We start from the raw sequence: 56938 nt of genomic DNA on the forward strand, positions 1-56938 counted from the left end.
ACCGACGCTTACGAGGCACGCCGAAGGTAACCAGGCATCCACGGTCATCAGCCGCACACCGAGTCCGACGCGCCCCTTCTCAAACACTCACTCAGACTGGAACGCTCCAGACCCTATGAGCTCGTTGCGGGTGCTTGCATTCTTCGACGGGTTGAAGAGCCCACGTAAAACGTCCTTACTGCCGTACGTTGTGGCCGAAGTCGAGCTAGACGGAGTGTTATATGCGCCCTGCGCCGGCGTTTGGTACCAGATCGACAGCGACCATCTGTCGAACCTAAACGACAGGGTCCGCCGCATCCCTAACCTGACCGACAAATTGCGGCTGCAGCCATGGAAAATCGGCGAAAACGAGGGAACCTACAACAGTAACGCCCTTTCAGGGCAACTTGAGCATGTAGTACTCGACAAAAAACTCTTCTACAGCTCGGGTGGGCGAAACCTAAAGGTAGAAGTTTGCGACCTACTCACCCGCAACAGGGAACTCATTTGCGTGAAGAAGATGAAGGATTCCGCGAACCTCTCCCACCTGTTTGCTCAAGGATCTGTCTCGGCACGCCTATTTAGCCACAATCAAGATTATCGCAAGGCTGCCGTCCAGCAACTGAGTCAAATAGTTCCCAATGCATCTGCTGGGCGCTATGACGAATGGACTGTGGTTTTCGCTATAGCGACCGACAGGCTTGGAGATCTCGCAGACTCAATGTTTTTCTTCAGCAAAATCAACCTTGATCTTGCAATTCATGCCATCCATGGAGCCGGGCTGCGGGCGGCGATAGCAAAGATCGACCTCATCAATTGAAGCGGCTGGCAAATGGATTGTCGGGGTTAAGCTCCGGCGCGTGGGCGAGTTGCCGAACAGCCTCGCAACTGATGACGCGTTCCCAATTCGAGCCGTCGGCCAACGGCGACAGGTGCGGTCTGGTTGACCGCTTTAGGCCACAGCGCAGCGGCGCGGCAGCGCCTTAGTTTGTGTTCCCTCGCCGCATTTCAGCCATCATTCATTCATCAGCAAGATTCTGGCCACCTGGATTTGCATGCCCTTCAACCTTACGGAGTTCCTGGTTTGCAAGCTCGATGAACACACGGTCGCGTTTCCCATCCTGAGTTGACCAGGCAGAACCGTATTGATTCCACCACCTCTGAGCAACTGGATTGCGGAACAGGTCGGCGAAGGCCAAGCGCAGTCGAAACTCATCCATCTCCCCGATCTCCCACAGAAGGCGCCAATGGCCCACCCACAGGTTGATATGGAGCAACTTCGGCAGCGTTTTGGGATCAATTAATCCGTCGCCCACTAGATAAGAAATCTCTGGTCTATCGATAGCCATCTTGACTAGCTCGAAATGCCGCTCTCGCGCTGCGACCGCGTACGACATCAGGTTTAGGCGCCATTGAAGAAAAAGAGACACGACGATACCCGCGAGAGCGAGTGCAGAGAGCAGAGCAGAAGCCGCGCCGTAGGCCTGCCCCACGTTGGAGAGTTCAACCCAGCCGGACCGCCCACCCAGCGCAAGGTTTATGAAGAATGGAGAAAAAATAACGATCGTGATGATCGATACAACGAGCGTCGTAATCACCAACAAGGCCGTCTTCCGGTTCCTTAGCCAGTAGGCCATTGCGCAACTCCATCCGAGTCGGCACCGCTCGACTCATCGTCACACAAGGCCGCAATAGCAAACCCAGCAGGTCGTTCCGCAGATCCAACACCATAGGGGCGATCACAGCGCCACGATGGCTGCTGTCTCGGCTGGTAATTCGATGCGGTCGCGGGTCACCGTGACGCCCTCCCCCGTCGCCAGCAGCACCCGTCGCGCCACCCCCGGCAACGTCACCCGCTGCGGCTTGTCGGCGAGGTTGGCCGCCACCAGGCAGCCACCCCGCCGCATCACCAGGAACCGGTCCCCGTGCCGCACCTCGACGGCGAACAGGTGCGGATCCGACAACTCCGGCCGCGACTTCCGCAACGCGATCAACCGCCGATAGAACTCGTACATCGTCCGGTGTTCGGGTTTGTCCAGCTCGGCCCAGTCCAACCGGGACCGTACGAACGTCTGCCGGTCCTGCGGGTCCGGCACCGCCTCGGCGGACCAGCCGTGGGTGGCGAACTCCTGACGACGGCCCAACACCACGGCAGCGGCCAACTCGGGTTCCGGGTGCGACGTGAAGTACTGCCAGGGTGTCGAGGCAGCCCATTCCTCCCCCATGAAGATCATCGGGGTGAAGGGCGAGGCCATCAGCAGCACCGCCCCCACCCGCAACAGCCCAGGTGACAGCGAGGCCGCGAGGCGATCACCAACCGCGCGGTTGCCGATCTGGTCGTGGTTCTGCAGGTACGCCACGAAGCGGTGCCCGGGGGTACGCGGGTCGACGGGCCTGCCGTGTTGGCGGTTGCGGAAGCTGGACCAGGTGCCGGTGTGGAAGAAGGCGCCGGTCAGCACCTCGGCGAGGCATTCCATGGTGCCGAAGTCGCCGTAGTAGCCCTGCCGTTCGCCGGTCAGCAGGGTGTGCAGGGCGTGGTGGGCGTCGTCGTTCCACTGGGCCTGCAGGCCGTAGCCGCCGGCCTCGCGTGGGCTGATCAGCCGGGGGTCGTTGAGGTCGGATTCGGCGATCAGCGACAGCGGGCGACCCAGGTGCACCGACAGACTCTCGACCTCGACGGCGATCTCCTCCAGCAGGTGCACCGCGCGGGTGTCGGGCATGGCGTGCACGGCGTCCAGGCGCAGCCCGTCGACGTGGTAGTCGCGCAGCCACATGAGCACGCTGTCGAGGATGAAGCGGCGTACCCCGTCGGAGTGCGGGCCGTCGAGGTTGACGGCCTGTCCCCAGGGGGTGGTGCGGTCGCTGAGGTACGGCGCGAAGCGCGGCGCGTAGGCCCCGGAGGGCCCGAAATGGTTGTAGACGACGTCGAGGATCACCCCCAGACCTTTGGCGTGGGCGGCGTCGACCAGCCGTTTCAGCCCGTCCGGGCCGCCGTACGGTTCGTGCGGGGCGAACCAGCAGACACCGTCGTACCCCCAGTTGTGTTCGCCGTTGAAGGCGTTGACCGGCAGCAGCTCGATCATGTCGACGCCGAGGTCGACCAGGTGGTCGAGCTTGTCGATCGCGGCGTCGAAGGTGCCTTCGGGGGTGAAGGTGCCGACGTGCAGTTCGTAGAGGATGCTGCCGGGCAGTTGCCGGCCGGTCCAGGCGCCGTCGGTCCAGGCGAAGGCCGAGTGGTCGTAGACGCGGCTGACGCCGTGCACGCCGAACGGCTGCCACTGCGACCGGGGGTCGGGTAGCGCCTGGTCGTCGTCGTTCAGCAGGAACGCGTAGTCGCCGTCGGCGTCGGGGACTTCGACGCGCCACCAGCCGCCCCGGCCGGCGTGCATTTCGTGGTCGGCGTCGGGCAGGCGCAGCCGTACCCGTTTCGCCTCGGGCGCCCAGACCGTGAATTCGGACATGACGCAGCCTCCCGGGTCAGGTGGTGGGCACCAGCAGAGCGACGGGATATGTGGCCAACAGGTCCGCGAGCCGGACCAGTCCATCACTGTAGACCTGACCGGTGAACAGGCACGACATCTGATTAACGGGCAATGACATGCTGGTGTCGCGCCAGCCGCCCTCGGCGGTCAGCCGCAGCGGCAGGCGGGTGGCCACGGCGATGGCGCCACCCCGGTCGAAGGCGACGGCGTGTCGGGCGGCCGGGCCGTGCGCGAGCACCGGCTGGTAGTCGCCGAACAGCTCCGGACGGTCCCGGCGGGCCCGCAGGGTGCGGGACACCACCAGCAGCTTGGCCGCGCCGGTCTCGTCCACCGCCGGCTGCCAGCCAGCGTCGAGCCGGGCCAGCAGTTCCCGGCGTACGCCGAAGTCGACCGGGCGGCGGTTGTCCGGGTCGACCAGGGAGTTGTCCCACAGCTCGGTGCCCTGGTAGGTGTCGGGCACGCCGGGCATGGCGAGTTGGATCAGCTTCTGGCCGAGCGAGTTGGACCAGCCGGCCGGGGTGATCTCGGTGGCGAAGGCGGCCAGTTCGCGGCTGACCGCCGGGTCGTCGTACATGGCGTCGACCAGGGCGTGCATGGCCTGCTCGAAGGCCGGGTCGGGGGCGGTCCAACTGGTCGAGGCCGCGGCCTCCCGGGCGGCCTTCTCGGCGTACGCGTGCAGGCGCTCGCGTTCGACGGGCCAGGCGCCGACGGCGGTCTGCCACAGCAGGTGGGCCAGGGCGGCGTCGGGCAGCGGCACGGCCGCCATCCAGCCGGTCACCAGCTGCGCCCAGCGCTGCGGCAGCTCGGCGAGGACGGCGAGGCGGGCGCGGACGTCCTCGCCGCGTTTGGTGTCGTGGGTCGACAGGGTGGTCATGCTGTTCGGCCAGCGGTCGTGGCGGGCGGCGGCGAAGCGGTGGAAGCGGCCTGGCAGGGTGCCGAAGTGGGTGGGGCTGCCCCCGACCTCGTTGAGGGCCACGAACCGGCTCCACCGGTAGTAGGCGGTGTCCTCCACGCCCTTGGCCATCACCGCGCCGGTGAACTGTGGGAAGCGGCGGGCCAGTTCGTCGTCGGGGTCGCGCAGCCGCCGGGTGATCGCGTCCAGCGCGCCGGTCAGGTCGGTGCGTCGGCGGCCGGCTTCGGCGCGGGCGTTGGCCAGGTGGCGTACCCCGTCGGGCGGGTAGCCGCGGTAGACCGGGAACGCGGCGGCCAACTCGGCCAGGGCGGCGCGGGCGGCGTCGGCGTCCACCTCGGGGGCGAGGGCGGCCAGTCGGGTCAACTCGGCGGCGAGCAGTCGGGTGGCGGCACCGAGTTTGGTGTCGTGGGTCAGGTCGGCCCAGGAGGTGGCTCGGCCGGTCAGCCGGGTGTCCAGGGCGGTGAAGTCGGCTTCGGCGTCACCGTCGACGAAGAGTCCGCAGACCGCCGCGAGGGCGTCGTAACCGGTGGTGCCGTCGACCGGCCAGCCGGGCAGTTCCTCGCCGTACTCCAGGATCTTCTCCACGACCAGCCACGCGTCGGGCGCGGCGTCGCGCAACCGGGCCAGGTAGCCGGCCGGGTCGCGCAGCCCGTCGGGGTGGTCGACCCGGATGCCGTCGACCTCGCCGGCCGCCGCCCAGGCCAGGATCAGCTCGTGGGTGGCGGCGAACACCGCCGGATCCTCCACCCGCAGCCCGGCCAGGCTGGAAACGGCGAAGAACCGACGGTACGTCAGCTCGGCGTCGCCGCGCCGCCAGCAGACCAACTCGTAGTGCTGCCGGTCGTGCACCTCGCGGGGGCTGCCGTCGCCGGTGCCGTCGGCGATCGGGAAGCGGTGCTCGTGGTAGCGCAGTTCCCCGTCGACGATGGCTAGGTCGTCCAGCGCGTCGGGGCTCTCGGCGAGCACCGGCAGCAGCAGTCGGCCCCGTTCCCAGTCGATGTCGAACCAGTCCGCGTACGCCGAGTCTCGCCCCCGGCGCAGCACGTCCCACCAGGCCGGGTTGGCGGCCGGTACGGCGACCCCGGCGTGGTTGGGCACGATGTCCGCGACCAGCCCGAGGCCGACCGACCGCAGCGCCCGCAGCAGCCGTTGCCGGGCGGGTTCGCCGCCGAGTTCGGGGTTGACCTGACGGTGGTCGACCACGTCGTAGCCGTGCGCGCTGCCCGGGGCGGCGGCCAGCAGCGGCGCGCTGTACAGATGGGTGACGCCGAGGTCGGCGAGGTAGCCGGCGAGGCCGGCGGTGGCGTCCAGGTCGAAGTCGGGGCGCACCTGCACCCGGTAGGTGGCGCCGAGGGGCTTCGCGGTCATCTCAGGCGCCCCTCTCCAGCACCACCAGGGACCGGTCCGGTACGCAGAGCGTGCCGCCGGCCTCGACGGTGGTGCCCTTGTCCTGGTCAGGTTCGGCGGTGCTGACGACCAACTCCCAGCGCTGGCCGAACTCGACCGGTGGTGGACTGAAATCCAGTGGGGCGTCGTGGGCGTTGAAGCAGAGCCAGAAGGACGCGTCGTGGTGGCGCTGGCCGTACTGGCCGCGTTCGCGGATGCCGTCGCCGTTGACGAACAGCGCCACCGAGCGGCCGAAGTCGTTGCCCCAGTCCTCGCCGGTCATCTCCCGCCCGTCGGGGGTGTACCAGGCCAGGTCGGGCAGGGGTTCGTCGGCTCCCCGGCCGCGGACCGGCAGGCCGGTGAAGAAGCGGCGGCGCTGGAACACCTGGTGCTGGCGGCGGAAGGCGACCAGTCGGCGGGTGAAGTCGAGCAGGTCGTGATCGACGTTGTCCCAGTCGACCCAGGCCAGTTCGCTGTCCTGGCAGTAGGCGTTGTTGTTGCCGCGCTGGGTACGGCCCAACTCGTCGCCGTGGCCGATCATCGGTACGCCCTGGGACAGCAGCAGGGTGGCGATGAAGTTGCGCCGCTGCTTCGCGCGCAGGGCCAGCACGCCGGGGTCGTCGGTGTCACCCTCGACACCGCAGTTCCAGGACCGGTTGTGGCTCTCCCCGTCCCGGTTGTCCTCGCCGTTGGCCTCGTTGTGCTTGTCGTTGTACGACACCAGGTCGGTGAGGGTGAACCCGTCGTGGCAGGTGACGAAGTTGATGCTGTGGAAGGGGCGGCGGCCGTCGTCCTGGTAAAGGTCGGCGGAGCCGCAGATGCGGGAGGCGAACTCGGCCAGGGTGGCGGGTTCGCCGCGCCAGAAGTCGCGGACGGTGTCGCGGTACTTGCCGTTCCACTCGGTCCACTGCGGCGGGAAGTTGCCCACCTGGTAGCCGCCGGGGCCGACGTCCCACGGCTCGGCGATCAGTTTGACCCGGCCGACCACCGGGTCCTGCTGCACCACCTCGAAGAAGGTGGAGAGCCGGTCCACCTCGTAGAACTCGCGGGCCAGGGTGGCGGCCAGGTCGAAGCGGAAGCCGTCGACGTGCATCTCGGTCACCCAGTACCGCAACGAGTCCATGATCAGTTGCAGGGAGTGCGGGCTGCGGACGTTGAGGCTGTTGCCGGTGCCGGTGTAGTCGACGTAGTGACGTCGGTCTTCCTCGCTGAGCCGGTAGTAGCTGGGGTTGTCGACGCCCTTGAAGCTGAGCGTCGGGCCGAGGTGGTTGCCCTCGGCGGTGTGGTTGTAGACCACGTCGAGGATGACCTCGATGCCGGCGGCGTGCAGCGCCTTGACCATTCCCCGGAACTCCTGCACCTGCTGGCCCAGGTGGCCCAGCGCCGAGTAGCCGTGGTGCGGGGCGAAGAAGCCGATGGTGTTGTAGCCCCAGTAGTTGCGCAGCCCCTCATCGGCCAGGCGGTGGTCGTTGACGAACTGGTGCACCGGCATCAGTTCGATGGCGGTCACGCCGAGCCGGGTCAGGTGCTCGATCATCGGGGGCGAGGCGATGCCGGCGTACGTGCCGCGTAGCTCCTGCGGGATGCCGGGCAGCCGCATGGTCAGGCCGCGTACGTGGGCCTCGTAGATGACCGAGCGGTGGTACGGGATGCGCGGCGGGGCGTCGTTGCCCCAGTCGAAGTACGGGTTCACCACCACCGATTTCGGCATGAACGGCGCCGAGTCGGTCTCGCTCATCCGGTCCGGGTCGCCGAGGGTGTAGTCGTAGACCGCCGGATCCCACCGCACGTCGGAGTCGACCGCCTTGGCGTACGGGTCGATGAGCAGCTTGTGCGGGTTGCAGCGCAGCCCGTTCGCCGGGTCGTACGGGCCGTGCACCCGGTAGCCGTACCGCTGGCCCGGCCCGATCCCCGGGATGTACGCGTGCCAGACGTACGCGTCGACCTCGCGCAGCTCCACCCGGCGCTCATGGCCGACGTCCCACTCGTCGAAGAGGCAGAGCTCGATCCGCTCGGCCACCTCGGAGAAGATCGCGAAGTTGGTGCCCATCCCGTCGTACGTCGCCCCGAGAGGGTATCGCTCGCCCGGCCAGACCTGCATGTCGCTCCTTAGGCAAGAATCATGAGCGCGCCCGCATCATGAGCGCACCTGTCCGGGGGCCCGGCTGATGCGCGCGGGCGTAATGCCCCGCACGATCGGCCACCAATCCATCCGATCGGATGAATGCCTGGTATCCGCCCGACTGACCCCGGCTGAACCCTCGTGGTGCCGTCAGTCACTGTGACCGTCCTCAACGTGCGGAATCGGCCGACATGACGTTTCCTTGTTGCGGGCGAGACGTCCAGCGCCGGTGATCGTGCCGAGCCGCTGGCGTCTGGTCGCTCCTGCCTCGATCCTCGCACCGCCGGACGCGTGCGCGCGTGTCCGAAACCCACCGATGTTCCTTCGCCGTCATCGACGCCGGCGCGTTCCTTCCTGCACGGACGGAGACTGATGTGACGACCCTGCGGATCGGCGGGCGTACCGCCACCGCCCCGGACCGGACCCACCGGCCCACCCTCACCTCGCGAGCCCAGATCCCGGCCCAGTCCGGCCCGGCCAACCCGCCGCGGACACACCGCATCCTGATGCTGTCCTGGGAGTTCCCGCCGGTGCTCGTGGGTGGCCTCGGCCGGCACGTGCACGCCCTGTCGGTGGCCCTGGCCGCCGCCGGACACGAGGTCACCGTCGTCACCCGTCATGCCGAGGGCGCGCCGCTGGAGGAGTACGTCGACGGCGTCCGGGTCGTCCGCGCCGCCGAGGATCCGGTGACCTTCCCGCTGGCCACCGAGAGCCTGCTGGCCTGGACGATGGCGTTCAACCACACGCTCACCCGCGCCGCGCTGCGCGCCGCCTCCACTGGCGGGTACGACGTCATCCACGCCCACGACTGGCTGGTCGCGCACACCGCGATGACTCTGCGCGAACACCTCGACCTGCCGCTGGTCAGCACCATCCACGCCACCGAGGCGGGCCGGCACCAGGGCTGGTTGCCCGACGAGATGAACCGCACCATCCACGGTGTCGAGCAGTGGCTCGGCACCGAGTCGACCCGGGTGGTGGTCTGCTCCGGCTACATGCGCGACGAGGTGACCGGGCTGTTCGGCGTGCCCGCCGGTCGCGTCGACGTGGTGCCCAACGGGGTGGAGCCGCACCGCTGGCGGGTACCGGCCAGCGCCGTCGCGCAGGCGCGGACCCGGTTCGCCGGGGACGGTCCGCTGGTCACCTTCGCCGGCCGGCTGGTGTACGAGAAGGGCGTGCAACACCTGCTCGCCGGGCTGCCCCGGCTGCGGGAGCGGCACCCGGGGCTGCGCGCGGTGATCGTCGGCGACGGCCCGTACCGGGCCGAGTTGGAGGCCGACGTGCACCGGCTCGGCCTGGCCGACACGGTCAGCCTGCCCGGGTTCCTCGGTGGCACGGATCTGCCGGCGGTGATGGCCGCCTCGGACTGCTTCGCGGTGCCCAGCATCTACGAGCCGTTCGGCATGGTCGCCCTGGAGGGGGCCGCCGCCGGTGCACCACTCGCGGTCGCCGAGACCGGCGGCCTCGCCGAGATCGTCGAGCCGGGCGTCACCGGAGTGACCTTCCGTCCACATGACCCGCAGGCGTTGACCGACGCGGTGCACGGCCTGCTCGCCGATCCCGAGCACGCCCGGACGCTGGCCCGACGCGCTCGCGCGATGGTGCACGAGCGGTACGGCTGGGCGGCCATCGCCAGCCGCACCGCGTCCGCGTACGCCTCGGCGATCGCGCAGGCTCCGACGGTCGCGGCCGAACGCGCGGCGCAGCAGATGGCGCACGGTCGGCCACGGCCGATGGTGCCGGAGGGCAACCTGCTCGCCGCCGCCGGCCTGCGCTGACCGCCACCGCCGACTGTTCGCGGCTGGCGTCGCGGACGGGGATGTGGCATTGCGTGACCGATACGGTGATCAGCGACTATTCCCCCGCCGCCCCTTTGCTCTGCCTCAACCCACGCAATAGCTCCTGAGCTGGGCGGATCCGGCGGGCGGGAGAAGCAGACGCACTGCTTCCCGCACGGTCGGTGACCGTTGCGTGGGTTGAAGCAGAGCAAAGGGGACAGTGCGGGACGGCCGGGCGGTGGTGCTGATACGGGCGGTGACGACCGTGGGCCGGGTGGCGGTGGATCGGGTCGAGAGATGTCGTTGCATCTGACACGGAGGGTCATCGGCGCCCCACAGTCCGCAGTCTCGGGCCGACGTCAGGGCCGTTCGGGCAGCCGTTTCTAGCGTTACGATCTTGTATCCGCACTGGTCAACGCACGTTCACATCCGACAGACTCGCGTACATCCAACGGGGGCGGGTCGAGGAGGGTGCGGGTGCGGGTGCTCCTGGTGGAAGACGATCTGCGGGTGTCGGCGGGGCTCGCCTCGGCGCTGCGACGACGGGGGCACGAGGTGGTGCAGGCGCTGACGGCGGCCGAGGCGGCCGAGGCCGAGCCGGTCGACCTCATCCTGCTGGACATGAACCTGCCCGATCGTGACGGCCTGGAGGTGTGCCGGCGGTTCCGCCAGCACAACGAGACGGTCGCCATCATCGCGGTGACCGCCCGCGCCGAGGAACACGACCGGGTGGCGGGGCTGCGTGCCGGCGCCGACGACTACGTGGTGAAGCCGTTCTCGATGGTGGAGTTGCAGGCCCGCATCGATGCGGTGATGCGCCGGACCAGCCGTACCGTGCGGTCGATGACCGCCCTTCAGGTCGGTCCGCTGCGCATCGACGTCGACGCCCGCCGCGTCTGGGTCGGCGACCGGGAGGTCGCCCTGTCCCGCAAGGAGTTCGACCTGCTGGTGGCGCTGGCCCGGCAGGCGGGCACCGTGGTGCCCCGGGACCGGTTGCAGCTGGAGGTGTGGCACACGACCTGGGCGACCCGGCACAACCTCGACGTCCACGTCGCGGCGCTGCGCGGCAAGCTGGACGACGCCGGACTGGTGGAAACCGTACGCGGAGTCGGATATCGGTTGCGGGTCGACTGAGTGGCGGATCAGTGTCCGCAACCTCAGATGATCCTCAAGATTCCCAGCTCGGGGCCCCGCGACCGGCGCGCGCCAGGTGTGCTGTTCGACACCCAGCCATCCCTCCTGTTTGGAGATCCTTTTGAGATACAGACGGACAAGGGCCGGTGTCTTCTCCAGCCTGCTCGCCGCCATCCTCGCGGTGACGGCGCTGCCCGCCCAGGCAAACGGCCAGCCGGCCGCTATCGCCCTGCAGACCCAGGCGGAGCCGAACCAGGTTCAGAACATGACGGTCGTCCAGGGTGATGGTTACGCGACCCTGGCCTGGACCCACGTCGACGGGGCCACCGACTACCAGATCGAGCGGACGCCGGTCGCGGAGGATGGCACCGCCACCGGTGCCGGCGTGATCGTCGGCGTCTGGCGGCCGAACCGCCAGATCAACAACGACAAGCCGACCTTCGCCGACGCCGGGTTCGCCCCCGGCGACCGCTTCCAGTGGCGGGTCCGGGCGCGGTTCGGCACCGAGGCGCAGCCGTACTCGGCCGCGGTCACCGCTACCACCAAGCCGCACTGGGGCGACCCGAACATCCCGGGTCAGAACCTGCGTACGCAGTGGGAGCAGACGCTCGGCGCGCAGTACACCAGCGACGTCAACGAGTACGCGTACACCGCGGCCATCGACGAGCTGAGCGACCGGGTGCGCGTGACGGAGATCGGCCGCACGGTCAACAACCGGCCGATCAACATGTTCGTCATCGGCTACCCGAAGCCGCCGGCGACCCCGGAGGCGGTGGCCGCGACGAGCCCGCTGGTCGTCAACTGCAACGTGCACGGCAACGAGCCGGGCGACCGTGAGGCGTGCTTCATCATGGCGCGCCAGCTGGCCTTCACCAGCGACCAGGCCACGCTCTCGCTGCTGTCGAAGACCACCGTGCTGATCGTGCCGACGATCAACGGCGACGGTCGGGCGGCCAACAGCCGGGGCAACTCGACCGGTCAGGACCTCAACCGGGACCACTCGCTGATCCGTCAGCCGGAGACCCAGGCCTTCGCGGAGATGGTCCGCGACTACCGGCCGATCGCCGGCTACGACGGCCACGAGTACGGCAACTCCAACACCGGTGACCTGCCGATGCTGTCGCCGCGGCACGCGAACGTGGCCCAGGGCATCTTCGACGAGTCGCAGGACATGATCGAAGGCCACATGTACACCCAGGGTGCCAAGGACGGCTGGTGGGCCTGCCCGTACGGCTGCACCCCCGGCGCCACGGTCGGTCTGGGTCAGGAGACCATCCTGCGCAACACCCTCGGCCTGAAGAACGTGGTCAACTCCCTGCTGGAGCTGCGCAGCTCCGGCGGCCCCACCCGGCCGAACGAGAGCAACACCGCCAACAACCGTCGGCGCAAGACCTACTCCGGGCTGTGGACGTTCAACCAGTTCTTCCAGTACCACGGCGCGGCCCTCAAGGACCTCAACAAGGCTCGGGCCGACGCGATCAAGTTCCAGTCCGCGAACACCGGACCGATCGTCCTCGAGGGCTCCCGGGAGATCAAGGCGTACCCCGCCCCGCACCCGGGTGAGGCTCCGCCGCCGGTCGACGCTCCGCGCGAGGAGAACATCCTCCAGCACGCGCCGTGCGCGTACAAGCTCACCGAGGAGCAGTACAACGGTGCCCGCACCGACGGTCCGGGCGGCCAGGGCACCACGGTGGCCCAGCGGCTCGCCGCGCACGGCTGGAAGGTCATCAAGACCGCCGACGGGTACATCGTTCCGCTGTCCCAGCCGCAGCGGGGCCTGGTGCCGCTGCTGCTCGACGAGCAGGCCGTCGCCGGCCTGGTCGCCGGCGAGCGGATCATGCCGACCGTGACCGGTACCCGCAAGGGTGCGCTGACGGTCTCCGGTGTCACCTGCATCGCCGACGCCACCGTGCGGGGCGCGATCACGGTGAAGAAGGGTGCCACGCTCATCGCCACCGGCAGCACGATCAACGGTCTGGTCCACGCTGACCGCGCGGCCGGGTTCGTGCTGACCGACAGCAAGGTCAACGCGATGGTCAACGTGCTCAACACCGCCGGCCCGGTCATCATGGTCGGCAACAAGATCAACGGCTCGGTGCTGGTGCACGGCACCAAGGCCAGCGGCCCGGCCAACGTGGCCAACGGCGTCATCGGGGCGCCGCTGGTGGCGGGCAACAACCTCACCGGTCTGCTGACCTGCACCAGCAACGCCGTCACGCCGGTGAACCTGGAGACCCCCAACACCGTTCGGGGCCTCAAGATCGGCCAGTGCGCTCGCCTCTGAGCCGCTGACCGTCAACCGGTAACAGACGTACCGGCAGGCCGGTTCCGCGCCCGGCCTGCCGGTACACCAAGTGCGGAGTGGAGAACACCGTGACCGACGTCTTCCTCGACACCATGAGGCCGACACCACGGCGGGTCAGACTGGTCGGCCCGGCCGCCGGGTTGGCTCTGGCCACGCTGCTGGCGGTCACGGGGTGTTCCGGTGGCAACGCGACGGACGACAACGGGATCACGCCCGTCGCGTTCACCGTCACCGGTCCACTCTGCGCCGAGCTGCCGGCGGGCGCCGAGCCGGGGAACCCGGAATCGCTCGCCGGCATGCCCGCCGACCAGGCCGTGCAGTGGATTCCCGTGCTGACCACCTTCGACGCGGCCGTCCGGGCCACGGGCCTGGCCGGCGAGCTGACCGGGGTGACCGTGTTGGCGCCCACCGACGACGCGTTCGCGGAGAAGTTCTCCCGGACCAACCTCGACGAACTGCTGCTGCACGACACCGACGAGCTGCGTGAGTTGCTGCGCGAGCACCTGGTGACCGGGCCGATGCCGGTCTCCGAGATGGTCGCCGCCGGCACCGTCAAGACCGTCGCCGGGGGCGAACTCGCCGTCAGCGGTCAGGCTTCGGGCGCCCGGTTCGGCAACGAGGCCGAGACGGTGTGCGCCGACTACCAGGCGACCAACACCCGGATCCACGTCATCGACCACGTCCTCGGTTCGCTGCCGACCACCGCCGGCAGCGAGGACGACCACCCGTACCACTGAGCGCCGCGGGGCAAAACCCCCTCCTCGCGGACCACGACGGCCGCCGACCCCGGATCTGGGGACGGCGGCCGTCGTCTCGCCGTTAAGAAGGGGCCCCTCCTATACCGGAGGCGTTAAGAAGGGGCCCTTCCTTACCGATCAGCGCTTTTCGAGCGGGAGGTAGTCGCGCTCGGTGGCGCCGGTGTAGATCTGCCGCGGCCGACCGATCTTGGTCTCCGGGTCGTTGATCATCTCGCGCCACTGGGCGATCCAGCCCGGCAGCCGGCCCAGGGCGAACAGCACGGTGAACATCTTGGTCGGGAAGCCCATGGCCTTGTAAATCAAGCCGGTGTAGAAGTCCACGTTCGGGTAGAGCCGCCGGGAGACGAAGAAGTCGTCGGCGAGGGCGATCTCCTCCAGCTCCATGGCGATGTCCAGCAGCGGGTCGGGCTTGGCCATCCGGCCGAGCACGTCCTGGGCCGCCTTCTTCACGATCGCGGCACGCGGGTCGTAGTTCTTGTAGACCCGGTGGCCGAAGCCCATCAGCTTGACGCCGTCCTGCTTGTCCTTGACCTTGCGGACGAAGGACTGCACGTCACCGCCTTCGGCGGAGATCCGCTCCAGCATCTCCAGCACCGCCTGGTTGGCGCCGCCGTGCAGCGGGCCGAACAGGGCGTTCACGCCGGCGGAGACCGAGGCGAACAGGTTGGCGTTGCTGGAACCCACCAGCCGTACGGTCGAGGTGGAGCAGTTCTGCTCGTGGTCGGCGTGCAGGACGAACAGCATGTCCAGCACCCGGGCCATCACCGGGTCGACCTCGTACGGCTCCGCCGGCACGCCGAACGTCATCCGCAGGAAGTTCTCCACGTAGCCCAGCGAGTTGTCCGGGTACAGCAGCGGCTGCCCGATGGACTTCTTGTAGGCGTACGAGGCGATGGTCGGGACCTTCGCCATCAGCCGCACCGTGGACATCTCCACGTGCTGGGCGTCGAACGGGTCCAGGCTGTCCTGGTAGAAGGTGGAGATGGCGCTCACCGCCGAGGAGAGCACCGCCATCGGGTGCGCGTCCCGGGGGAAGCCGTCGAAGAACCGGCGCATCTCCTCGTGCAGCAGCGAGTGCCGACGGATCCGCTCACTGAACTCGGTCAGCTGCTCGCTGGTCGGCAGCTCACCGTAGATCAGCAGGTAGGAGACCTCCAGGAAGGAGCTCTTCTCGGCCAGCTGCTCGATCGGGTAACCCCGATAACGCAGGATGCCCGCGTCCCCGTCGATGTAGGTGATCGCGGACGAGCAGGCGGCGGTGTTGACGAAACCGGGGTCGTACGTCGTCAGTCCGGTTTCCTTGAGGAGCTTGCCCACACCGATGCCGGCGGGGCCCTCGACCGCGGAATGTACCGGCATCGACAGCTGCCCGCCGGAGTGATCGAGCTTGACTTCCGTCATGTGTTTCCTCGCTTCGCCGGCAGATCTACGTTGAATTGCCTTCGCTTCTACCGTAATTGCGGTTGCGGCAACACCGCTCGGCGTGGTTCTGCGGTGAGGTATGCGTCACCCGATTCCCGACGAGGCGGCGAGGAAACCCCGACGATCAGGACAGAAAGGAACGCAAAGCACGTGGAACGCGGAAATCGGCGAGCGAAACGGGACTGTGCGACGGCTCAGTGAGGACGGTTCGACCCGTCGGCGAAGGCCGTCGTCCGGGCGCCGGGCCGTTCAGGAAACGGTGAGCTGTCGGAGGGTGCCGTCCGGCCCGACCAGGTACAGATCGAGCCGGTTCGGGCCGGCCCGGAAGAACTGGTCGTCGGCGAGCAGCGCGGCGAAGCGCCGTCCCCCCGGGTCAGGGGCCACCACCGGTACGACCGAGGCGACGGTGCCGTTGACGGCTACCGCCAGCAGTGTGCCGTCGGGGACGTCTCCGGGCAGGGTGCCCCAGATCAGCGCCGGCAGTTGGCCACTGTCCGGGTCGACGGAGCCGAAGCCGTCCTGACCGCCGATCCGGACGGTGCCGCCGGCCGGGGCGTCCGACACCACGGTGCCGACCAACGGATGCGGCTGCGGCGGTGGCAGGGGGTCCGGCACACCGCCGCTGATCGGGGTCGGTTCGGCCGGCCGGTCGTAGAACACCTTGCCCGCTTCGGCGCGCGGGGCCTGGCGGGCGGACCGGCCGTCGACCGGCCAGGGCAGCGAGATGGCGGCCTGGTCGGCGATGGTGGGTAGCAGGTCGACGTGCTCCCAGTTGCGGTCGTCGACCCGGCCAGCGCGCTGTCCCGGCGTCTTGACGAACATCGGCACCCAGGCCACCTCGTCGGCGGCGGCCCGGATGGCGTCCATTCCCCGCCCCTGGGCGCCCTTGGTGAAGCTGACCCCGTGGTCGGCGGTCACCACCACCAGCGCCTGGTCCCACAGGCCGGTCTCGCGCAGCGTCCGCAGCGTCTCGCCGATCAGCCGGTCGGTGTAGCCGAGCTGCGCCAGATGACGGGTACGGGCCAGGTCCACCCAGCCGTCGCCCTCATTGGGGAACTCCTCCGGCGCGGCGTAGCGGGCGCCGGAGGGCAGGTACGCCCACGGCGAGTGCGGCATCAGCAGGTGCAGGAAGTGCAGTGTCGGACGGGGCGCGGGGGTCAGGCCGTTGAGGAAGCTGGTGAACCGGGCCGGCTGGTTGACGTTCAGGCTGTCCCAGCGGAACTTCGGGTCGTCCGGCACCGGTTCGGCGGCGTCGATGCCCGCCTCCTCGGCGGTGCGTTCCCGATAGGAGTTCTCCGGGTCGATCCGGCTGTCCTGCGGCGCGGTCACCTGGCGCAGCAGTTGGCCGGTCTCGCGGACCAGCACGCCGAGCCCCTGCTCCGGTGTGACCGGCTGCTCGCAGCGGCTGGGCGGGCACAGCCGGGTGATGCTCTCCTCGGCCCGGATGTCGTACAGGCCGCCGAAGGCGGTGAACAGGTTGTCCGGGTAGTGCGAGTAGTGCGGGGCGTACGGCTGGGCCGGGTAGCGGCCGGTCAACATCGCCGGCAGCGCGTACGGCGTCCAGCCGCTCACGCCGGTCGCGTTGCGGTACCAGGTGGAGGCGGCGGCCAACTCGGCGAAGTGCGGGAAGCGCTGCGCGTCGATGCTGCCGTCCGGGCCGAGCAGGGAGACCAGCGGCAGCTCGTCGAGGACCAGCATGACCACCGGTGGGTGCAGGTTGCCGATGGCGGTACCGGCCGCACCGCCGTCGCCGCGGGGCAGCACGACCGGTGCGGTCGGTGAGGCGAACAGGAACAACCCGACGAAGATCAGCGGGCCGACGCCGGCCACCCGCAGCACCCGGCCCAGGCTCCGCCACCGCCGATGGGCCAGCGCCCCGACGGCACCGACCGCGATTGCCGCCAGCAGCAGCGGTACGCCCCGCAGCGGCGTCAGCTGCCGACCGACCTGCACCGCCAACGCGGCGACCAGCAGGCCCACCATCAGCGAGTGCGTCGCCGTGCGTACCGTCGGCCCGAGCAGCCCGCTGGCCAGGCCGAGCAGCCCGACCGCCATCGTCGGCAGCACCGCGACCAGGGCCACCAGCAGCAGGATCTCCCAGCGGTCGGCGCGGTGGAACAGGAAGAAGTCCGGGCTGCGACCGAGCACGTCCAGCAACGGCTGGGTGATCACCAGGCCGAGCAGCGCCGCAACCTCCAGCAGCCGGCCGACCTCGGTCCGCCAGCCACCCCACCCCCACCGCCAGCGGCGTGTCCGCTGCTCGGTAACGGGCTGGTCAGCCACCCAGGGCCACCCGGTACAGGGTCCGGGTGCCCGACGGCAGCTCCAGCCGGTCGGTGACCGTGCCGTGCGCGGCGAGCAGCGTCTCGAAGGCGTCCCGCCGGTAGTCCGGGAAGAGCCCGTCGGGCTTGTTGGCCAGCAGTCGGCGGGCCATCGGGTCCTCGGGGTGGACGAACTCCACCACCAGCCGGCCACCGGGGGCGGCCAGGGCGGTGAGGCAGGCCAGCACCTCGGGCAACGGCACGTTGCGGCCGATCGCCAGGTGATGCACCAGCGCCAGGGCGAGCACAGTGTCCGCGCCGGTGCGGGCGGTGAAGGAGGCCCGTTCGACCCCGCGCCAGCCGCCGCCGGGTGACGGGTCGGCCAGGTCCATCACCAGCGGCAGCACCCGCCGCTGGCCCTCGCCGCGCAGGGTGCGGTAGAGCCGGTCCACCACCGCCGGATCCTGTTCCACGGCGACGACGTAGTCAGCGTGGCCGGCGGCGAGCCGGGAGTACCGGCCGTCGTTGGCGCCCAGGTCGAGCACGAGTCGCCGCCGCGGGGCGCTGGTCAACGCGGCGGTGACGAACCGTTCCTTGGTCGCCCGGTCGGCGTCGGAGTAGCCGCAGGTGCGCTGGTAGTCGACCCAGTGACTGGTCGGCGGCTGGTGGTCCAGGCGCCGGACCAGCTTCTCCATCCCGCGTACGGTGGCCAGCGCCAGCTCGCGGCTGTACCCGGCGTCGCGCAGTTGCGCGCGTACGTCGGTGGTGGTCCGGGCGGCGTTGCGGCGTTGCACGCTGTCGTGCAGGTGGACGTGGGTGAGCACCCCGGGCAGCAGGCGGCGCAGGCCGCGGAAGAGCCGGCCCATCTGGTCCGGTTCGATGCCGTCGACCTGCGAGCGCAGCCACGGCTGGAAGTCGACCCCGAGATGGGCGTTGAGCAGCAGCGGGTAGAGCAGGGTCTGGCAGAACTGCCGGTAGCCGGCCCAGGGTTCGCCCTCGCGTAGCGGAGCGAACGAACCCACGTCGATGAAGACCGGTTCGGTGCCCCGCCATTGCAGGTTGTACGCCGAGCCGTCCTTGGTGGTGAAGCCCGCCGGCAGGGCCGCCCGCAGGATCTCCAGGTGCAGCAGCGCGGCGTCGCGCAGCATCGCGAAGGACCACTCGTACGGGTGGGAGACGAACGGGATTCGTTCGTGCCGAAGCACCGCCGACCACCGCTGCGGTGCCGTGTCCGCCGGCATCTCCTCGGTGCCGCAGACCTTGCCGGCGGCCATCAGCGGCGGGAAGAAGTCAGTGTCGACCAGGGCCCGCCAGTGCGCTGTCGCCGTCTCGTCGAGTGCGCGCAGCACGTCCTCACCGGCGTGGAAGACCCGGTTGGCCGGGTCGCGGAACGAGCCGGGCTCGGCCCGCAGGTCGGTGCCGGGCAGGTCGGTACCGGGCAGCGCAGGGCCGGACGGGTCGGTGCCGGGTGCGGCGGGGTGGTGCAGGTGCGGGATCGCCATGCCGAGGTCAGCTCTGGTCGGTGGGCTGGCGACGGAACCGGCTGACCAGTCTGCGCCAGTAGAGCTTGGCGGCCACCGCGACGCCGGCGACCCCGCCGACCACCGCCTGCACGATCAGGCTGCCGGATCCCGCGTCCAGGTAGGCCAAGTGGTTCACCGACCGCTCCTTCCCCTCGCCGTGTCGAATCCCGGCCCCACCACAAGAAACTCACAATTCGGATTTAGGCGGTCGGGCCGGACTTCTGACACCGTACGCCGATCTTCACGTCCTGTCGGGCACAACGCCCACTTCCCCCGTCCGTTTCGTTCAAGACGGTGCGCACCGGCCGGCCGTAGCCTGCGCACATGACCCCAGAACTGGATCTCATCGGCATGGTGACCTCGGACCTGGCCCGCAGCGTCGCCTTCTACCGCCGGCTCGGCATCGACATCCCGCCCGGCGCGGAACGTGAACCGCACGTGGAGGTACGGCTGCCCGGCGGCCTACGCCTGGCCTGGGACGACGTCGCCACGATCCGCTCCTTCGATCCGGACTGGACCCCACCGGTCGGCGGCTCCCGGACCGCACTGGCCTTCCGCTGCGCCGGCCCAGCTGAGGTGGACCGCTGGTACGCCGAACTCACCGCCGCCGGAGGCCATGGCCACCGGCCACCCTGGGACGCCGTGTGGGGGCAGCGCTACGCCGTCGTGCACGACCCCGACGGCAACGCGGTCGACCTCTTCGCCCCCCTCCCGACGCCCGAGTCGTGAACACCGGCTAAACCGGGGCATGCCCGGTTTAGCCGGTGAGCAGGACCGCAGGGGGTACCCCGGCGAGGGCACGCACGTCACGGGTCAGGTGCGCCTGGTCGGCGTAGCCGGCGCGCACGGCCACCTCGGCAAGCGGCACACCGGTCCGGGCCAGGGCCAACGCGCGGCGCATCCGCAGGATCCGGGCGAGGGTCTTCGGGCCGTACCCGAACAGGTGTCGGCTGTGTCGCAGCAGGCTGCGCGGGCCGAGACCGGCCTGTGCGGCGGTCTCGGTCACCGAGGCCCCGGCGGCCAACGCGATGGCCACCCGGCGGCCCAGCGGATCCGGACCGTCGGCGGCCCGGAGTCGGCAGGCCGCCACCGCCGCCAGAACGGCACCGACCCCGGACAGCGCAGCGTCGGCAGCGCCAGAACTGGCCGCGTCGTCGCCATCGACCGCTCCGCCGACGCCGGCCGGTCTCGGTACGGCGACGCCGGCCACCTGGTCGGCCAGCGTCGAGGCCGCGCGGGCACCGAGGACGTCGGCGAGGGGCACCCGCCGGTCGCGCAGTTCGAAGGCCGGCACCCCGAAGACCGCAGGCCCGACACCGGGTGGCAGGCGTAACCCGACCCACTGCTCGGCCGGGGCGTTCTCGCTCAGGTGGGCGATGCGGTCCGGCCCGGCGACCAGCAGCCCGACCCGGCTGGACCAGAGCAGATCCAGACAGCCGTCGGGGAGTACCCGAACGGTTCGCGGCTGCGCCGAGGCGGTGCTGGTCCACAGCACTGCCCCGGCCAACCCGGCCGGTCGTTCCCGGTACACACCGCCAGTCTGCCCCGCCCCGGCGACCTCGGCCCGCCGCCGCGCGCAAAGCGGCGCGCAGGCCCATGGGCGACGCGGTGGCAGGGCTATTCGCCGTCCGTGGTCGGATTCGGTAGCCGGACGGTGAACACGGTGCGGCCGGGCCGGCTGTCGAGAGCGACGCTGCCGTGGTGGGCCGCCACCACGGCGGCGACGATGGCCAGACCGAGGCCGGTGCTGCCGTGGGCGCGGGAGCGGGAACTGTCGCCACGGGCGAACCGCTCGAAGACCTCGGCCCGCAGTTCGGGAGGCACGCCGGGGCCGTCGTCGGCGACGCCGAGTTCGGCGGCGTCGCCGACCAACCGCAGGCTGGTGGTGACGGTGCTGCCCGGCGGGGTGTGCACCCGCGCGTTGGTCAACAGGTTCGCCAGCACCTGATGCAGCCGGGCGGGATCGCCGGGCACCCGGATGACCTGGTCGGGCAGGTCGAGCTGCCAGCGGTGGTCCGGGCCGGCGACGTGCGCGTCGCTGACCGCGTCCACCACCAGCGCGGTGAGGTCGACCGACTCGACCGCCAGGGGGCGGCCGGAGTCCAGCCGGGCCAGCAGCAGCAGGTCGTCGACGAGGCTGGTCATCCGGGTGCTCTCCGACTCGACCCGGCGCAGAGCGTGCGCCACGTCGGTCGGTACCCGGTCACGGCCCCGACGGGCCACCTCGGCGTAACCGCGGATCGCGGCCAGCGGCGTACGCAGTTCGTGACTGGCGTCGGCGACGAACTGGCGTACCCGGGTCTCGCTGGCCTGCCGGGCGGCGAGCGCGGCGGCGACGTGCCCGAGCATCCGGTTGAGTGCGGCGCCGACCTGGCCGACCTCGGTACGCGGGTCGGTGTCGGCGGCCGGGACCCGTTCGGAGAGCGCCACCTCGCCCCGGTCCAGCCGCAGTTCGCTGACCCGACTCGCGGTGGCGGCAACCCGGCGCAGCGGGCGCAGGGTGGCCCGGACGATCACCGTGGCGGCGGTGCCGGCGACGAGCAGCCCGGCGGCGGTGACACCGGCCTGGGCCAGCACCATCCACCACACCGTCTCCTGCACCCCGGACAGCGGCACGCCGAGCACCCGGACGGTACCGGCGGTGGACTGCCGGGCGACGAGCCGGTAGCTGCCCCGGTCGCCGAGGTCGCGGCTGTGCGCGCGGCCGTCGGTGGGCACGGTGGCCAGGGCGGCCACCTCCTCGACCGGTACCGCCTCCTCCTGCCGATCGGCCAGCGTCCACGCCTCGGTGACCTGCCCGTCGACGATCCGCGCGCTGATCGTGTCGGGCGGGAAACCGCGCGGCACCCGCACGTCGGACCAGGACGGGGCACCCGGCCCCGGCTCCCACGGCGTCCCGGCGCGCATCCCCGCCATCGGGAGCAGTTGCTCGTCCAGCCGGGAGACCAGGAACTCCCGCAGCGCCGCCGTGGTGATCCCGCCGATGGCCAGGCTGACCACGGCCAGCAGGGCAACCAGGGTGACCACCAGACGGGTACGCAGGGACCAGCCCGCCAACCAGCGGCGCAGCACGTTCACTCCGCCGGTTTGAGCAGATACCCGGCGCCACGCAGGGTGTGGATCATCGGCTGTCGGCCGGCGTCGATCTTCTTACGCAGGTACGAGATGTACAGCTCGACCACGTTGGCCTGGCCGCCGAAGTCGTAGTTCCACACCCGGTCGAGGATCTGCGCCTTGCTCAGCACCCGACGGGGGTTACGCATCAGGTACCGCAACAGCTCGAACTCGGTGGCGGTCAGGGTGATCAGCTGACCGCCCCGGCGCACCTCGTGGCTCTCCTCGTCCAGAGTGAGGTCACCGACGGCCAGCACCGCTTCCTGACGGGCGGCGACGGCGAAGCCGGAGCGGCGCAGCAGGGCCCGCAGCCGGGCGATCACCTCTTCCAGGCTGAACGGCTTGGTCACGTAGTCGTCGCCGCCCACGGTCAACCCGGCGACGCGCTCCTCCACCGCGTCCCGGGCGGTGAGGAAGAGCACCGGCACCGTCGCGTTGTCCTCGCGCAGCTTGCGCAGCACCTCGAAGCCGTCGAGGTCGGGAAGCATCACGTCGAGCACCACGGCGTCGGGCTGGAACTGCCGGGCGACCCGGATGGCGGCCATGCCGTCACCGGCCGTACGCACCTGCCAACCCTCGTAGCGCAGGGCCATCGACAGCAGGTCGGTCAGGGTCGCCTCATCGTCGACCACCAGCACCCGGACCGGTTCGCCGTCGGGCCGGCGCAGCTCCACCCGACCCGGCCCGACCTCCTTCTCGGTCATCATGACCTCATCGTGGTCCGGCGCGTTGGAGACGGCTTGTGCGGATCCTGTGAGCCGGCTGTGCGTACCGACGGCGGGTCATTCGGTCACACCGACCGGGTCGGTGCGGACGAAACGCATCGTCCAGACGGTCCCGTCGGGCCGCTGACGGGCGTAGAGGTGGTCGGCGGCCGGCGTGGGCGCCGACTCCGGTCTACGCAGCACCCACAAGCGCGGCGGAGCACCGTCCGGACCGGCCGGTAGCTCCCGAACCAGGTCGTGGGCCGGGCCACCGACAAAGCGTACGGTCACCTCACTCATCACCCGTTCCCCTCCAGACTCCCTGGTATCGCGGCTCCCCGGCTCGCACGCTAACGCACTGACCGCCATCACAGGCCGGTTTGCCCTGATCGGAGGTGGGGTACGGGTGCCGAAGCCACCGGCGAGGCAGGCCCGGCGGGCGCGAGGCGAGGGCAAGGGGCGAACGATGAGGACGCTGGACGGGCGGTACCGGCTCGAACAGCGCATCGGCGTCGGCGGGATGTCCGAGGTCTGGCAGGCCCACGACGCGGTGCTGGACCGGCCGGTGGCGGTCAAACTGGTGTCGCCCGACCGGCCGGACGGGACGGCGTCGGTGGAACGCATCCGCGCCGAGGCCCGCTCCGCCGCCCGGCTGGTGCATCCCAACATCGCCAACGTGCACGACTTCGGTACCTGCGCCACCATCCCCGGCCGGGAGACGCCGTACCTGGTGATGGAGCTGGTCCAGGGGGAGACGCTCGCCGCCCACCTGCGCGCCGGCCCGCTGGATTGGCGCATCGCGGTCCGGGTGTGTGCGGAGGTGAGCGCCGCCCTGGCTGCGGCGCACGCCCACGGCATCGTGCACCGCGACGTCAAGCCGGCCAACGTGATGCTCACGCCGTCCGGGGTGAAGGTGCTCGATTTCGGCATCGCCACGCCGGCCGGCGCCACCGACACCGCCCCTGAGGGCATGGTCGTCGGTACGCCGGCCTACCTGGCGCCGGAGCAGCTGCGCCGGTCGCCGATCACCCCGGCGGCCGACATGTACGCCCTGGGCGTGCTGCTCTACTGCTGCCTGACCGGGCGGCTGCCGTACGCGGCCGACAGTGTCACCCAGCTACTCGGGCCGGACCGACGGCAGCCCCCGCAGCCGCTGCCCGAGGTTCCCGGGCTGCCCGCCGAGGTGGCCGAGATGTGCCGGCGCTGCCTCGCCGACGAGCCGGCCCTGCGGCCGAGCAGCCTGGTCGCGGCGCTGCTGCTGGCTGAGGTGGTGGACGCCCGGGTGTACGTGCCGATGCACGAGCCGCTGCTGCCGCGGCAGCGCCCGGCGTCGGTGAGCCCGTGGACGGCCCGGGCGGCCGCCGAGGCCACCGAGGCGGCGGCCGCGATGCAGTGGAGCCGGCACGGCGGTTGACTTCCGGTTTCACCGGGGCGGGCTCGGGTAGCCGGACGGTGAGTGACGGGAGGAACGCGATGCCGAGTTCCTGGCTGAACGAGGTTGCCGCCGTGACCGCCGAGGGCGGTCACATTCACACCGACGACGAGGCGCTGTCCACCGCTCTCGCCTCACCGCTGGCACCGCACTGCACCGGGCTGACTCCCTCGCAGCTGCTCGCCGCCGCCTACGCGTCCTGCCTGCACCATGCCGCCGTGGAGGCAGCCGGCGGGATCACCGACGAGGCGCACACCGTGCAGGTACGCGCGGAGGCGAAGCTGGGCCGCGATGACGACGGGCGGTACCGGGCCGATGTGCACGCCTCGATCTCCTCGGTCGGGCTGAGCCGGCAACAGCTCGCCGAACTGGTCGAGCACGCCGACCGGCTGTGGCCGTTCTCGCGCGAGGACGGCAGCCGCCACCGGCTCACCGTCACCCCGGCGGAGAACGGACGGCATTAGCCCGGCCGCGGCTCTGGGGTGAACTGCTGTCGATCGGCGGCGAGGTGGCCCGACCACCCCAGCCGACCACCCCGGGGAACCGATACCGGGGTCGACCGTTCGGTGGATGCCGACCATCGCGACCCCGGACCGAGCCAAGATCACCTTTTCCTGCCTGTTGCCCATGACATTTCGGGCATTAACGGAATGGCAGGTTGATGCTATTCGTCGGCTATCAGAATAGCTGCGGAGAATGACCCGGTGGTTAGCCGCAAATTGTGACTCATGCCATCAACCCACCCGGATGGCAGCGGGCCGATAGCTATCTAGCCTCGCTGGATGCACCCCGACGATGACATCGACCAGAAGCTGCCCCCACAGCAATCGGCGAGCCACTCGACCGACGGAGCATCATCCGAACGGCTGACCGGTCGGCACCGCTCTGCGATTTCGACACCTCGCGGTCTGCGCGCCGTGTTGGGCACCGCCGGCCTCCGGGTGGCCCTGGCCACCGGCGTGACCTGCTGCCTCGGCGTGACCGCGGTGGCGCTCGCCGCGACCCGGGAGACCGACGAGGGCCCCCGACCCCAGGTGGCCGAGGCGGTGGCCGACCGCGCGCTGATCGTCGAGGACGGCGCCGCCTCCCGGTCCCTGGAGCGCAGCAGCCCCTCCCCCACTCCCCCGGCCAGTCCCAGCCCGTCCGTCTCCCCGAGCGCCAAGCCGTCAGCCACCCCGAAACCGAAGAAGACCACGGCCAAACCGACCCAGCCGGCCCGACCCAAGCCGGTCGCCGGGCTCACCCAGGCTCAGATGGACAACGCCAAGGTGATCGTGGACGTCGGTGTCGACATGAAGATCCCGCGTAAGGGCCTGGTCGTCGCCATCGCCACGGCGATGCAGGAGAGCACCCTGCTCAACTACGCCAGCGGCGTACTGCCCGAGTCACAGAACTACGCCCACCAGGCCATCGGCTGGGACCACGACTCGGTCGGGCTGTTCCAGCAGCGCCCGAGCAGCGGCTGGGGCACCGTACGCGACCTGATGCGTCCCGCGTACGCGGCCCGCGCGTTCTACGAGGCCCTGCTCCAGGTGCCCGGCTGGCAGGAGATGAGCGTGACCCTGGCGGCCCAGGCCGTGCAGATCTCCGCATTCCCCTACGCGTACGCCCAACACGAGGAGCGGGCCTCGACCATCGTCGCCGCACTGCTCAGCTGAGCCTGCGGTTCACGGGCGCTGCTTGGGCAGCACGACCACCCGGCCGAAGAACTCGTCGATGCGGTGCACCACATCGTTGAAGTCGTCGAGATCGATCGGCTTGGTGACGTACGCGTTGGCTTGCAGGGTGTAGCTGCTGATGATGTCGGTGTCCGCGTTCGAGGTGGTCAGCACGACGATCGGAATGGTGCGCAGGTCCGCGTCGCCCTTCACCTCGCCCAGCACCTGACGCCCGTCCATCCGGGGCATGTTGAGGTCGAGCAGGATCACGTCCGGGCGGTGCGCACCGCTGTGGCGGCCCTCGCGGCGCAGGAACTCCATCGCCTCCTGACCGTCGCCCACCACGTCGATGACCTTGTCGACGTCCGAGGTCGCCAACGCTTCCTCGATCATGAGCACGTCACCCGGGTCGTCGTCCACGACGAGGATGCGAACCGGGTCAAGGGTGCGAGCGGCCATCATTACCTGCCTCCGGTCGGCGAGGATGGAATCCACGATCCCACGCTGGCGGGGAATCTAGCCCATTCCGGCGCGGCCGTCCGGTCCCGGGTCGGCAGTACTGTACCCGAGCACATCGGCCAGTCCGGTCACCTTGAGCACCCGCTCCACCCGACCGGTCGCGCCGGTGACCCGCAGCCAGCCGCCCTGCGCGGCAGCACGGTTGTCGCCACGAACGAAGACCGCGATCCCGGTCGAGTCACAGAACGTGAGGTCGGTGAGGTCGACCAGCAGCCGCCGCTGCCCGGCCGCGGCCAACTGGTCGATCGCCTCGTTCAACTCGGGGGCGCTGCTCATGTCGAGCTCACCGGCGAGACGGAGGCGGGCCAACCCACCACCGTCACGTTCGGCGTACGTGACGGTGAGCGCCACGGCAATCCCCTCTCGCCGCACGGGACGAATGCTTGCAATGTGGCAAGTATAGTGCGAGCCACATGGCGGGCCGCATTTTACGCCTCCGGCGGGAAGGTTCCCTGCCCAGACACGGGCAACGACACGCTACTGGCGGCGAGGAAGGCTTCGGCACGCGGAAAGTCGCGCAGCGCGCCCGCGTAGTGCCGCAGCGTCGCGCCCACGGCGACGGCCGGCACTCCCCGACTGGCCAGAATGGTCACCAGCCAGTCGACGAACTCGGTGAACAGCGAGCCGTCGTCGACGTAGAGCGCGGCGGCCAGGAAGTCCAGGATGTAGCCGAGGTCGCTGACCGTCGAGTCCAACTGGGCCGGGGTGTAGTCGCGGGTGGCCGGCATCCGCTGTGCCAGGTCGACGAGCGCGCTGTCGATCAACTCACCGCGACGGCTGACCAGGCTGGCGTACTCGTCGTCGGCCAGATGGGCCAGGTCGGCCGGTGCGGCGGCGCGCAGCGCACGCTCGTCGGCGAGCAGGTCGGCAGCGGCGGGACCGTCGGGCGCCCAGGCCACCCCGAGCCGCCGCGCCCACCGGCCGTCCGCCCCGAAACCCCGACCGCCGACCACGACCGGTACGTCCGAACGCCGGCAGGCCTCGATCATCCGGTGTGCGTGCGGCAACCGCATCGGCAGCGCGCAGGCCAACGCGACCGCGTACGCGTCATGCCGGTGCAGGTACGACACCAGGTGCGCGGCGGGCACGCTGGCCCCCAGGAAGGTCACCTGCCAGCCCTGCAACCGCAGCACCTCGGCGACCAGCCGCGCCGGCAGGGCGTGCCACTCACCGTCCATACAGGCCACCACGATCCGACCCCGGTCGCCCCGGGCATCGGCGTACCCGGCGATCGCCGCCACCACCCGCTCGCTGACATGCGTGGCCGCGTGTTCCTGGGCCACGCTCCACTCGTTGCGCGCCCAGCGCTCTCCCACCTCGGCCTGCGCCGGTGCGACCAGGTCCAGCAGCACCCGGTCGGCGGGCACGCCCGCGTCGAGCAGTTCCCGGGCCACCTCGATGGCAGCCGGCTCGTCGGCCTCGGCGAGGCAGTGCAGGTACCGCGGGTAGACAGCAGCGGGCGAAGTGCCCGTCGTCGCCAAGGTCACGGTGTCGTCGCCCTTTCCCGAACCACCCCGGTCGGAGTGGGCACCGCGTGCAGGTGTCGGTGCGGTCGTCCGCTCGTGCCGGTGGCCCGCAGCGCGAGCACCGCGATGTCGTCGTGGTCACGCTGGGCCAGCCAGTCGCAGGTGACCTGCTCGATCCGTTCGGCGAGGGCGGGTGCCGGCATCCGCTGGCAGCCGGTCACCGCCTGCATCAGCCGGTCGGTGCCGAGTTGCTCGACACCCCGCCGGCCGCCGCGTGCCTCGGTCACGCCGTCGCTGTAGAGCAGACAGGTCTCGCCGGGTGCGAGTCGGGTGGAGACCTGACCGACCCGGGGGTCCGGGACCACCCCGATGAGCATCCCGCTGAGCGGAAGCTGTTCCACCGCACCGGAGGATCGCACCACCAGCGGCGGCAGGTGACCGCCGCCGGCCAGCGTCAACGCCAGGCCACCGTCGCGGTGCGGCCGGACCACACCCAGCACCATCGTGGCGAACCGACCCTGTCCGTGCGCCAGGGTGGTCTCCAGCAGAGCGTCGTTGAGCAGCCGCAGCAACCGGGCCGGCTGTGACTCGATGCGGTGCAGCGCGTGCAGGCACTGACGCAGCTGACCGGTGAAGACGGCGGCCTCGACCCCCTTGCCGGACACGTCGCCGAGGAAGAACACCGAGCCACCGTCGGGCAGCCGGTGTGAGCCGTAGAAGTCACCGCCGATGCGCAGACCGGCCTGCGCCGGTCGGTACGCCGTCCCCCACTGCACGCCCGGAGCCTCCGCCGGCTCGACCGGCAGCAGGCTGGCCTGCAACGTGTCCGCCACCTCGGCCTGGTTGCGGTAGAGCAGGGCGGTGGTCAACGCCGCGCCGGCCCGGTCGGCGAAGGCTCGCAGCAGGTCGAGATCGTCCTCGGTGTACCAGCGGGCCGCCGGCCGGGCCACCAGCAGCACGCCCGCCGGAGCGTCCCGGCCGGGCAGTGCCACCAGCCGGGCGCAGACGTCGGCGGCGGACAGTCCGGGCAGCCAGCCCGCCTCGACGGCCTGCTCGACGAGCCAGTCGACGGTGTGCGGCTGCACCCCGTGCAGGCTGTCGGCGACGGCGGCCGGAAGCTCCGCCGACGGCAGCATCCCTCTGTCCACGGTGGACGTCTCATCGTCGGTGCGACGAGCCCGCCACCAACGGGCCCGCCCGGAACGCGGTGCCAAAATCAGCACGGCCGCCTCGGCCAGGGCCGGCACGGCGAGCCGCACCACCGCGGCGGCGGCACGGTCGGGATGCAACGGGTTGCCGAGCTTCTCCCCCACCACGGCCAGGAACGCCGAGCGCGCCCGTTCAGCCGCCAGCTCGTCGGCCGGCCCGGCGTGCTCGCTGAGGTCCTCCACGTACCAGCAGGTGCGCCCGGCGGACAGCGGCACCCGCCGGACCCGCAGCCGGCGCCCGTGACGGGTGATTTCGGCGACCGGGCGGTCCGGCCCGTCGAAGCCGGCGAACGCGGCGCCCACGACGACCTCCGGCAGCAGCCGCTCGGCGACCGGGCTGACCTGCCACACCACACCGTCCGGGCCGCACAGCACCAGGCCTTCCCGCAGGTGCTCGACGACCTCCGGCCAGTCGGCGGCGGCCACCGCCGACTCGATGGCGGGCAGGGCGGCTGCGGACGCGGTGGGACACCACGCCGGGGCCTGCGGGGCACTCGGCGTGAACCGTCCGTCGCCGGGGTCGATGTCCCTGACGTCGGCACCAGTCACCAGGTGAGCCCCACTCCTTCTCGATGCCGCACCCGCCTGCAGCGGTGTGCCTGGTCGTGTCCCGTCACCAGGGTACGCCGGTGTCGACGCACCGCCACTCGGACGCATGTTCGGCCGACCCTGTCGGCCGGCCGTCGGCGTGGCTGGGTCGAGGTTGTTACGATCCGGACGCCCCTGCCCGCCCGCCATTCGCGGAAGGCGTGATCGTTGCTGTCCCACGGTCGAAGAACCGAGACGACGCCGCTGAGCGTGTCCGTCGACCGGTCCGATCCCGACGTGCCGGTGATCCGGGTGGGTGGCGATCTCGCCTACACCACAGCGAGTCCACTGCGTACGGAGATCGACCGGGAACTGCTGGCCGGTCCCGCCGCCCTCGTACTCGACTTCGCCGACCTTCAGTTCATCGACAGCACCGGGCTCAGCATCATCGTGCATGCCTGGCGCGAAGGGCTACGCGACGGCGTGACCCTGCGACTGCGCGCGGTGCCCCGGTTCCTGGAGACCATCCTGGACATGACCGGGGTCACCGGGCTGCTCGCCCGCTCGATCAGCGGCGACGGACCGGTCAGTACCGAGCCGGACGGGCAACCCACCGTCACCGCCTGAACGACCAGGCACGCCGCAGCGAGCAGCCAGGAGTCCACGTCGGGCGAGCAGCACGCAGCCCCGTACGGCGAGCAGCCGCAGTCAGGCCGGGGCGTTTCGCGCCGGTGGTGAATCGCGCACCCCGCGACTTGCGTTCCGACGCCGGGCTGGGAGCATGTAGTCATGTCCTCCCCGCTGTTGGCAATCGAGGTCAGCCGGTTCGATGCCGGACGTGCGGAGCTACGGCTCACCGGTGACCTGGACTTCGACAGCGCTCCAGAGCTGATCACCGCAGTCGAGAAGCTGCGCCGTGACGGCTACCGGCAACTCGTCATCGACCTGGCCGGGGTGGGTCTGTGTGACTCCTCGGGGCTGAGTGCCCTCGTGGTGGCCCACCGGGGCAGCCCGGTCCCGCTCCGCCTGGTCGGCATCAACCCCAGCCTGCGCCACCTGCTGGACCGCACCGGCCTGGCCGAGTTGCTGGAGGTGTCGGCGGCCACCGACGACGACGTACAGGCGGCGGGCTGACCGGGGGCCGACCGGTTCGGGGGTGCCCCCGACCCTGGGACCAGGGGCCGGGGGCCGGAGGATGGCTCAGGGCGTCGGAACGACCGGCCGGGCACGACGGACCTCGGGCATCGGCTCCGCGTCCTCGGGCGGCCCGGAATCCGGCGTCTTGAACAGATAGCGGACAAACTCCGCGTCCGTCCCGCCGTCGCCGGGCCACTGTCCGGCACAGTCGACCCCGATCACCTCACGTCCGGTGCCGTCGGCCGCCTCCAGCAGCGCCCACAGGCTCACCGGATAGCAGCGGGTGTCCTCGCGGGCCAGGCGCCAGCGGGCGTACCAGCCGGGCCGGGCGGGGACGATCTCGACAATCCGCTTCATCACGACCTGCCCTTCCGCGTACCTCGGAAGATCTCCGGTCCGCTGCGATCATCGACACCGGTCGGGTGAACGGCCCTCACCCGGCCGGGATGAAGCGCCACCGCGGGCGTCCAGCCCGCGCTGACGCCGGTCCGGGCCGATCGTTTCGTGCCCGGTGGCGGCGGGAAGGCCACCGGCGGAACCCGGAGCAGAACCCAGTGGAAGCGAGGTGTCAGCATGCGCAAGCAGATGGAGGGTGACAACCAGCGTCGGCGGGCGTTGGCCCGGCAGGCCCGCGAGCGCGGCCGGCAGGCCGCCGACACCGGCGCCAGTCTGAGTGCGTCAAAGCAGCTCACCCACCTTGACCAGGCCAAACGCGCTGGCCCACCGGCGGCCGGTAAACGCCACAAACCGAACGCCATGCGAGGCGGTCCCGCTCCGCCGCCGGCCGGTGTCCCGCAGACCAACCGACCGCTTCCCGAAGCGGGCCCGGAAACCCCGGGGATCGTCACGATGGGTTACCAGGATCTCGTCGAGGACGTCGGCCGGCGGGCCGGCGTGGACTTCCGCACCGCGAAGGTGGGCGTGGAGTCGACAGTGCTCGTACTGGCCTGGGCCCTCGGCACGGACGAGCGCCGACGCCTGCTGGACGCGGTACCGGCCTCGTTGCACGACGTGGTACCGGTCGACGGCATCGAACAGCACCAGGATCTGCCCGGCTTCCTGTCCGAGGTGGGACGGATCAGCGGTCGCAGCCCCGAGCAGGCCCGTTACCAGGCCGAGGCCACCCTGGCGGCGCTCGCCGCGCACGATCACGATCTGGTCGAATCGTTGCACGTGCCGGACGAACTGCAAGAGCTGCTGAACGCGCCGCCCGTCGGTGGTGGCCTGGTCGGTGTCAGCAGCACCACCCCGCCACTGACCGGTTCGGACCTGGTTGCCGCGCTCAGCGACCTGCCGTACTGGTCAGGCGACGAGCGGGCCCTGACCCGGACTCTTGAGCTGCCGGCGGACAACCTCGACCGGGTCCTGGACCGACTCGACCAACTCCGCGGCCAGACCGGCCGGGGACCCCGGATCGGGCGGTCGGACCCGACCACCGCCGTACTGACGGTCAGTACCGGCAACGCTGGTGGGGTGACCGCGCTGGACGTCGACCTGGCCCACTCGGTCGACGCGGCGATCGACGAGGCGGGCGCGGGCCTCGCAACCGGCTGAGACAAGCCGCCCGCCCCGGGAGAGACCGAACGGACCGGCCGGGGCGATGCGGAGCAACGGGCCGACGGGCAGACGCCCGTCGGCCCGTGTCGCCCTCAACGCACCCAGGCCGGTACTTCCGGGGAGGTGCTCTCCAGCGGCACCGCGTTGGCCGGTACGAGGCCCAGTTGCACCGCCGAGCGGGGCAGCGCCGCGTCGAGAGCCCAGTCGGCGCTCACCCGGGCCCGGTTACCCGGCATCGCCAACAGGTGGTAGCCCCGGGTGACCGCCTTCGCCGGCAGGCCGGACAGCGGCACCTTGAGCGGGTTCGCCGCCGCGTGCTTGCCGCCCAGGTCCACCACCCAGCCTAGGTCGTGATGCTTGTACGGCCGGCGACGACCCTGCCCGTACGAGGCGGCGATGTTGTGCGCGGCGAGCTTGCCCTGCCGCTGGGCGTGCTGGGCGGTCATGGTGCAGATCTCGCCCGGACGGGTCAGATCGGGCACCGCGGCGGCGTCACCGCAGGCGTACACCTCGGGGAAACCGGGGACGTTGAGGTACTCGTCGACGACCAACCGCCCCTTCTCGGTCCGCAGACCCAACTGGGCCACGAACGGGTCGGGACGTACCCCGACGCACCAGACCAGGGAACAGGTCGGCACGTACTCCCCGTCGGTGAGCTTGACGCCGTCAGCGGTGGCGACCGCGACCGAGGTGCCCATCCGTACGTCCACTCCACGCCGACGGAGCACCCGGTCGGCGGTCCGCGACATCCGCTGGTCCAGCTCGGGCAGCACCCGTGGGGCGACGTCCAACAACATCCACTTCGGGCGGATCTTCAGCCGGGGCCGTTGGGCGGCCAGCGCGTCGGTGAACAGCTGGCCGTGCGCGGCCACCTCCGTACCGGTGTAACCGGCGCCCACCACCACGAACGTGGCTCGGGCCTGCTGCTCGGCCGGGTCCGTCGCCTGCTCGGCCAGTTCGACCTGCCGGACCACGTGGTCATGCAGGTACAACGCCTCGGGCAGGCCACGGAAGCCGTGCGCGTACTCGGTCACCCCGGGGATGGGCAACAGCTTGTTGACGCTGCCGACGGCGAGGACCAGCCGGTCGTAGGCCAGCCGGTTACGGTCCCCCTCGGGCTGGGTGAAGCCCACCCACCGGTTCTGCAGATCGACATGGTCGGCCTCGCCGATGACCACCCGGACGTTGTCCAGCGTGCCGGTCAGCGGCACGGCGATCCGGCCCGGCTCCACCACACCAGCCGCCACCTCGGGCAGCAGCGGCAGATAGAGGAAGTAGTTGGTCGAGTTGAGCAGGACGATCTCGGCCCGGCTGCGGGCCAGCCGGCTCAGCGTCTTCGCCGCGTGGTAACCGGCGAACCCGGCTCCCACGATCACCACACGAGGTTTCGTCATCTGAGCCCGGTTCCCGTGGGCGGCCGGGACAAACGTCCGGCCGGCCCGGTCAGCCGGGGTTGGACACGTCCGGTGGCATCGGAAGCTGGAGGAAGGTCGTCCCGCGCAGATCCAGCCAGGCCCGGTCGGGGGCGCGGACCAGCCGCATCATCACCTCGGCGCAGACCGGGCACCGCGCCACGAGTCCGGGCGCATGGGAGTAGACCCGCAGGGCGGCCACCGGTCCCGTGGCGCCGCAGTGGGCGCACCGGCCGGTGGCCGTACTCAGGTCGACCGCGAACACCTCCCCCAACGGGCCGTCGAGCATGTTGCCGTCGACGTACGGCAGTGTGGTCATCCGGGCCTCCTGTCAGCCGCTCGGGCCGAAACGTTCGGTACGCACCCGACGGGCCGGATGTCCCGATCCGACGAGCAGGTCGGCGACGGTCTCCACGAATCCGGTGGGCCCGCAGACGTACACCAGAGGTTCCAGCTCCGGCGGCCAACCATGGTCGTTGACGTCGGCGAGGCCGATCCGGTGCGGCTCACCGCGCCACTGCTCGGGTGCCTCGCGGGTGTAGACGTACGCCACGTCGAGGCCGGCGTCGTCGCGGACCCGGTGGCGCAGCTCCTCGGCGTAGAACACGTCACCGGGGGTGCGTACGGAGTAGATCAACCGGAACGGGACGCGGCTGTCCGCCGCCCGACGGGCCCGGATCATGGCCATCAGCGGCACCACCCCCGACCCGCCGGCGACCAGCAGTACGGGTTCGATCTGCTGCGGTCGCCAGATGAACCAGCCACCGAGCGGCCCACGCACCTCGACCGGATCGCCCACCTGATAGCTGTCCACCAGAAACGGCGACACCTCGCCGTCGGGGACCCGCTGCACGGTGACCTCGATCCGGTCGCCGTCCGCAGGCCCGGCCAGGGAGTACGACCGGGCGGCCTGGTAACCGTCGGGGGCGGTGAGCCGGATGTCGACGTGCTGGCCGGGCAGGTGACCGGGCCAGCCCGGCACCTCGAACACCAGCGTCTGCGCGGTCGAGGTCTCGACCCGGCGGCTCACCAGCCGGGCCGGCTGCCAGCGCATCCGCCCGCTCAATCGCCCTGGTACCGCTGCTCGCGCCAAGGGTCACCGTAGTCGTGGTAACCGGCGGTCTCCCAGAAGCCGGGAGTGTCCTCGACGCCGAGACGGATGCCGCGTACCCACTTGGCGGACTTCCAGAAATAGAGGTGCGGCACCAGCAGCCGGGCCGGACCGCCGTGCTCGGCGGGTAGTTCGTCGCCGTCGTAGGTGTGCACCAGCCAGGCCTGCCCGTCACGCAGGTCGTCCAGCGGCAGGTTGGTCGTGTAGCCGCCGTGACAGTGCGTCAGGGCGTAGTCCGCGGCGGTTTCCACTCCGTCGAGCAGGGTGTCCAGCGACACCCCCTGCCAACTGGTGCCGAGTTTCGACCATCGGGTGACGCAGTGGATGTCGACGGTCGGCGTCTCCTGCGGCAGCGCCATCATCTCGTCCCAGCTCCACCGGTACTCCGTGCCGGTCTCGGTGGTGACGACGAACTCCCAGGTGTCGCGCGGCACCTTCGGTGTGGGCCCGGCGGAGAGCACGGGGAAATCCGGTGTCAGGTACTGCCCGGGCGGCAGATCCGGCGCTGCGGAGCGCGGCCGGCCCGAGAAGCCTGGCGTGATGATTCCCACCGCTAAGTCCTACCACGTTCGGTGTACGAGCCGGGTAGGGTTCGCCGGCCCGCCGATCGACGGGCCGGCGGGTGTGGTCACCGTCGTTCGGTGACGACCTCCTTCGAACCGGGTACGACGTTGCGGGTGGCTCGCAGGCTGGTGATCGTGACGGTGATCAGCACGGCGACGATGACCAGCAGGGATATCTCGGTGGGGATCACCGGGACGTTCTCCCAGATGCCGTGCGCCCAGTGCAGGCCGAGCTTGACGCCGATGAAGGCCAGGATGATCGCCAGGCCGTAGGTGAGGTGCACCAGCCGGCTCAGCGCCGCGTGCAGCACGAAGTACAGCGCCCGCAGGCCGAGCAGGGCGAAGGCGTTGGTGGCGAAGACGAGGTACGGATCCTCGGTGATGCCGTAGACGGCCGGTACCGAGTCGACTGCGAAGACCACGTCGGTGGCCAGTACCGCCACCACCACCAGCGCGAGCGGGGTCAGCGCCCGTCGGCCGTCGACGCGTACGGTCATCTTGGTGCCGTGGTACTCGTTGACCACCGGCATGAACCGGCGCAGCAGGCGCACCGAGCGCATGTTCGCGATGTCGACCGTCTGCTCGTGGCCGGTGAAGGCGTCCCGGAGCAGTTTCGCCGCGGTGAACAGCAGGATCAGCGCAAAAATCAGGAAGGCGAAGTCGAGCGTCTGCAGGGCCGCCGCGCCGAGGGCGATGAAGATGCCGCGCAGCACCAGCGCGCCGGTGATGCCGAACAGCAGCACCCGCTGGGCGAGCACGCTCGGCACCGCGAAGGCGGCCAGCAGCAGCATGAAGACGAAGAGGTTGTCGACCGACAGCGACTTCTCGACCAGATAGCCGGCGAGATAGTCGACGCCCTCCTGTCTGCCGTACTCCGACCAGACCCAGGCGCCGAAGGCCAGCGGCAGGGCTATGTAGAAGGCGGACCAGCCGAGTGCTTCCTTCAGCGACACCTCGTGCGGGCGTCGGGTCACCACGAAGTCGAGCACCAGCAGCGCGATGACTCCGAGGATGGTGATCGCCCAGAGCGACGGCGTGCCAATGGACTGCAAACCGGCAGCTACGTACGACAATTCGGACATGGGGCCTCCTCGAACACCGTGTCATGTTCGAGGTCTCCTTCACCCACGAATTCGTGGGCAACCACCCGAGGCGCACCCCGGGCGCGCCGTACTGACCGGTATGGTTCGTGGGAAGTACTCCCCTCGTCCCGACAAGGTTAGGACAGCCCGAACCGGGCCGCCAGGCGGGGCGGGGCGGGTCAACTCTTACCGGCGCGGACGCGAACACCTATCGTGGCCGGAGTGACCGCAGACCTGCTGGCCGGCCCGTTGACCGGCCTACGCGTGATCGAACTGGCCGGGATCGGGCCCGCTCCCTTCGCCGCGATGATGCTCGCCGACCTCGGCGCCGACGTGGTCCGGGTGGACCGGGTCGGCGACGTGGACCCGACCGGCTTCGGCACCCCCCATCCGGACCTGCTCAACCGGGGTCGACGTTCGATCGCGGTGGACCTCCGGTCGGCCGGCGGCCGGGAGGTGGCACTGGCCCTGGTCGGCGATGCCGATGCCCTGATCGAGGGCTTCCGGCCGGGCGTGACCGAGCGGCTCGGCCTCGGCCCGGCCGACTGCCAGGCACTCAACCCGCGGCTGGTCTACGGCCGGATGACCGGTTGGGGGCAGGACGGCCCCAACGCGCCGTACGCCGGACACGACATCGACTACCTGGCCCTGACCGGTGCCCTGCACGGCATCGGTCGGGCGGGGCAACCGCCGGTGCCCCCGCTCAACCTGCTGGGTGACTTCGGTGGCGGCGGCATGATGCTGGCCCTGGGCGTCGTCGCCGCGTTGTACGCGGTGCGCGGTGGCGCCGCCGGCCAGGTGGTCGACGCGGCGATCGTGGACGGCGTGGCGGTGCTCAGCACCCAGATCCACGCGCTGCGCCGGCTCGGCATGTGGCAGGACCCACGGGGGGTGAACCTGCTCGACGGTGGCGCCCCGTTCTACGACAACTACGAGTGCGCCGACGGCCGGTACGTCGCTGTGGGCGCGCTGGAACCGAAGTTCTACGACGAACTGGTACGCCGCACCGGCTTCCCGTTGCCACCGGACGAGGCGCTCGATCGCACCGACCCGGCGAACTGGCCGGCCCTGCGCGCCGCCTGGGCGCGGCTGTTCCGCACCCGCTCCCGGGACGAGTGGGCGGCCCTGCTCACCGCCTCCGACGCCTGCCTGGCGCCGGTGCTCGACTGGCGTGAGGCACCGGAGCACCCGCACCTGGCCGCGCGGCGGACCTTCGTGATCCGCGACGGGGTGCTCCAGCCGGCGCCGGCACCCCGGTTCTCCGGCACCCCGACGGCGGTCCGGCGGCCACCACCGTGGCCGGGCGAACACACCGACGAGGTGCTCGACGAGATCGGCTACCCGGCGGACCGGGTGGCGCAGCTGCGGGCCGCCGGTACGGTCGGCTGAGGCGCCGGGCCCGCAGCCCGCCCGCCGCGACGCTCGACGACGGCGCGGCTCGATCGGGGCCCCGCTGGCTGCCGGCGGCTCAGCGACGGCTTAGCGACGGCGCAGGGTGGCGCCGGGGGCCATCGCCGGCTCGACCATGTCGCGGTAGTCGCGGGGCAGTTGCACGACCAGTTCGTCGAATTCCCCGCCGGTGACCGCCTCGCGGATCGTGGTGAACACCGCGCCGACCACGTTCCGGGCCGCCGACTCGTCGATCCGGGCGCGTACGGCCACCCGGGCGACGAACTCGGCGCCGCCGAAACGCTGCGCCGCCTCGGTGGCGGGTGTCGGGCGCAGCGGCAGCCGCAGCGGCTCGGGCAACTGAACGGCCAGATCCAGCACCTCGCCGCCGGTCAACCGTTCGGCAAGTGTCTCCAGCGTGGCCTGGATCAGCTCCACCGCCCGCTGCGAGGACGTGCCGGTGCGCTGGGCGACCTGGTCGACGAACGTGTCGTAGTTCATCGCGTACCCCCCTCGTCCGGCGGTTACCCACCGCGACGGTGCGGAAACGACGGCGCTTTTCCGGTTCCGGCGCGTGACGGCCGCTCGGCTGGGTAACCGCGCCCGGTCGTGGCGAATCGAAGCCGGGAGGAGCCGACACCATGGCGAGTTACGCCGAGGTACTGCACTACCTGTCCAGTTTGGACTACCCCGCCGGCAAGGACGACGTGGTACGCGAGGCCGAGCGTGAGGGCGCTCCGCCGGACGTGCTGCACGCCCTGCGGGCGCTGCCACCGGTCGAGTACGCCAGCGGCCCGGAGGTGGCCCGCTCGGCGAGCATCGAGGCGGCTCCCGAAGTGAATGACGCCCAGCGGGCCGCCGCCGGTCGCGACAAACGTCACCAGCGGGTCTCCCAGCACCTGCGCAGAATCTGAGCCGATGAGGCGGGACGAGGTGGGTTCAGGAGGGCGCCCCGGCCGCGAACCGCGACCGGAGGCGCCCCTGGGTAGCCACCTGCCCTGACGGCGGCCCGCCCGAACCGGGTCGGGACCATCAGGCGGCCCACAGTCACCCGAACCGGGCGACTGCTGCTACCGCGAGAATCATACGACGCGCCATCAGCCGAACGGTCAGCGGGGGGTCGATCAACGAACATCTCAGGCGGACAGCTCCGCGTACCGGCGTTCCAGGTCTATCCGGGCCAGCGCCCCGACCAGCCAGGCCAGTCGTTCCGACTCGCCGCCTCCGGCCAGTCCCGCGAGATCCTCGGCGGAGCGGCCCAGCCCGAGCCGACGGGCCGCAGCCAACGCCCGCCGGTCCGCCACCGGAGCCACCTCTCCCCACAGCGCCTGCACCTCACGCAGGAAGAGATCCGCGACCTGCCCGTCCACTCCGGGTAGCGCGGTGAGCAGTTCCCGCTCGCGGACCGGGTCGTACCCGGCACCGGACCGCAGCCGCCGCAGGTCACCCCGATACCGCTCGACCACCGTGCGGGCGAGGTCGCCGAGCAGGTCGGCGAGGGCGTCAACGTCACCGCGCTGGCCGCTGTCGCGCAGCACCCGGACCCGCTCGCCGTGCAGGGCACGAGCCAGCCGGGCCGCGCTGTCCCAGCCGGCGTCCGGCAGCGCGTGCGCGCTGTCCAGGGCCCGCCGGTAGTCTCCCCGGCGGGCCAGCAGGATCGCCAGACAGAGCAGCTGGAACAGGCTGGACGGATTGTTGGTCACCCGGAAGCCGTACTGCTCGGCGAACCCTCGGCCGCTGCCGGCCAGCCGCCGGACCAGACGCTTCTTGTCCTCGATGGTGGACGTCGCCGTTGCCATGCCGGCTACTACCCACGCCGGGGCCGAACACGCCTACGGTCCCGCCTCGGGCCCCACCGACGTCGAGGCGTCACGGGCATCGAGGCGGTGGTCGGTCAGTCCCGCCAGCCGCCGGCCCGGTCGCGGGCCTTGAGTCGAACCGTCGGCAGCGCAGGCGCGGGCAACGGCGGATCCGGGTCGTCGGCGACGGTCCCGAACCGCCGCCCCGCCATCCAGTCCTCGCGGGCGGCCAGGATCTCCTCGTGGCTGCGACCGACGAAGTTCCACCACATCACCAGTGGCTCCTCGAAGGGGGCGCCGCCGAGCAGCATCAGCCGGGTGCCCGGCTCGCCGCGCACGGTGAACTCGGCGCGTCCCGTGCCGAGCCAGAGCAGCGCCCCGGGCGCGACCCGGGCGCCGTCGACCTCGGCGGCGCCGTCGAGGGCCAGCAGCGCGTACTCGAAGTCGGGTCGCAGCGGCAGACCGGCCGCCGCCCCGCCGGCCAACTCCAACTGCGCGCCGACCAGCGGAGTGTGCACGCGAGCGGGTGAACGCTCACCGCCCAGTTCCCCGACGAGCAGGGTCACGCTCAGCTCCCCCGCACGCCAGCGGGGCAGCTGCGCGTGGTGGGCGAAGTCGGCCGGGCCGGAACGCGCCGGATCCGGCAGCGCCACCCACAGCTGCACACCGTGCATCAGCGGCGGATGGTCGGCCGGCGACCGTTCGGAGTGTGCGATGCCGTGGCCGGAGGTCATCACGTTCAGCTGGCCCGGCCGGATCGGTTGGACGCTGCCGAGGCTGTCGCGGTGCAGGATCTCGCCGTCGAGCAGCCAGGTCACGGTCTGCAGGCCGGTGTGCGGATGGGGCGGCACCTCCATGCCCGGCCGCTGCGCCACGTCGTCGGGACCGAAGTGGTCGACGAAACACCAGGCTCCGACCATCCGTCGGGTGCGCTGCGGCAGCAGCCGCCGGACCGTGGTGTAGCGGCCCAGCGGCACGTCGTGCCCCGGCAGCAGGACGCTGCCGGGATCGGCGGTCGCCACCCCGGGCGGTCGGGTCTGCGCGGGCATCGATTCGGTGCGCTCCACGAGCCGACTCTACGCCGGGTGCCGGCCCGTCATCGGTGGCTGCCCGCGCCGGTCGGCCCGTCCACCCCTCGCCGTACGCCGGCCGGGCGTCACCCTCGGCGTACGGTGACCAGGTTCGCCCCGGCCACCAGGTCGAGGAAGATCCGGTCGACCGAGCGGTCCCAGGCCGGCGAGCCGAGCACCGTGCCGGCGGGGACCCCGTCGTGGCGTTCGTCGTACACCTGCACTCCGCCGGCCCCGGCGTTGGCCCGCACCCGCACCGGCGCGCCACCGGCGACCGTGACGTCGAAGATGTTCACCCCGCCGGTCACCCGCACCACGACCCCGCCGCGGGTGCGCGGCAGCCGCAGCTCCGTACGGGTGGCACCGCCGGCGAACTCCAGCGCGGACAGCCGGCCGGCGGTGAGATCGAGTCGGCGTTCGGTGGTGCCGCCGGTGATCCGCAGCTGCCAGGACACCTTGGCGTTCAGCAGCACCTCGACCTCCCCCGGCCCGTCCGCGATCTGCTGCATCCGCAGCCGCAGCCGGTCGGTGGTCAGCTCCGGGCGGGGCCGCGCGTCGGATCCGGCCGGGCTGGTGATCCGATACAGCTCCTCCCCCAGGTCCGCCATCCGCAGCTCGAACCGGGTCACGCCGTCGACCAGCTCGAAGGTGGCGCGTTCCCGGCCGGCCAGCGGCGCCGTGCGTACCTCCTCGGAGGTCTGCGCCGCCGCGCGGGCCGCACCGCCCAGCCCACTGGTGCCGGCGGACCCGGCGGTGACCTGCGGCTGAGGGCCTTCGCCGGTGAAGACCCGGCCGAGCCGGTGCGGGTCGGACAGGATCACCACCACGGCGGTCGCGCCGAACCCCAGCACCAGCACCGCGGCGGCGGCCAGCAGCCGGGCCCCGGCCGAGAAGGTCGGTCCGACGGGGCCGGATCCCTCGTCGGTCACGGCCGGATCCGTCGGTTGTTCGTCCGTCGGCTCCGGCGGTGGGGTTGTCGGACAGTTCGCACTCCCCGGTGAATCGGCCATGCCACGTCCCCTTCCACGGTCCCCTACCAGCAGACACGCAGCGGAAGGCTGGATGGATCAGTCGCCCTGACGTCGAATGTCGCGGCAGACGAACGGCCGGTGCCCGGCGGAGGATCCGACGGGCACCGGCCGTGGTGCGTCCGGGCTCGGCCCGGAGTGCTGAATCAGCGTGCGCCACCCACTCCGAAACGGTTACGCCGCCGCCAGAGCATCGTGCCGAGCAGCATCACGGTGCCCGCTGCGACGAGACCGCCACCGACCTTCATCGGGGTGTCCAGGCTGCTGCCGGTGACCGGCAGGTGCGGCTTCTTCTTGGGCAGCACCCGTAGCTCGATCGAGGGACGGCGGTCCGTCTCGGCGGTGAAGGTGATCAGGCCGGTCACCCGAGGCGTGTACTCCCGGGTGAAGAGGCCGTCGGTGTTCGTACCGACGCTGAAGCGGTCGGCCGTGGTTGGCTGGTAGGCCACCGGTGCCATGGCAACCGTGCTGCCGTCGCTACGGCGCGCGGTGTCGGCGGCGGGCGCGGCAAGCGACTGCACCGTGACCACGATGTCGACCGTCACGTTCCGACCGAAGTTGCGACCGGTGAGGATCACTGTCTCGCCGAGGTAGATGGTCGGTCGGTTCACCGTCAGCGACGGGAGTTGCGGCGTGTACGTCGGTGGTTGAGCTGGATCGGTGACTGTGGGCGACGGCTGTGGCGCCGCCCCCGCCACGGCCGGCACGGCCACCACGGCCAGTCCGACCGTGAGCGCCATGATGATGCGGGATAGCCGCATTTCTCGTTCCCTCCTACTGTGAACAGCTAGGTGCGGTAACAACTTGGGTGGTCCATGGGGCAGCGGTCGGGGTCAGCCACAGCTCGGCATTCCCGTCGTCCGTCTTGCCGGTGAGCAGGAGGACCTCCAGGGTCTTGCTCCCGCCCGGGCCGAGCTCGACGTTCACGGTGGCCACCTGCCGGCGCCGTTCGGTGCCGGTGGCCACCGGGGTCTCGGCCCCATCGAGGCGGGTGTCGAGCACCGCCCCGCCGGCCGGGCCGTACACCGAGACCAGGGTTCGGACGGTGTACGGATCCCCCGACATGGCCAGGCCGAGGACCGATCTGCTGAGCCCGGAGGCCGGTGCGGTCGATCGCAACGTCACCCGCAGGCTCAGTTCGCGACGGCCCTCCGCCTGGCAGTCGCCGACCACCAGGGCGGCGCTCTGCCGGAGGTAGTAGCCGAGCTTCGCGCCGCTGCCGTCGTTGAGGAAGACGCCGACGGTCGGCACGGCGTCCTGCTCCGGAAGCGTCCCGGCCATCCGGCTGCCGCCGAACGTTCGCTGTTCTTCCGGACGGGCACTCCAGAACAATATCCGGCGTTCCATCACGGAACGGTCAAATGCGGACAGAAGTCCACTAGCAGGTATTTTTCGCCCAAACAGGGCATCGAACACCGCTGCGGCGGCGGCGGTGAAGAAGGCGTCCTGGTCGGCCGGCTCCATCCGCTGGTAGGTATCGCTGAGCAGCGTCTTCACCGCGTTGTCGGCAGTCAACTCGACCCCACCGGCGGGCACCCGGACCGGACCGGTCGCCTGCAAGAGGTACGACAGCGCGACCGGGTCCACGGCGAGCACACCGTCCACAGTGTCTTCGGTGCTACGCCGGTACATGTCGCGGTACAACGCGGCAGCGGTCGGGAAGTGCGGGGTCAGGTTGACGTCGGCGGGATAGATGCCGGGCAGTTCACCCCAGAGGGACCGCACCTCGGCCGGCACCTTCAGCGGCTCGGTGAAGCGGCCGAAGCTCGCCGAACTGCCCTGATCCCCCATCCTGAGCCGCCCCTTGTTCGCCTCGATCAGGGCGTACGCGCCGAACATGCCGCCGGTCGCCCGCAACTCGGCGAGGTTCTGCGACACCAGCAGATAGCGGCGTGGACCGTCGACGCCGAGCAACGGCGGCAACAGCCGGCCGGCCCGGTCCGCCGCGGAGGTCAACTCGGCCAACCGGTCGATCTCGCCCCGCAACCGGACCACCGCCTCGCGGACCTGGCCGACCAGCCGATCGTCACGGATAGCGCCCAGGTCCGACCTGGTCCGCCGCACCGTCACGTCGACCTCGGCCAGTCGGGTGGTGACGGCCCGAAGCTCGGCCACGTCCAACCGCCCCTCGCGGGGCACCAGGCCACCGAGATCGACCTCCAGCAACGCCGGAAAGGCCTGCCGGGCCAGATCGTCGATGGCGACGGCGATCTGCCGTACGGCCGAGAGGTTGGCGCCGGCGTACGGCACCTGCCGGGCCAGCCCCCAGCCCGGATCACCGGTGGCGCGGCGGGCCGCATCGGACTGCTCCTGCAGCGCGGCGAGCGTGCGTTGCGCGCGGGCGGTGTCCCCGCGGACCAGATGGCTGCTCAGCTCACCGGCCAACCCGGCGGCGTTGACCAGGTGGGCGCGGGCCTGCCAGCCCCGGAACCCCACCCAACCGGCGACACTCAGCACCAACGAGCCGACCACCAGCGAGGTGAGCAGGACGCGACGCAATCGGACACGCCGCCGTCGGCGGGATCGACTCCGCCGCCGACGCGAGCTTTCACTCTCCGCCACGCCTACCCCACTTACCACGATTCGGACAGAAGGCACCATAGTTCTAACAGCTGACGACCGGTCTGGGAGGTTAATGGCTCATTCAGACGTTATGAGCTTCGTGTTCTGGGTGTCTGATTTGCCACGCGGACCGGCAGCCGCGGCCTCCCGCAGGATCCGTTCGATCCGATCCACGCCCCCCGGCAGCGACATGTCCCGCAGGTACGCCTCCCGGCCACGGCGGCCCATCTCGGCCCGTGCCGTTGGGGGTATGTGCGCGGCGAGCCAGAACCGGTCCGCCAGGCTGGCCCAGTCCTCCGGCGGGCAGGAAAGTCCCGCCCGGGCTCGCTCCACCAGCGCGGCGGTGTCGCCGCCGGCCGAGGCCACCACGGGGACGCCGCAGGACAGGGCCGCCTGGAGCTTGCCCGGCACGGTGCTGCGTAGCGCCGGCAGGTCCCGCAGCATGACCAGCTGGTAGTCGGCGGCGGCGTACAGTTCCGGCATGTCCAGCGGCGAACGTCGCTCGACGAACCGGATGTTGTCGGCCCGCAACTCGGCGGCGAGCCCCCGCACCCGCCGCTCGTGAGCACCCGAACCCACCAGGACCAGATCCATGGTGTTCGCCAGCGCCGCCGCCGCACGTACCGCCGTCTCCAGCCCCTGCCGGGCCCCGATGGTGCCGGCGTGCATCACCACGCACCGCTCGTCGCGGCGGACCAGTCCGCGCGCGGCCGAGCCGGCCGGCGCGGGCCGGAAGATCCGCTCGTCGGTCCAGTTGAGCACCACCTGGACCCGGGCCGGATCGGCGCCGACTGCGACCACCGCGTCGCGCAATGACGGTGCGCTCACCGCGATCGCGCCGGCGGCCTGGTAGGTCCTGGTCATGGCGGCGCGCACGCGCGCCGCCCACCGGCCGTCGTCGGTGTCGTCCGGCACCTGCTCCGCCCACACGTCCGGCACGTGCAGGACGACCGGTACGCGACCGAGCAGCCGCAGCAGCGCCGCCGAGGCGAACGCCGTCGCGGGTGGCTGATGGACGTAGAGGACGTCCACATCGGCGAGATACCGTCGCCCGACGAAGGCGGCGCTACCGGCGAAGGAGAGCCAGGACGCCATCCGGGGCCGGACGCCCCCGTCGCCGGTGCTGTACCGGGGCACCCGCCGTACGGTCAGCCCCCGGCTGCGGGTCTCGTGCCGCCAGCGCTGCCGCCAGCCCGGGTAGACGTGCCCGCCGGGGTAGTCGGGAAAGCCGGTCAACACCCGCACCTCGTGGCCGCGCGCGGCCAGCTCCTCGGCCAGGCTGCCCGGGATGAAGGCGGGCTCGGGCGGAAAGTGGTACGTCAGGATGCCGATCCGCACCGGAACACCCCCGCCCTCTCCCGGCCCGGCGCGGCGTCCGCGACGGAAGCCGCCGCTGCTGCGTACGATGCCGGCAACCCCTCCCGGGACGGGTGCCGGCGGCGGCCGTCCTTCGTTGCGGCGCCAGCGTGTGCGTCCGCCTCGTCGAGAGGGTTCCAGATGGTCAAGGGAGTTCTGTTCGTCTGCCACGCCAACCTGTGCCGGTCACCGATGGCCGAGTTCACCGCCCGCCGGATGCTCGCCGGGCAGCCGGTGACCGTGGCCAGCGCCGGCACGGACGCGGTGCCGGGGCGGTCCATGCACCCGTACGCGGCGGCGATCGTCACCGAGGCCGGTGCGGATCCCGCGACGTTCCGCACCCGGCGGCTGGCCCCCGAGCACCTCACCGATGCGGTGCTGGTGCTGACGGCGACCCGGCGCCAGCGCTCGGTCTGTACCGCGCTGGCGCCGGCGGCGCTGCACCGGACGTTCACCCTGCGCCAGTTCGGCCGCCTCGCCGCGGCCGTCGAGCCGCCCCTGACCGAGCAGGACGATCCGCTGGCCGCTGCGGTTACCGCCGCCACGCTGGCCCGGGCACGGCTGCAACCCGCACCCGGCGACGCCGACGACCTGCCCGACCCCGTCGCCGGTACGCCCGAGGATTTCCGGCGCTGCGCGGAGGAGATCGAACGGTCCCTGCGACCGCTGGCGGCGCTCATCGGGACAGCCGGGTGAGTTCCTGGGTGTGGTCGACCGGCGCCCCGGCGCTGCCGCGTTCGGCGTGCCGACCGGCGGCGGCCCGACCTTCCGACGCCGAGGCGTTGCCCACCACCACCCGGTAGGCCTCGTACTGGTAGGCGTCGCTCTTGGGCACCCGCGCCATGTTGAGTACGCAGCCGAGCAGCCGCACCGAGACCGAGTGCAGAGCCCGAGCGGCCGTGGCCACCTGCGCGCGTGAGGTACGCCCCTGCTGGCTGACCAGCAGCGCACCGTCGGCCTGCACGGCGACCACCACACCGTCGGTGACCGCGAGCAGCGGGGCGGTGTCGATGATCACGATGTCGGCCGAATCGCGCAACGCCAGCAGCAGATCCGACATGGCCTTGGAGCCGAGCAGTTCACTCGGGTTGGGCGGTGCCGACCCGCTGGGCAGTACGAGCAGGGACTTGTCGCCCCAACGCTGGACCACGTCGCCGACGTGCACGTCGCCGACCAGCACGTCGGTCAGTCCGACCCCGGAGTCGACGCCCAGGTAGTGGCCGACCTTGGGCCGACGCAGATCGGCGTCGACCAGCAGCACCCGCCAGCCCGCCTCGGCCAGGGCGATCGCCAGGTTGCACGACAGGGTGGTCTTGCCCTCGCCCTGCAACGCGCTGGTGACGGCGATGACCCGAGCCGGCTCGTGCACGTCGACGAAGCGCAGGTTGGTACGCAGCTTGCGGATCGCCTCGGCACGGGCCGAGGTGGCGGCGTCCCCGACGATCAGCGGCGCCACCCGGGCGCTGCCGTCCAGCGGGATCTCACCGAGCAGCGGACTGCCGGTGACCCGCCGCAGGGCGGCTGCGTCGCGCAGCCGGACGTCGGCCATGCCGCGCAGCACCGCCAGGCCGACACCGGCCAGCAGGCCGAGCAGAACGCCGATGACGGCGTTGCGGACCGGCTGCGGGGAGACCGGGCTGGGGGTGACCCGCGGCCCGCTGACCACCTCGATCTTGATCGGCCCGGCGCTGCCGTCCGGCTTGGTCTCCACCTTCTGTACGAGTTCGACGAAGTTCGCCGAGAGCGCCTCGGTGATCCGCAGCGCCCGGGCCTGGTCGGTGTCGGTGATCGAGGCCCGCAGCAGCACGGTGCCGTTCTCGGTGGAGGTGCTGACCCGACGCTGGATCTCCTCCGCGGTCAACCCGACCTGCCGGTCGGCGGCGGCGCTCTGCGCCAGCCGGTCACTGGTCAGCAGTTCGGCGTAGGACTTGACCCGTTGCTGGAGGAAGAGGCCGCCCTGGTAGGCATCGGTGACGCCCTGACTCGGGGTGGTGACGAAGAAGGTGACCGAGGCGACGTAGCGGGGCTGTGCCCGGACCGTGATCAAGGCGGTGACGCCCAGCGCCACCATGACGGTGACCAGCACGATCCACCAGTGCTGCCGCACGAGGCGCAGCTGGCGCAACAGGTCCATCAGGCCCGCCTCCGGATCGGCCCGGTAACGCCAAAGAACTTCACGAAAACCCCCAAGGTCGACTGAATCTCGTGAAACCATTAAAGCGGCTTATGTGACCTGTGTCCGGAATTAGGGTTTTCCTCGCAGCGGTCAACTCCCGCAATGCCCAACCGGACCGAGCGTCCGTCGGAATCGCCCTCCCGCCGGAAAAGATGCGGTTTCCCGCCGGGAGTCGGTGCGGATTCCCGCCGGGAGTTGTCGCAGTGCGGGCAGCCGGGTGGGACCGCCTGATCGCCGCCCTCGCGCCCGCCGCCGCCAGGGGATAAGGTCGTGCCCGGTGTGCCGGGAAGTCTGGTCGGCGATGAAGACTGCTACTCCCCGACCGACAGGTGGAACCTGCGCATGACCGACCACAACCCGCCCCCGGAGCGCCACGGCGTCCGTCGCCTCTTCACGCGTACCTCCTGGCCGGAGGCCCGCTTCCTGGCCGACGTCCTCCGTACGGAGACGGTCGGCGGCGCACTCCTGCTGGTCGGCGCGGTGCTCGCGCTGGTCTGGGCGAACTCTCCGTGGAGCGAGGCCTACACCGAGCTGAGTCGCTGGGTGCCGTGGGCCGGTGGCGCGGCACTGCACCTGGACCTCGACCTCGCCACCTGGGCCGCTGACGGGCTGTTGGCCGTCTTCTTCTTCGTGGTCGGCCTGGAACTCAAACGCGAATTCGTCGCCGGCGAGCTGCGCGACCCACGCCGAGCCGTGCTGCCGGTCGTGGCGGCGGTCGGTGGCATGGCCATGCCCGCGCTCATCTTCGTCGGCGTCAACCTGGCCGCCGGCGGCGAGGGACTACGCGGTTGGGCCATCCCCACCGCGACGGACATCGCCTTCGCACTGGCCGTACTGGCGGTGATCGGGGCGTACCTGCCGCAGGGGCTGCGCGCCTTCCTGCTCACCCTGGCCGTGGTCGACGACCTGCTCGCGATCACCATCATCGCGATCTTCTACACCGACGACTTCAGCGTGCTCCCGCTGCTCGGCGCCGTCGCGCCCATCGCGCTGTTCGGTCTGCTGGTGCAGCGTCGCCGCACCTGGTGGTGGGCGCTCATCCCGCTGGCGGTGATCGCCTGGACCCTGGTGCACTCCTCCGGAGTGCACGCCACGGTGGCCGGCGTGCTGCTCGGCTTCACCGTGCCGGTGCTCGCCGGCAAGGGTCGCGACGGGCGCCCCGCGCCGGGTCTCGCCGAGCACCTGGAACACAAGTGGCGGCCCATCTCGGCCGGCTTCGCCGTACCGGTCTTCGCGTTCTTCGCCGCCGGGGTCTCGCTACGCGGCGCCGACCTGGGTGCGGTGGTCACCGATCCGATCGTCATCGGCGTCGTGCTCGGTCTCGTGGTCGGCAAGACGGTCGGCATCCTCGGCTCCACATTCCTGCTGGCCCGATTCACCCGGGCCCGCCTGGACGAGGACATCACCTGGTCCGACCTGCTCGGTGTGTCACTCCTGGCCGGTATCGGGTTCACCGTTTCGCTGTTGATCGGCGAACTTGCCTTCGGTGCCGACAGTACGGCCGGCGCCAACGTCAAGGCTGCCGTGCTGGCCGGATCGCTGATCTCGGCGCTGCTCGCCACCGTCGTACTGGTCCGGCGCAACCGGGCCTACCGGATGATCGCGCTGAAGGAACAGATCGACCTCGACCGGGACGGTGTGCCGGACGTCTACCAGCGACCCGACGCCTGACGTCTCAGCGGCTCGGTGCCCGGTCGGTCGGCCCGGCCGGGCGTCGGCGAGCCGAGGCCCGCCAGCGGTCGTCGGCGAGCAGCCCGGCCCGCAGCATCCGACGCACCGCCACGAGCACGACCACCGCCGCCAGACCCGACCAGGACGTCCCGCCGGCCAGCCGCACCAGCCCGGCGGCGACGAGCATGTCCAACAGCACCTCGACAGCCATCGGCACCGACCGGGTGGCGAGCAGCGTCACACCGGCGCTGAGCACGCCGAGCGCGCCGACCACCGCAGCCACGGCCCCGATCATCGGGTCGCTTCCCCGGGCTTCTCCACCTGCCGTTGTTCCTGCTCGATCTCCTTGCGCAGGACACGGTTCAGACCCGTCCGGATGGCCGCGACCGCGGCGAGCTGACCAATCTGGGCGAACGTCGGCGACAGCGCGGTACGCAGGATGTCCGCGGCCAGTTGGAACTCCAGGCCCAGGACGAGGAAGCGGCCCAGGGTCAGCCGGATCCGGGTGAACACCGCGGCGTCGCGGTGCCGTAGCCCGTCCACCACGAACTGCAGCGCCGCCCAACCCACCCCGGCGACGATCACCACGACACCGACCAGCTCGACCGCGGTCACCACGAGCTGGTGACCGCGGTCGACAGCCTCCTCGACGTTCACCTCGGCGCCTTACCCGGCTGGTAACCGGGTAGTCGGCGCCGGGGCGAGTGCTCAGAGCAGCTCGGCGAGCGCCTCGATGATCAACCAGAGGCCGCTGACGGCGAACAGTGCGGCAGCACCGTACTTGATGGTCCGTTCCGGCAGCTTCCGACCGAGCAGCCGGCCGACGATGATGGCGAGCGCGTCGGCGGCCACCATGCCGACGGTCGAACCGACCCAGGTGCCGAACCAGCCGTACTGGGTGGCCAGCGTGATCGTGGCGAGCATCGTCTTGTCGCCGAGTTCGGCGAGGAAGAACGCGACGCCCACGGTGAGTACGGCGGACTTGCCGCCCCTGGCCGCCTTGCGCTTGTCCTGCTCGGTGAGGGTGTCACCCCGCAGGGTCCACAGCCCGAAACCGATGAAGGCCACACCCGCCAGCAGCGAGATCCAGCCGGTCGGCAGCGCCGAACCGAGGCCGTACCCGATGGCCACCGAGGCCAGGTGCACCACGGCGGTGGCGACGGTGATGCCGATCAGAATCGGCATGGTGCGATATCTGGTGGCGAAAGCCAGGGCCATGAGCTGGGACTTGTCTCCCAGCTCGGCAACGAAGATCACGCCGAAGCTGACGGCCAGCGCGACGAGGAACCCTTCCATGACGTCCTTCCCGATCAGGCCGGGAGGAGGTACGGGGATGCCCTCGACCCGGCTGCTCACAGCCTGGGTCGAAGGTCTCGCCCGCCTCGTCACGCGAGGCCTCGTGGCCGGATGCGGAACGCACCAGTATGTCGACCACGATGTTGCGGGCTACTCCCCTTCGCTGCGCTCAGCCTAGCCGATCACCGTCCGGGTCGACCGGGTGGGCCGACCCCCGTCGGGTTCGCAGCGCGATTCGCCGACGCCTGACCCGGCGGATCAGTCGGCTCGGGCCAGAGTCACCCCGAACAGGCCGTCCGGGTCGGTCCAGAACTGTTGCGCGGGCAATCCGGCCGCAGCCAGTTCGGCGGCGATCCCCTCGGGGCGGAACTTGGCCGACACCTCGGTGCGCAACTCCTCACCTGCGGCGAACCCGACCTCCAGATCCAGCACCCGCACCCGCATCGGTCGTTCGGCCCGCAGTCGCATCTCGATCCACTCCCGTCGCGGGTCCCAGAGCGCGACGTGGGCGAAACCGTCCGGATCGAAGTCGGCGCCGAGTTCCCGGTTGAGCACCCGCAGCACGTTGCGGTTGAACTCGGCGGTCACCCCCGCCGCGTCGTCGTACGCGGGCACGATGACCGCAGGGTCCTTGACCAGGTCGGTGCCGACCAGGAACCAGTCCCCCACCTCCAGGGCGTCGCGCATCCGGGCCAGGAACTCGGCCCGCTCGGCCGGCAACAGGTTGCCGACGGTGCCACCGAGGAAGATCACCAGCCGTCGCCCACCGGCGGGCAGCCGGTGCAGGTCACGGGTGAAGTCACCGACGATGCCGCGTACCCGCAGCCCGGGATAGTCGGCGGCGAGGGCCGTGGTGGATCCGCGCAGCGCGCTGACCGACACGTCCAGCGGGACGAACGTGCCCAGGCCGCCCCGGCGGGTGAAGGCGTCCAGAAGCAGCCGGGTCTTCTCCGACGACCCGGAACCGAGCTCGATCAGCGTCTTCGCACCGGTCAACTCGGCGATCTCGGCCGCGTGCTCGGCCAGGACGGCACGTTCGGCCCGGGTCGGGTAGTACTCCGGCAGCCGGGTGATCTCATCGAACAGCTCGCTGCCCCGGGTGTCGTAGAACCACTTCGGCGGCAGCCACTTCGCCTCGGCGCTCAGCCCTACGCGCACGTCCCGGCGCAGGCTGTCGGCGATCTCCCGGTCGTCGAGGTGAATCTCCAACGGTTCGGTGCTCATCTGCTTCCCTTCGTCGGTGCTGATCGGTACGCCCGGGCGGGCTCAGGACGCGGCCAGGGCCCACTGCCGCACCGTGGTCGCGGTGACCTGCACGAGTTGGCCGTCCGGCACCTCCCGCCAGTCCGGGTCGTCGTCGTGCGGTTCGGAGGCCAGCAGCACCGCGTCGGGCGTGGCGCGCAGGGACAACGCGTGCCCGGTGGTGGTGGCGACCGCGGTGTGTCCGTCGGTGAGCATCAGGTTGAGCCGCGACCCGGGCGCGGCGGCGGCGACTGCGGTGACCGTCTCGGCGACCGCCCGCGCCGGTGCGACGCCCTCCCTCAGCCGGTGCCGCACCAGCGCCCACAGCAGCGCCGAGTCGGTCGCCGCGTCGAGCGTGAGCAGGTCACGTACGGGTAGCTCGGCGGCGAGCGGGACCATCGAGTCCGGCCAGCCGCGCACCACGCCGTTGTGACTGAACAGCCATCGACCCTCGGCGAAGGGCGCGGCGGCCCCGTCGATGACCGCCATGCCGACCGTGGCGGAGCGCACCGCGGCCAGCACCGCCGTGGCAGAGGTGACCGCCGCCAGCTCGGCGATGGTCGGGTCGCTCCAGATCGGCTGGGCCCGCCGGTACCGCACCGGCGGGCCATCGCCGGGATACCAGCCGACACCGAAACCGTCGGCGTTGATCGTCCCGCCGCCCCGCATGTCGCGCGGCGCCCAGGACTGGCGCAGCAGCGAGTACGGCGGATCGAGGAGCAGCTCGCGCAGGGTCACCGGCGGCCCCAGGTAGACCAGGTGGCGGCACATCAGCCGACCGTCACGGGTGGGCCTGCTCGGCGCCTGCATCACGGGCGCAACGGAACCCGCTGAAGATCTGCCGACGGATGGGGTAGTCCCAGTTGCGGAACGTACCCCGGCAGGCCGCCCGGTCGGTGCCGAAGGAACCACCCCGCAACACCTGGTACTCGTCGCCGAAGAAGACCTCCGAGTACTCGCGGTACGGGAAGGCGACGAAGCCCGGGTAGCCCCGGAAGCTGGTGGAGGTCCATTCCCACACGTCGCCGATCAGCTGGTGCACGCCCAGCGGCGAGACACCGGCGGGATAGGCGCCGACCGGCGCCGGCCACAGGTGCCGCTGCCCCAGGTTGGCGTGTGCCGAGGTGGGCTCGTCGTCGCCCCAGGGGTAGCGGCGGGACCGGCCGGTGGCCGGATCCCAGCGGGCCGCCTTCTCCCACTCCGCCTCGGTGGGCAGCCGCTTGCCCGCCCACCTGGCGTACGCCTGGGCCTCGTGGAAACAGACGTGCACCACGGGCTCGTCGTCGCGGACCGGGGCCCACCGGCCGAAGCGCCGGTACGCCCAACCGTCGCCGTCGCGTCGCCAGTGCAGCGGCGCGCTCAGCCCGGCCTCCTGACGGTGCAGCCAGCCCCGCTCGCTCCACCAGCGCGGCTCGTCGTACCCGCCGTCGGCGATGAACTCGCGGTACGCCCCGTTGGTCACCGGCGCGGCATCGATGAGGTACGCGGGCAACTCCACCCGGTGGGCGGGACGTTCGTTGTCCAGCGCCCACGGATCGGCGTCGGTGCCCATGACGAACGGACCGGCCGGCACCAGCACCTCCTCGGCCGGTCGTACGGTCGGCTCGGGTGGCGCCGGCGCCTGCAGCACCGCCGGCCCGGAGCGCAGCTGGTGGGTGGCGAGCATGGTCTCGTCGTGCTGCTGCTCGTGCTGCACGATCATGCCGAAGGCGAAGCCGTCGGCGACCAGTGGACGGCTGTCGAAGGCGATCCGGTCGAGCAGGTCGAACACCTTGTCCCGGACGGTCGCCAGGTACGCCCGCGCCTCGTCCGGCGGCAGCAGCGGCAGCGCGGGACGGTCCCGGCGGGACTGCTTGAAGGCGTCGTACAGGTCGTCGATGTCGCACCGCACCGGCTCCCGGCCGCCGACGTCGCGCACCAGCCAGAGTTCCTCCTGGTTGCCCACGTGGGCCAGGTCCCACACCAGCGGGGACATCAGCGGCGAGTGCTGGCGCATCAGGTCGGCGTCGTCCACCACCTCGGTCAGCAGGGCGGTCCGGGCCCGGGTGCGTTCCAGCTCCGCCGCGATCCGGCCGCGCAGGCCGTCGGCGTCTGCCCCTTCGGTCACCGTGTGGGTCACCCTTGCCTCCTCTGTGCGGCGGCCCGCCGTCGGCGCAGCCCTCGATCGATTTCGTCGTGCAACTCCGCCGGCAGGTCGAGCCGAGGCAGGGCCGCCAGGGCCAGGTCGAACAGCGCGGCGGCGGCCGAGGCCAGGGCCGGGTCACGCAGGCCGTGGCGCGCGGCGACCTGCCAGCGGTCGGCCACCGGCGCGGCCACCGCGAAGGCCGAGTCGGTCGTGTTGGCGTCGACGAGCAGGGCCGCGAGCATCGCGAGCGGCAATGTCCAGTCCCGGCCCGACTGCGCGTCCAGATAGCGCAGTTCGAGGTAGCCACGCGGACGCACCGGCGGAAAGAGCGTGCTCACGTGGTAGTCCAGATCGTCGATGGTGGGCGGTCGGGGCAGCGCCCCGTCGAGCCAGTCGGCGAATGTGACGTCCGGTGGTGTGGTCCAGTCGCGCTCTCCGTCGCGGACACAGAGCAGCGGGGCGGCCAGCACGTACGCGGTCCACGCGGTCACCGGCGCCAGGTCGGGGCGGCCGGGCTGCCAGACCGCGGCGGTACGCGCGGGGTCGATGCGCAACCACGCCCCCATGCGCGCCGAGGCCCATCCGGTGTCCCGTCCGGCGTGTCGATTCGCGGTGGCGAAGGCGGCCAACAGTGGTGGCCCGAGCGCGTGCACCAGCGCCCAGCGGGCCGCGAGCTGCCCGGGTTCTCCGGCGTCGAGGCAGACCTGTAGGCCTGCGGTGCTGTACATCATCGTCCGCCCGGCCGGGCCTCGCCGGTCGAAGACCTGACGCATGGCGCGGTAGCGAGGCGTGTCGATCACCGCTCGGGGCCGGCGGTACGGATCGAGTCCGGTGCGGCCCAGTCGCAGGCCGGCGGCGTGCAGCAGACGGGCGACCTGGTCGATGTCGGACTGGGTGGCCTCGATCAGGGCGCCCACGGAGGCACGCGGTGGAGTGGAGACCTCCACCTGGCCGCCGGGTTCGACGGTCACCGCGCCGCCGTGCAGCAGCCGCAGCGCGGGGCTGGTCGGATCCAACGTGGTGGGACTGTAGGGCCCCAGCGCCGCGCGCAACCGCGTGGCATCGACGGGGCGGGTCGGGTCGACGGCGTCGTGGACCGTCCATTCGAGCTCGACACCCGTGCAGGTCGGTGGGCCCGTCTTGAAACAGATCCGGGCGAGGTGCCGGGCGGCTGCGGCACGGTCACGCAGCTCCCGGACCCGGTCCAACTCCGGCGACACCACCATGCAACGGCTCCCTTCCTGGTGCCGGCTCCGCCCGGTCACCGTAACCCGCACCGGTGACATCGGCAGACCCGTCTGAGGTCCGCCAACTTCTGTCTAGCAGGCGCCAACCGCGCGTCAAGGGGAAATTCATTCCCGTACCGGTCGACGCGCCGACCCAGGCACGCTTCCGGCCGGCCGCGGGTCAGAACTCGGGGAGCACGGCAGCCTGACCGGCGGGCCCCGGCTCGGTGCCGAAGCCACGCTTCGCCAGCCACTCCGGGTCGGTCTCGGCCAGCAACGCCTCGCAGTACGCCGGCACGTTGTCCGCGCCGCCGGCCGCCACCACCAACTCGCCGAAGGCGGGGGTGCCCAGCGCCTTCTCCCGCTGGCGCTCGGACTTGGACAGGTAGGCCTTGCACAGGCCGGACCGGTCGGCGGTGTTGTCGGAGTTACCCGGGCCGGCCTGCACGGTACGTTCCACGGTCGGCGCGGACGGTACGGGCGGGGGCATGGCCGAGGGTGGCCCGCTCTCGGTCGGCGCGACGCTGACGCCCGGAGTGACGCCCGGGGTGGTGGTGCTGGGCTCGTCCCGGGACGGTCCAGGGTCCTCCCGATCGGGCCCCGCGCCCACTGCGCTCGGCGACGGTGCGACCGGGCCGGTGGTCGGAACCGGTGGCGGAGCCGGGCGCTCGTCCGGCCGGTCCAGTCCTACCGCTGCCAGGGCTGCGCCGGCGGTGGCGGTGGCGGCCACCCCGGCGATCCAGACCGCCGCTCCGGCGGTGAACCCCCGACGTGGGCGTCGGGGCGTCACAGCGGCCGCGCCGGCCTGCCGGGCGGCCCGGAACGCGGCGAGTGCCTCCTCTTCGCCAGCGAGTTCCCGCGGGCGGGACGGTGCGGCGGCGGCCCGCAGCAGTCCGGCGAGCGGATCCGACGGGCCGGACGAGGACAGTCCGGGACGTGGCGCACGTGCGGCATCGAGCAGCTGGTCGTGGTCGGTCGGCGCTCCGAAGCCGCCCAACCGCCGCAGGAACATGTGGAATCCCCTCACGTCAGCCGTCCACCGACTCGACGTGCGGCGTCTGCGGGCCGGTACGCGGAAGCGGCGGCGGCGTGGCGGGCGTGCTGCTCTCCTCGGCTCGCTGGCCCAGCATCAGCGCCAACCGGCGCAGGCCGCGGTGCGCGGCGGTGCGCACCGCCCCGGCTCGGCGACCGAGCACCCGCCCGGCGGTCTCGGCGTCGAGCCCGACGACGGCGCGCAGCAGAACCGCCTCGGCCTCCCGGGGCGGCAGGCTGGCGATCATCGCGAGGGCGGCCTCGGTGCCGATGCTCTCCCCGGCCCGTTCGGCCGTGTCGGCGTCCCCGGCCAACTCGCTGAGTTCCTGGACCGGCACCGGCAACGCGGGGCGGCGCCGTTGTCGGCGTAGGTGGTCCATGGCCCGGTTCCGGGCGATCGTGACGGTCCAGG

Annotated in this window: 55 protein-coding genes (1 of these 55 cut by a window edge); 16 read left to right on the forward strand and 39 right to left on the reverse strand. The window is 71.2% G+C overall.

Annotated features, from left to right (window positions below; translation table 11 throughout):
• A partial coding sequence (locus AB0M35_RS10480; protein ID WP_363743850.1) for a DUF6119 family protein occupies positions 1 to 799 on the forward strand: 799 nt, incomplete at its 5' end.
• A 199-nt stretch (positions 800 to 998) separates the two neighbouring features.
• On the opposite strand, the gene AB0M35_RS10485 is transcribed toward AB0M35_RS10480, so the two are convergent.
• The 4 genes from AB0M35_RS10485 to glgX all read right to left on the reverse strand — a co-directional run bounded on the left by AB0M35_RS10485 (position 999) and on the right by glgX (position 7861).
• Positions 999 to 1616 (reverse strand): DUF6082 family protein, encoded by a 618-nt coding sequence (locus AB0M35_RS10485; RefSeq protein ID WP_363743852.1) that lies wholly within the window; start codon positions 1614 to 1616, stop codon positions 999 to 1001.
• A 102-nt stretch (positions 1617 to 1718) separates the two neighbouring features.
• Positions 1719 to 3440, reverse strand: a complete 1722-nt coding sequence (gene treZ, locus AB0M35_RS10490; RefSeq protein ID WP_363743854.1) for a malto-oligosyltrehalose trehalohydrolase — start codon at positions 3438 to 3440, stop codon at positions 1719 to 1721.
• A 16-nt stretch (positions 3441 to 3456) separates the two neighbouring features.
• The gene (gene treY, locus AB0M35_RS10495; RefSeq protein WP_363743856.1) at positions 3457 to 5742 is read right to left on the reverse strand and encodes a malto-oligosyltrehalose synthase; all 2286 of its coding nucleotides are present in this window, start codon (positions 5740 to 5742) and stop codon (positions 3457 to 3459) included.
• Between the two features lies 1 nt (position 5743).
• Positions 5744 to 7861: a glycogen debranching protein GlgX gene (gene glgX / locus AB0M35_RS10500; RefSeq protein WP_363743858.1), complete on the reverse strand. Its 2118-nt coding sequence runs from the start codon at positions 7859 to 7861 to the stop codon at positions 5744 to 5746.
• 395 nt (positions 7862 to 8256) lie between these two features.
• Here glgX and AB0M35_RS10505 point away from each other — a divergent pair, with 395 nt between their 5' ends.
• The 4 genes from AB0M35_RS10505 to AB0M35_RS10520 all read left to right on the forward strand — a co-directional run bounded on the left by AB0M35_RS10505 (position 8257) and on the right by AB0M35_RS10520 (position 13836).
• On the forward strand, positions 8257 to 9660 hold the full coding sequence (locus AB0M35_RS10505) for a glycosyltransferase family 4 protein (RefSeq protein WP_363743860.1): 1404 nt from the start codon (positions 8257 to 8259) through the stop codon (positions 9658 to 9660).
• Positions 9661 to 10137: 477 nt separating this feature from the next.
• On the forward strand, positions 10138 to 10794 hold the full coding sequence (locus AB0M35_RS10510; RefSeq protein WP_363743862.1) for a response regulator transcription factor: 657 nt from the start codon (positions 10138 to 10140) through the stop codon (positions 10792 to 10794).
• 121 nt (positions 10795 to 10915) lie between these two features.
• Complete coding sequence (locus AB0M35_RS10515; protein ID WP_363743864.1) at positions 10916 to 13078, forward strand: M14 family metallocarboxypeptidase; 2163 nt, start codon at positions 10916 to 10918, stop codon at positions 13076 to 13078.
• An 89-nt stretch (positions 13079 to 13167) separates the two neighbouring features.
• Positions 13168 to 13836, forward strand: a complete 669-nt coding sequence (locus AB0M35_RS10520) for a fasciclin domain-containing protein (RefSeq protein ID WP_363743866.1) — start codon at positions 13168 to 13170, stop codon at positions 13834 to 13836.
• A gap of 138 nt (positions 13837 to 13974) precedes the next feature.
• Here AB0M35_RS10520 and AB0M35_RS10525 read toward each other — a convergent pair whose 3' ends face one another.
• The 4 genes from AB0M35_RS10525 to AB0M35_RS10540 all read right to left on the reverse strand — a co-directional run bounded on the left by AB0M35_RS10525 (position 13975) and on the right by AB0M35_RS10540 (position 19199).
• A complete protein-coding gene (locus tag AB0M35_RS10525; RefSeq protein ID WP_363743868.1) occupies positions 13975 to 15258 on the reverse strand; it encodes a citrate synthase in 1284 nt (427 codons plus the stop codon).
• A gap of 270 nt (positions 15259 to 15528) precedes the next feature.
• Positions 15529 to 17562: a sulfatase-like hydrolase/transferase gene (locus AB0M35_RS10530; protein WP_363743870.1), complete on the reverse strand. Its 2034-nt coding sequence runs from the start codon at positions 17560 to 17562 to the stop codon at positions 15529 to 15531.
• On the reverse strand, positions 17555 to 19042 hold the full coding sequence (locus AB0M35_RS10535) for a class I SAM-dependent methyltransferase (protein WP_363743871.1): 1488 nt from the start codon (positions 19040 to 19042) through the stop codon (positions 17555 to 17557). The genes AB0M35_RS10530 and AB0M35_RS10535 overlap by 8 nt, the downstream gene beginning before the upstream one ends.
• A gap of 7 nt (positions 19043 to 19049) precedes the next feature.
• The gene (locus AB0M35_RS10540; RefSeq protein ID WP_013734425.1) at positions 19050 to 19199 is read right to left on the reverse strand and encodes a hypothetical protein; all 150 of its coding nucleotides are present in this window, start codon (positions 19197 to 19199) and stop codon (positions 19050 to 19052) included.
• 188 nt (positions 19200 to 19387) lie between these two features.
• On the opposite strand from AB0M35_RS10540, the gene AB0M35_RS10545 reads away from it, so the two are divergent.
• Positions 19388 to 19792 (forward strand): VOC family protein, encoded by a 405-nt coding sequence (locus AB0M35_RS10545; RefSeq protein WP_363743873.1) that lies wholly within the window; start codon positions 19388 to 19390, stop codon positions 19790 to 19792.
• Positions 19793 to 19820: 28 nt separating this feature from the next.
• Here AB0M35_RS10545 and AB0M35_RS10550 read toward each other — a convergent pair whose 3' ends face one another.
• The 4 genes from AB0M35_RS10550 to AB0M35_RS10565 form a co-directional block, all read right to left on the reverse strand.
• Positions 19821 to 20594: a helix-turn-helix transcriptional regulator gene (locus AB0M35_RS10550; RefSeq protein WP_363743875.1), complete on the reverse strand. Its 774-nt coding sequence runs from the start codon at positions 20592 to 20594 to the stop codon at positions 19821 to 19823.
• A gap of 86 nt (positions 20595 to 20680) precedes the next feature.
• Positions 20681 to 22120 carry a HAMP domain-containing sensor histidine kinase gene (locus tag AB0M35_RS10555; RefSeq protein ID WP_363744473.1) on the reverse strand — a complete coding sequence of 480 codons (1440 nt, stop codon included), beginning with the start codon at positions 22118 to 22120 and terminating at the stop codon, positions 20681 to 20683.
• A gap of 17 nt (positions 22121 to 22137) precedes the next feature.
• The gene (locus tag AB0M35_RS10560) at positions 22138 to 22884 is read right to left on the reverse strand and encodes a response regulator transcription factor (RefSeq protein ID WP_363743877.1); all 747 of its coding nucleotides are present in this window, start codon (positions 22882 to 22884) and stop codon (positions 22138 to 22140) included.
• A 75-nt stretch (positions 22885 to 22959) separates the two neighbouring features.
• Positions 22960 to 23181, reverse strand: coding sequence for a hypothetical protein (locus AB0M35_RS10565; protein ID WP_131306668.1), 222 nt, complete (start codon positions 23179 to 23181; stop codon positions 22960 to 22962).
• Positions 23182 to 23347: 166 nt separating this feature from the next.
• Here AB0M35_RS10565 and AB0M35_RS10570 point away from each other — a divergent pair, with 166 nt between their 5' ends.
• From AB0M35_RS10570 to AB0M35_RS10580, 3 genes are all read left to right on the forward strand, one after another.
• Positions 23348 to 24295, forward strand: a complete 948-nt coding sequence (locus AB0M35_RS10570) for a serine/threonine-protein kinase (protein WP_363743879.1) — start codon at positions 23348 to 23350, stop codon at positions 24293 to 24295.
• Positions 24296 to 24354: 59 nt separating this feature from the next.
• The gene (locus AB0M35_RS10575; protein WP_363743881.1) at positions 24355 to 24777 is read left to right on the forward strand and encodes an OsmC family protein; all 423 of its coding nucleotides are present in this window, start codon (positions 24355 to 24357) and stop codon (positions 24775 to 24777) included.
• A 318-nt stretch (positions 24778 to 25095) separates the two neighbouring features.
• Positions 25096 to 25971, forward strand: a complete 876-nt coding sequence (locus AB0M35_RS10580) for a hypothetical protein (RefSeq protein ID WP_363743883.1) — start codon at positions 25096 to 25098, stop codon at positions 25969 to 25971.
• 9 nt (positions 25972 to 25980) lie between these two features.
• Here the strand turns inward: AB0M35_RS10580 and AB0M35_RS10585 are convergent, their stop codons facing one another.
• The 4 genes from AB0M35_RS10585 to AB0M35_RS10600 all read right to left on the reverse strand — a co-directional run bounded on the left by AB0M35_RS10585 (position 25981) and on the right by AB0M35_RS10600 (position 29713).
• Complete coding sequence (locus AB0M35_RS10585) at positions 25981 to 26433, reverse strand: response regulator (RefSeq protein WP_363744475.1); 453 nt, start codon at positions 26431 to 26433, stop codon at positions 25981 to 25983.
• A 54-nt stretch (positions 26434 to 26487) separates the two neighbouring features.
• A complete protein-coding gene (locus tag AB0M35_RS10590; RefSeq protein ID WP_363743885.1) occupies positions 26488 to 26841 on the reverse strand; it encodes an STAS domain-containing protein in 354 nt (117 codons plus the stop codon).
• Positions 26842 to 26918: 77 nt separating this feature from the next.
• Positions 26919 to 27977 (reverse strand): cobalamin-dependent protein, encoded by a 1059-nt coding sequence (locus AB0M35_RS10595; protein ID WP_363743887.1) that lies wholly within the window; start codon positions 27975 to 27977, stop codon positions 26919 to 26921.
• Positions 27974 to 29713 (reverse strand): PP2C family protein-serine/threonine phosphatase, encoded by a 1740-nt coding sequence (locus AB0M35_RS10600; RefSeq protein ID WP_363743889.1) that lies wholly within the window; start codon positions 29711 to 29713, stop codon positions 27974 to 27976. Before AB0M35_RS10600 ends, AB0M35_RS10595 begins: the two co-directional genes overlap by 4 nt.
• 249 nt (positions 29714 to 29962) lie before the next feature.
• Here AB0M35_RS10600 and AB0M35_RS10605 point away from each other — a divergent pair, with 249 nt between their 5' ends.
• On the forward strand, positions 29963 to 30319 hold the full coding sequence (locus tag AB0M35_RS10605) for an STAS domain-containing protein (protein ID WP_363743891.1): 357 nt from the start codon (positions 29963 to 29965) through the stop codon (positions 30317 to 30319).
• 162 nt (positions 30320 to 30481) lie between these two features.
• Entirely contained in the window at positions 30482 to 30826 is a 345-nt protein-coding gene (locus AB0M35_RS10610) for an STAS domain-containing protein (protein WP_363743893.1), read from the forward strand.
• Positions 30827 to 30892: 66 nt separating this feature from the next.
• Here the strand turns inward: AB0M35_RS10610 and AB0M35_RS10615 are convergent, their stop codons facing one another.
• Positions 30893 to 31186, reverse strand: coding sequence for a hypothetical protein (locus AB0M35_RS10615; RefSeq protein WP_363743895.1), 294 nt, complete (start codon positions 31184 to 31186; stop codon positions 30893 to 30895).
• Between the two features lie 216 nt (positions 31187 to 31402).
• On the opposite strand from AB0M35_RS10615, the gene AB0M35_RS10620 reads away from it, so the two are divergent.
• On the forward strand, positions 31403 to 32383 hold the full coding sequence (locus tag AB0M35_RS10620; RefSeq protein ID WP_363743897.1) for a DUF2267 domain-containing protein: 981 nt from the start codon (positions 31403 to 31405) through the stop codon (positions 32381 to 32383).
• 95 nt (positions 32384 to 32478) lie between these two features.
• On the opposite strand, the gene AB0M35_RS10625 is transcribed toward AB0M35_RS10620, so the two are convergent.
• From AB0M35_RS10625 to AB0M35_RS10645, 5 genes are all read right to left on the reverse strand, one after another.
• Positions 32479 to 33780 (reverse strand): NAD(P)/FAD-dependent oxidoreductase, encoded by a 1302-nt coding sequence (locus tag AB0M35_RS10625; RefSeq protein WP_363743899.1) that lies wholly within the window; start codon positions 33778 to 33780, stop codon positions 32479 to 32481.
• Positions 33781 to 33829: 49 nt separating this feature from the next.
• Positions 33830 to 34117 (reverse strand): DUF6510 family protein, encoded by a 288-nt coding sequence (locus AB0M35_RS10630; RefSeq protein ID WP_363743901.1) that lies wholly within the window; start codon positions 34115 to 34117, stop codon positions 33830 to 33832.
• A 12-nt stretch (positions 34118 to 34129) separates the two neighbouring features.
• Positions 34130 to 34852, reverse strand: coding sequence for a ferredoxin reductase (locus AB0M35_RS10635; RefSeq protein WP_363743903.1), 723 nt, complete (start codon positions 34850 to 34852; stop codon positions 34130 to 34132).
• Positions 34853 to 34860: 8 nt separating this feature from the next.
• A complete protein-coding gene (locus AB0M35_RS10640) occupies positions 34861 to 35451 on the reverse strand; it encodes a sulfite oxidase-like oxidoreductase (protein WP_363744477.1) in 591 nt (196 codons plus the stop codon).
• An 86-nt stretch (positions 35452 to 35537) separates the two neighbouring features.
• Entirely contained in the window at positions 35538 to 36554 is a 1017-nt protein-coding gene (locus AB0M35_RS10645; RefSeq protein WP_363743905.1) for a TerC/Alx family metal homeostasis membrane protein, read from the reverse strand.
• Positions 36555 to 36776: 222 nt separating this feature from the next.
• Between AB0M35_RS10645 and AB0M35_RS10650 the strand changes: the two genes are divergently transcribed.
• Positions 36777 to 37943 (forward strand): CaiB/BaiF CoA-transferase family protein, encoded by a 1167-nt coding sequence (locus AB0M35_RS10650; protein WP_363743907.1) that lies wholly within the window; start codon positions 36777 to 36779, stop codon positions 37941 to 37943.
• Between the two features lie 90 nt (positions 37944 to 38033).
• On the opposite strand, the gene AB0M35_RS10655 is transcribed toward AB0M35_RS10650, so the two are convergent.
• Positions 38034 to 38444 carry a DUF2267 domain-containing protein gene (locus AB0M35_RS10655; RefSeq protein WP_363743909.1) on the reverse strand — a complete coding sequence of 137 codons (411 nt, stop codon included), beginning with the start codon at positions 38442 to 38444 and terminating at the stop codon, positions 38034 to 38036.
• A 140-nt stretch (positions 38445 to 38584) separates the two neighbouring features.
• On the opposite strand from AB0M35_RS10655, the gene AB0M35_RS10660 reads away from it, so the two are divergent.
• Positions 38585 to 38857: a DUF2795 domain-containing protein gene (locus AB0M35_RS10660; protein WP_363743911.1), complete on the forward strand. Its 273-nt coding sequence runs from the start codon at positions 38585 to 38587 to the stop codon at positions 38855 to 38857.
• A gap of 222 nt (positions 38858 to 39079) precedes the next feature.
• Here the strand turns inward: AB0M35_RS10660 and AB0M35_RS10665 are convergent, their stop codons facing one another.
• The 6 genes from AB0M35_RS10665 to AB0M35_RS10690 form a co-directional block, all read right to left on the reverse strand.
• Positions 39080 to 39742, reverse strand: a complete 663-nt coding sequence (locus AB0M35_RS10665) for a hypothetical protein (RefSeq protein ID WP_363743913.1) — start codon at positions 39740 to 39742, stop codon at positions 39080 to 39082.
• Positions 39743 to 39837: 95 nt separating this feature from the next.
• Positions 39838 to 40809, reverse strand: a complete 972-nt coding sequence (locus AB0M35_RS10670; RefSeq protein ID WP_363743915.1) for a pirin family protein — start codon at positions 40807 to 40809, stop codon at positions 39838 to 39840.
• A gap of 89 nt (positions 40810 to 40898) precedes the next feature.
• On the reverse strand, positions 40899 to 41741 hold the full coding sequence (locus tag AB0M35_RS10675; RefSeq protein ID WP_363743917.1) for a hypothetical protein: 843 nt from the start codon (positions 41739 to 41741) through the stop codon (positions 40899 to 40901).
• A 245-nt stretch (positions 41742 to 41986) separates the two neighbouring features.
• Entirely contained in the window at positions 41987 to 42601 is a 615-nt protein-coding gene (locus tag AB0M35_RS10680) for a hypothetical protein (RefSeq protein ID WP_363743919.1), read from the reverse strand.
• Positions 42602 to 42614: 13 nt separating this feature from the next.
• Entirely contained in the window at positions 42615 to 44339 is a 1725-nt protein-coding gene (locus tag AB0M35_RS10685) for a DUF4012 domain-containing protein (protein ID WP_363743921.1), read from the reverse strand.
• Between the two features lie 141 nt (positions 44340 to 44480).
• A complete protein-coding gene (locus AB0M35_RS10690) occupies positions 44481 to 45740 on the reverse strand; it encodes a glycosyltransferase family 4 protein (protein ID WP_363743922.1) in 1260 nt (419 codons plus the stop codon).
• Positions 45741 to 45899: 159 nt separating this feature from the next.
• Between AB0M35_RS10690 and AB0M35_RS10695 the strand changes: the two genes are divergently transcribed.
• Positions 45900 to 46454, forward strand: coding sequence for a low molecular weight phosphatase family protein (locus AB0M35_RS10695; RefSeq protein ID WP_363743923.1), 555 nt, complete (start codon positions 45900 to 45902; stop codon positions 46452 to 46454).
• Here AB0M35_RS10695 and AB0M35_RS10700 read toward each other — a convergent pair.
• Positions 46435 to 47892 carry a polysaccharide biosynthesis tyrosine autokinase gene (locus AB0M35_RS10700; RefSeq protein ID WP_363743924.1) on the reverse strand — a complete coding sequence of 486 codons (1458 nt, stop codon included), beginning with the start codon at positions 47890 to 47892 and terminating at the stop codon, positions 46435 to 46437. The two genes, AB0M35_RS10695 and AB0M35_RS10700, sit on opposite strands and share 20 nt — an antisense overlap.
• Positions 47893 to 48276: 384 nt before the next feature.
• On the opposite strand from AB0M35_RS10700, the gene nhaA reads away from it, so the two are divergent.
• On the forward strand, positions 48277 to 49605 hold the full coding sequence (gene nhaA, locus AB0M35_RS10705) for a Na+/H+ antiporter NhaA (protein ID WP_363743925.1): 1329 nt from the start codon (positions 48277 to 48279) through the stop codon (positions 49603 to 49605).
• Positions 49606 to 49609: 4 nt separating this feature from the next.
• Here the strand turns inward: nhaA and AB0M35_RS10710 are convergent, their stop codons facing one another.
• The 9 genes from AB0M35_RS10710 to AB0M35_RS10750 all read right to left on the reverse strand — a co-directional run.
• A complete protein-coding gene (locus tag AB0M35_RS10710; RefSeq protein ID WP_363743927.1) occupies positions 49610 to 49900 on the reverse strand; it encodes a hypothetical protein in 291 nt (96 codons plus the stop codon).
• Positions 49897 to 50262 carry a DUF1622 domain-containing protein gene (locus AB0M35_RS10715; protein WP_363743929.1) on the reverse strand — a complete coding sequence of 122 codons (366 nt, stop codon included), beginning with the start codon at positions 50260 to 50262 and terminating at the stop codon, positions 49897 to 49899. The genes AB0M35_RS10710 and AB0M35_RS10715 overlap by 4 nt, the downstream gene beginning before the upstream one ends.
• 51 nt (positions 50263 to 50313) lie before the next feature.
• The gene (locus tag AB0M35_RS10720) at positions 50314 to 50901 is read right to left on the reverse strand and encodes a TMEM165/GDT1 family protein (RefSeq protein ID WP_363744479.1); all 588 of its coding nucleotides are present in this window, start codon (positions 50899 to 50901) and stop codon (positions 50314 to 50316) included.
• Between the two features lie 258 nt (positions 50902 to 51159).
• Positions 51160 to 52125, reverse strand: coding sequence for an L-histidine N(alpha)-methyltransferase (gene egtD, locus AB0M35_RS10725; RefSeq protein ID WP_363743931.1), 966 nt, complete (start codon positions 52123 to 52125; stop codon positions 51160 to 51162).
• A 42-nt stretch (positions 52126 to 52167) separates the two neighbouring features.
• Positions 52168 to 52914, reverse strand: coding sequence for an ergothioneine biosynthesis protein EgtC (gene egtC / locus AB0M35_RS10730; RefSeq protein ID WP_363743933.1), 747 nt, complete (start codon positions 52912 to 52914; stop codon positions 52168 to 52170).
• A gap of 10 nt (positions 52915 to 52924) precedes the next feature.
• The gene (gene egtB, locus AB0M35_RS10735) at positions 52925 to 54223 is read right to left on the reverse strand and encodes an ergothioneine biosynthesis protein EgtB (protein WP_363744481.1); all 1299 of its coding nucleotides are present in this window, start codon (positions 54221 to 54223) and stop codon (positions 52925 to 52927) included.
• Between the two features lie 35 nt (positions 54224 to 54258).
• A complete protein-coding gene (gene egtA / locus AB0M35_RS10740) occupies positions 54259 to 55494 on the reverse strand; it encodes an ergothioneine biosynthesis glutamate--cysteine ligase EgtA (protein ID WP_363743935.1) in 1236 nt (411 codons plus the stop codon).
• Positions 55495 to 55675: 181 nt separating this feature from the next.
• Positions 55676 to 56521 carry a hypothetical protein gene (locus tag AB0M35_RS10745; protein ID WP_363743937.1) on the reverse strand — a complete coding sequence of 282 codons (846 nt, stop codon included), beginning with the start codon at positions 56519 to 56521 and terminating at the stop codon, positions 55676 to 55678.
• A gap of 1 nt (position 56522) precedes the next feature.
• Positions 56523 to 56938, reverse strand: the 3' portion of a protein-coding gene (locus AB0M35_RS10750) for an RNA polymerase sigma factor (protein ID WP_363743938.1). 202 nt of this gene lie beyond the right edge of the window; 416 of the gene's 618 nt are visible here — the last part of the coding sequence; the start codon falls outside the window, past its right edge; its stop codon occupies positions 56523 to 56525.

The organism is Micromonospora sp. NPDC051196 (assembly GCF_040682415.1).
Classification (GTDB): Bacteria; Actinomycetota; Actinomycetes; order Mycobacteriales; family Micromonosporaceae; genus Micromonospora.

Coding starts and splice junctions, on each gene's coding strand:
- AB0M35_RS10485 (WP_363743852.1), bottom strand. CDS start 1,616: ATGGCCTACTGGCTAAGGAACCGGAAGACGGCCTTGTTGGTGATTACG.
- treZ (WP_363743854.1), bottom strand. CDS start 3,440: ATGTCCGAATTCACGGTCTGGGCGCCCGAGGCGAAACGGGTACGGCTG.
- treY (WP_363743856.1), bottom strand. CDS start 5,742: ATGACCGCGAAGCCCCTCGGCGCCACCTACCGGGTGCAGGTGCGCCCC.
- glgX (WP_363743858.1), bottom strand. CDS start 7,861: ATGCAGGTCTGGCCGGGCGAGCGATACCCTCTCGGGGCGACGTACGAC.
- AB0M35_RS10525 (WP_363743868.1), bottom strand. CDS start 15,258: ATGACGGAAGTCAAGCTCGATCACTCCGGCGGGCAGCTGTCGATGCCG.
- AB0M35_RS10535 (WP_363743871.1), bottom strand. CDS start 19,042: ATGGCGATCCCGCACCTGCACCACCCCGCCGCACCCGGCACCGACCCG.
- AB0M35_RS10545 (WP_363743873.1), top strand. CDS start 19,388: ATGACCCCAGAACTGGATCTCATCGGCATGGTGACCTCGGACCTGGCC.
- AB0M35_RS10560 (WP_363743877.1), bottom strand. CDS start 22,884: ATGATGACCGAGAAGGAGGTCGGGCCGGGTCGGGTGGAGCTGCGCCGG.
- AB0M35_RS10565 (WP_131306668.1), bottom strand. CDS start 23,181: ATGAGTGAGGTGACCGTACGCTTTGTCGGTGGCCCGGCCCACGACCTG.
- AB0M35_RS10570 (WP_363743879.1), top strand. CDS start 23,348: ATGAGGACGCTGGACGGGCGGTACCGGCTCGAACAGCGCATCGGCGTC.
- AB0M35_RS10575 (WP_363743881.1), top strand. CDS start 24,355: ATGCCGAGTTCCTGGCTGAACGAGGTTGCCGCCGTGACCGCCGAGGGC.
- AB0M35_RS10580 (WP_363743883.1), top strand. CDS start 25,096: ATGCACCCCGACGATGACATCGACCAGAAGCTGCCCCCACAGCAATCG.
- AB0M35_RS10585 (WP_363744475.1), bottom strand. CDS start 26,433: ATGATGGCCGCTCGCACCCTTGACCCGGTTCGCATCCTCGTCGTGGAC.
- AB0M35_RS10610 (WP_363743893.1), top strand. CDS start 30,482: ATGTCCTCCCCGCTGTTGGCAATCGAGGTCAGCCGGTTCGATGCCGGA.
- AB0M35_RS10615 (WP_363743895.1), bottom strand. CDS start 31,186: ATGAAGCGGATTGTCGAGATCGTCCCCGCCCGGCCCGGCTGGTACGCC.
- AB0M35_RS10620 (WP_363743897.1), top strand. CDS start 31,403: ATGCGCAAGCAGATGGAGGGTGACAACCAGCGTCGGCGGGCGTTGGCC.
- AB0M35_RS10625 (WP_363743899.1), bottom strand. CDS start 33,780: ATGACGAAACCTCGTGTGGTGATCGTGGGAGCCGGGTTCGCCGGTTAC.
- AB0M35_RS10630 (WP_363743901.1), bottom strand. CDS start 34,117: ATGACCACACTGCCGTACGTCGACGGCAACATGCTCGACGGCCCGTTG.
- AB0M35_RS10635 (WP_363743903.1), bottom strand. CDS start 34,852: ATGCGCTGGCAGCCGGCCCGGCTGGTGAGCCGCCGGGTCGAGACCTCG.
- AB0M35_RS10645 (WP_363743905.1), bottom strand. CDS start 36,554: ATGTCCGAATTGTCGTACGTAGCTGCCGGTTTGCAGTCCATTGGCACG.
- AB0M35_RS10655 (WP_363743909.1), bottom strand. CDS start 38,444: ATGAACTACGACACGTTCGTCGACCAGGTCGCCCAGCGCACCGGCACG.
- AB0M35_RS10660 (WP_363743911.1), top strand. CDS start 38,585: ATGGCGAGTTACGCCGAGGTACTGCACTACCTGTCCAGTTTGGACTAC.
- AB0M35_RS10665 (WP_363743913.1), bottom strand. CDS start 39,742: ATGGCAACGGCGACGTCCACCATCGAGGACAAGAAGCGTCTGGTCCGG.
- AB0M35_RS10680 (WP_363743919.1), bottom strand. CDS start 42,601: ATGCGGCTATCCCGCATCATCATGGCGCTCACGGTCGGACTGGCCGTG.
- AB0M35_RS10695 (WP_363743923.1), top strand. CDS start 45,900: ATGGTCAAGGGAGTTCTGTTCGTCTGCCACGCCAACCTGTGCCGGTCA.
- AB0M35_RS10700 (WP_363743924.1), bottom strand. CDS start 47,892: ATGGACCTGTTGCGCCAGCTGCGCCTCGTGCGGCAGCACTGGTGGATC.
- nhaA (WP_363743925.1), top strand. CDS start 48,277: ATGACCGACCACAACCCGCCCCCGGAGCGCCACGGCGTCCGTCGCCTC.
- AB0M35_RS10710 (WP_363743927.1), bottom strand. CDS start 49,900: ATGATCGGGGCCGTGGCTGCGGTGGTCGGCGCGCTCGGCGTGCTCAGC.
- AB0M35_RS10720 (WP_363744479.1), bottom strand. CDS start 50,901: ATGGAAGGGTTCCTCGTCGCGCTGGCCGTCAGCTTCGGCGTGATCTTC.
- egtD (WP_363743931.1), bottom strand. CDS start 52,125: ATGAGCACCGAACCGTTGGAGATTCACCTCGACGACCGGGAGATCGCC.
- egtC (WP_363743933.1), bottom strand. CDS start 52,914: ATGTGCCGCCACCTGGTCTACCTGGGGCCGCCGGTGACCCTGCGCGAG.
- egtA (WP_363743935.1), bottom strand. CDS start 55,494: ATGGTGGTGTCGCCGGAGTTGGACCGGGTCCGGGAGCTGCGTGACCGT.